General features: G+C 64.0%; 55 protein-coding genes, 2 tRNA genes and 1 riboswitch (1 of these 58 cut by a window edge). Of the genes, 15 read left to right on the forward strand and 42 right to left on the reverse strand.

What is annotated here, in order from left to right; all coding sequences use genetic code 11:
• The 6 genes from AB4Z38_RS01465 to fabF all read left to right on the forward strand — a co-directional run.
• A partial coding sequence (locus tag AB4Z38_RS01465) for a hypothetical protein (protein ID WP_441428073.1) occupies positions 1-258 on the forward strand: 258 nt, incomplete at its 5' end.
• 206 nt (positions 259-464) lie between these two features.
• Positions 465-1,709 carry a PucR family transcriptional regulator gene (locus AB4Z38_RS01470; RefSeq protein WP_441428074.1) on the forward strand — a complete coding sequence of 415 codons (1,245 nt, stop codon included), beginning with the start codon at positions 465-467 and terminating at the stop codon, positions 1,707-1,709.
• 88 nt (positions 1,710-1,797) lie between these two features.
• Complete coding sequence (locus tag AB4Z38_RS01475) at positions 1,798-2,727, forward strand: ACP S-malonyltransferase (protein WP_441428075.1); 930 nt, start codon at positions 1,798-1,800, stop codon at positions 2,725-2,727.
• Complete coding sequence (locus tag AB4Z38_RS01480; RefSeq protein WP_441428076.1) at positions 2,724-3,785, forward strand: beta-ketoacyl-ACP synthase III; 1,062 nt, start codon at positions 2,724-2,726, stop codon at positions 3,783-3,785. The genes AB4Z38_RS01475 and AB4Z38_RS01480 overlap by 4 nt, the downstream gene beginning before the upstream one ends.
• Before the next feature lie 110 nt (positions 3,786-3,895).
• Positions 3,896-4,141 (forward strand): acyl carrier protein, encoded by a 246-nt coding sequence (locus AB4Z38_RS01485; protein WP_345449978.1) that lies wholly within the window; start codon positions 3,896-3,898, stop codon positions 4,139-4,141.
• A gap of 140 nt (positions 4,142-4,281) precedes the next feature.
• Positions 4,282-5,517, forward strand: a complete 1,236-nt coding sequence (gene fabF / locus AB4Z38_RS01490; RefSeq protein ID WP_441428077.1) for a beta-ketoacyl-ACP synthase II — start codon at positions 4,282-4,284, stop codon at positions 5,515-5,517.
• Between the two features lie 102 nt (positions 5,518-5,619).
• Here the strand turns inward: fabF and AB4Z38_RS01495 are convergent, their stop codons facing one another.
• From AB4Z38_RS01495 to AB4Z38_RS01575, 17 genes are all read right to left on the reverse strand, one after another.
• Entirely contained in the window at positions 5,620-6,123 is a 504-nt protein-coding gene (locus AB4Z38_RS01495; RefSeq protein WP_078108617.1) for a DUF3145 domain-containing protein, read from the reverse strand.
• Between the two features lie 261 nt (positions 6,124-6,384).
• The gene (locus AB4Z38_RS01500; RefSeq protein ID WP_441428256.1) at positions 6,385-7,350 is read right to left on the reverse strand and encodes a tyrosine recombinase XerC; all 966 of its coding nucleotides are present in this window, start codon (positions 7,348-7,350) and stop codon (positions 6,385-6,387) included.
• A gap of 365 nt (positions 7,351-7,715) precedes the next feature.
• The gene (dprA, locus tag AB4Z38_RS01505) at positions 7,716-8,942 is read right to left on the reverse strand and encodes a DNA-processing protein DprA (protein WP_441428078.1); all 1,227 of its coding nucleotides are present in this window, start codon (positions 8,940-8,942) and stop codon (positions 7,716-7,718) included.
• Between the two features lie 11 nt (positions 8,943-8,953).
• Positions 8,954-10,498, reverse strand: a complete 1,545-nt coding sequence (locus AB4Z38_RS01510) for a YifB family Mg chelatase-like AAA ATPase (protein WP_441428079.1) — start codon at positions 10,496-10,498, stop codon at positions 8,954-8,956.
• Positions 10,499-10,855, reverse strand: coding sequence for a YraN family protein (locus tag AB4Z38_RS01515; protein ID WP_441428080.1), 357 nt, complete (start codon positions 10,853-10,855; stop codon positions 10,499-10,501).
• A gap of 113 nt (positions 10,856-10,968) precedes the next feature.
• Positions 10,969-11,313: a DUF2469 domain-containing protein gene (locus AB4Z38_RS01520; protein WP_059387678.1), complete on the reverse strand. Its 345-nt coding sequence runs from the start codon at positions 11,311-11,313 to the stop codon at positions 10,969-10,971.
• Positions 11,314-11,391: 78 nt separating this feature from the next.
• Complete coding sequence (locus AB4Z38_RS01525) at positions 11,392-12,129, reverse strand: ribonuclease HII (RefSeq protein ID WP_441428257.1); 738 nt, start codon at positions 12,127-12,129, stop codon at positions 11,392-11,394.
• Complete coding sequence (lepB, locus tag AB4Z38_RS01530; RefSeq protein ID WP_441428081.1) at positions 12,129-13,076, reverse strand: signal peptidase I; 948 nt, start codon at positions 13,074-13,076, stop codon at positions 12,129-12,131. Before lepB (AB4Z38_RS01530) ends, AB4Z38_RS01525 begins: the two co-directional genes overlap by 1 nt.
• Complete coding sequence (gene lepB, locus AB4Z38_RS01535; RefSeq protein ID WP_441428082.1) at positions 13,077-13,754, reverse strand: signal peptidase I; 678 nt, start codon at positions 13,752-13,754, stop codon at positions 13,077-13,079.
• 78 nt (positions 13,755-13,832) lie between these two features.
• Positions 13,833-14,192: a 50S ribosomal protein L19 gene (rplS, locus tag AB4Z38_RS01540; RefSeq protein ID WP_284984571.1), complete on the reverse strand. Its 360-nt coding sequence runs from the start codon at positions 14,190-14,192 to the stop codon at positions 13,833-13,835.
• A gap of 288 nt (positions 14,193-14,480) precedes the next feature.
• Entirely contained in the window at positions 14,481-15,308 is an 828-nt protein-coding gene (gene trmD, locus AB4Z38_RS01545) for a tRNA (guanosine(37)-N1)-methyltransferase TrmD (RefSeq protein ID WP_441428083.1), read from the reverse strand.
• Position 15,309: 1 nt separating this feature from the next.
• Positions 15,310-15,873 carry a ribosome maturation factor RimM gene (rimM, locus tag AB4Z38_RS01550; RefSeq protein WP_441428084.1) on the reverse strand — a complete coding sequence of 188 codons (564 nt, stop codon included), beginning with the start codon at positions 15,871-15,873 and terminating at the stop codon, positions 15,310-15,312.
• A 129-nt stretch (positions 15,874-16,002) separates the two neighbouring features.
• Positions 16,003-16,245: an RNA-binding protein gene (locus AB4Z38_RS01555; RefSeq protein WP_028267532.1), complete on the reverse strand. Its 243-nt coding sequence runs from the start codon at positions 16,243-16,245 to the stop codon at positions 16,003-16,005.
• A gap of 1 nt (position 16,246) precedes the next feature.
• On the reverse strand, positions 16,247-16,669 hold the full coding sequence (gene rpsP / locus AB4Z38_RS01560; protein ID WP_059387673.1) for a 30S ribosomal protein S16: 423 nt from the start codon (positions 16,667-16,669) through the stop codon (positions 16,247-16,249).
• A 195-nt stretch (positions 16,670-16,864) separates the two neighbouring features.
• Positions 16,865-17,308, reverse strand: a complete 444-nt coding sequence (locus AB4Z38_RS01565; RefSeq protein WP_441428085.1) for a hypothetical protein — start codon at positions 17,306-17,308, stop codon at positions 16,865-16,867.
• Between the two features lie 76 nt (positions 17,309-17,384).
• The gene (locus AB4Z38_RS01570; protein ID WP_441428086.1) at positions 17,385-18,257 is read right to left on the reverse strand and encodes a VOC family protein; all 873 of its coding nucleotides are present in this window, start codon (positions 18,255-18,257) and stop codon (positions 17,385-17,387) included.
• Between the two features lie 78 nt (positions 18,258-18,335).
• Positions 18,336-19,430: an amidohydrolase family protein gene (locus AB4Z38_RS01575; RefSeq protein WP_441428087.1), complete on the reverse strand. Its 1,095-nt coding sequence runs from the start codon at positions 19,428-19,430 to the stop codon at positions 18,336-18,338.
• Between the two features lie 109 nt (positions 19,431-19,539).
• A riboswitch (TPP riboswitch) is annotated at positions 19,540-19,647 on the forward strand.
• Here AB4Z38_RS01575 and thiC point away from each other — a divergent pair.
• Entirely contained in the window at positions 19,643-21,472 is a 1,830-nt protein-coding gene (gene thiC / locus AB4Z38_RS01580) for a phosphomethylpyrimidine synthase ThiC (RefSeq protein ID WP_441428088.1), read from the forward strand. It overlaps the preceding riboswitch by 5 nt.
• Here thiC and AB4Z38_RS01585 read toward each other — a convergent pair whose 3' ends face one another.
• Positions 21,473-22,222 (reverse strand): alpha/beta hydrolase, encoded by a 750-nt coding sequence (locus AB4Z38_RS01585; protein WP_441428089.1) that lies wholly within the window; start codon positions 22,220-22,222, stop codon positions 21,473-21,475.
• Between the two features lie 103 nt (positions 22,223-22,325).
• Entirely contained in the window at positions 22,326-23,897 is a 1,572-nt protein-coding gene (gene ffh / locus AB4Z38_RS01590; RefSeq protein ID WP_441428090.1) for a signal recognition particle protein, read from the reverse strand.
• Positions 23,898-24,048: 151 nt separating this feature from the next.
• On the opposite strand from ffh, the gene AB4Z38_RS01595 reads away from it, so the two are divergent.
• A complete protein-coding gene (locus AB4Z38_RS01595) occupies positions 24,049-25,449 on the forward strand; it encodes a glucose-6-phosphate dehydrogenase (protein ID WP_441428091.1) in 1,401 nt (466 codons plus the stop codon).
• 87 nt (positions 25,450-25,536) lie between these two features.
• Here AB4Z38_RS01595 and AB4Z38_RS01600 read toward each other — a convergent pair whose 3' ends face one another.
• On the reverse strand, positions 25,537-25,875 hold the full coding sequence (locus AB4Z38_RS01600; protein ID WP_028264639.1) for a P-II family nitrogen regulator: 339 nt from the start codon (positions 25,873-25,875) through the stop codon (positions 25,537-25,539).
• Positions 25,872-27,206, reverse strand: a complete 1,335-nt coding sequence (locus tag AB4Z38_RS01605) for an ammonium transporter (RefSeq protein WP_441428092.1) — start codon at positions 27,204-27,206, stop codon at positions 25,872-25,874. Before AB4Z38_RS01605 ends, AB4Z38_RS01600 begins: the two co-directional genes overlap by 4 nt.
• A gap of 227 nt (positions 27,207-27,433) precedes the next feature.
• On the opposite strand from AB4Z38_RS01605, the gene AB4Z38_RS01610 reads away from it, so the two are divergent.
• Positions 27,434-28,678 (forward strand): MFS transporter, encoded by a 1,245-nt coding sequence (locus AB4Z38_RS01610; protein WP_441428093.1) that lies wholly within the window; start codon positions 27,434-27,436, stop codon positions 28,676-28,678.
• 67 nt (positions 28,679-28,745) lie between these two features.
• Here the strand turns inward: AB4Z38_RS01610 and ftsY are convergent, their stop codons facing one another.
• The 9 genes from ftsY to coaD form a co-directional block, all read right to left on the reverse strand.
• The gene (ftsY, locus tag AB4Z38_RS01615; RefSeq protein WP_441428094.1) at positions 28,746-29,969 is read right to left on the reverse strand and encodes a signal recognition particle-docking protein FtsY; all 1,224 of its coding nucleotides are present in this window, start codon (positions 29,967-29,969) and stop codon (positions 28,746-28,748) included.
• Between the two features lie 20 nt (positions 29,970-29,989).
• A complete protein-coding gene (smc, locus tag AB4Z38_RS01620; RefSeq protein WP_441428095.1) occupies positions 29,990-33,583 on the reverse strand; it encodes a chromosome segregation protein SMC in 3,594 nt (1,197 codons plus the stop codon).
• A 98-nt stretch (positions 33,584-33,681) separates the two neighbouring features.
• Positions 33,682-34,794: a hypothetical protein gene (locus tag AB4Z38_RS01625; protein ID WP_441428096.1), complete on the reverse strand. Its 1,113-nt coding sequence runs from the start codon at positions 34,792-34,794 to the stop codon at positions 33,682-33,684.
• Positions 34,791-36,071: an MFS transporter gene (locus tag AB4Z38_RS01630; protein ID WP_441428097.1), complete on the reverse strand. Its 1,281-nt coding sequence runs from the start codon at positions 36,069-36,071 to the stop codon at positions 34,791-34,793. The genes AB4Z38_RS01625 and AB4Z38_RS01630 overlap by 4 nt, the downstream gene beginning before the upstream one ends.
• A 147-nt stretch (positions 36,072-36,218) precedes the next feature.
• Entirely contained in the window at positions 36,219-37,199 is a 981-nt protein-coding gene (gene mutM / locus AB4Z38_RS01635) for a bifunctional DNA-formamidopyrimidine glycosylase/DNA-(apurinic or apyrimidinic site) lyase (protein WP_441428098.1), read from the reverse strand.
• Between the two features lie 6 nt (positions 37,200-37,205).
• Positions 37,206-37,955, reverse strand: coding sequence for a ribonuclease III (rnc, locus tag AB4Z38_RS01640; RefSeq protein ID WP_441428099.1), 750 nt, complete (start codon positions 37,953-37,955; stop codon positions 37,206-37,208).
• 22 nt (positions 37,956-37,977) lie between these two features.
• Positions 37,978-38,181: a 50S ribosomal protein L32 gene (rpmF, locus tag AB4Z38_RS01645; RefSeq protein WP_028264646.1), complete on the reverse strand. Its 204-nt coding sequence runs from the start codon at positions 38,179-38,181 to the stop codon at positions 37,978-37,980.
• 32 nt (positions 38,182-38,213) lie between these two features.
• Entirely contained in the window at positions 38,214-38,741 is a 528-nt protein-coding gene (locus tag AB4Z38_RS01650; protein WP_059387665.1) for a YceD family protein, read from the reverse strand.
• 146 nt (positions 38,742-38,887) lie between these two features.
• A complete protein-coding gene (coaD, locus tag AB4Z38_RS01655) occupies positions 38,888-39,373 on the reverse strand; it encodes a pantetheine-phosphate adenylyltransferase (protein ID WP_284984588.1) in 486 nt (161 codons plus the stop codon).
• A gap of 105 nt (positions 39,374-39,478) precedes the next feature.
• On the opposite strand from coaD, the gene AB4Z38_RS01660 reads away from it, so the two are divergent.
• The gene (locus AB4Z38_RS01660; RefSeq protein ID WP_441428100.1) at positions 39,479-40,708 is read left to right on the forward strand and encodes an aminotransferase class I/II-fold pyridoxal phosphate-dependent enzyme; all 1,230 of its coding nucleotides are present in this window, start codon (positions 39,479-39,481) and stop codon (positions 40,706-40,708) included.
• 2 nt (positions 40,709-40,710) lie between these two features.
• Positions 40,711-41,499, forward strand: a complete 789-nt coding sequence (locus AB4Z38_RS01665; RefSeq protein WP_441428101.1) for a spermidine synthase — start codon at positions 40,711-40,713, stop codon at positions 41,497-41,499.
• A gap of 61 nt (positions 41,500-41,560) precedes the next feature.
• Here the strand turns inward: AB4Z38_RS01665 and rsmD are convergent, their stop codons facing one another.
• From rsmD to thiL, 4 genes are read right to left on the reverse strand one after another with little or no spacing between them, the layout of a single operon-like run.
• Positions 41,561-42,127, reverse strand: a complete 567-nt coding sequence (gene rsmD, locus AB4Z38_RS01670; protein WP_441428102.1) for a 16S rRNA (guanine(966)-N(2))-methyltransferase RsmD — start codon at positions 42,125-42,127, stop codon at positions 41,561-41,563.
• Between the two features lie 51 nt (positions 42,128-42,178).
• Complete coding sequence (locus AB4Z38_RS01675; protein ID WP_441428103.1) at positions 42,179-44,458, reverse strand: ATP-dependent DNA helicase RecG; 2,280 nt, start codon at positions 44,456-44,458, stop codon at positions 42,179-42,181.
• Positions 44,448-45,491 carry a DAK2 domain-containing protein gene (locus tag AB4Z38_RS01680; protein ID WP_441428258.1) on the reverse strand — a complete coding sequence of 348 codons (1,044 nt, stop codon included), beginning with the start codon at positions 45,489-45,491 and terminating at the stop codon, positions 44,448-44,450. The genes AB4Z38_RS01675 and AB4Z38_RS01680 overlap by 11 nt, the downstream gene beginning before the upstream one ends.
• 22 nt (positions 45,492-45,513) lie before the next feature.
• Entirely contained in the window at positions 45,514-46,527 is a 1,014-nt protein-coding gene (thiL, locus tag AB4Z38_RS01685) for a thiamine-phosphate kinase (RefSeq protein WP_441428104.1), read from the reverse strand.
• A gap of 84 nt (positions 46,528-46,611) precedes the next feature.
• Between thiL and AB4Z38_RS01690 the strand changes: the two genes are divergently transcribed.
• The gene (locus AB4Z38_RS01690) at positions 46,612-47,127 is read left to right on the forward strand and encodes a DUF3515 family protein (protein ID WP_441428105.1); all 516 of its coding nucleotides are present in this window, start codon (positions 46,612-46,614) and stop codon (positions 47,125-47,127) included.
• Positions 47,128-47,156: 29 nt separating this feature from the next.
• On the opposite strand, the gene AB4Z38_RS01695 is transcribed toward AB4Z38_RS01690, so the two are convergent.
• The 6 genes from AB4Z38_RS01695 to leuC all read right to left on the reverse strand — a co-directional run bounded on the left by AB4Z38_RS01695 (position 47,157) and on the right by leuC (position 53,803).
• On the reverse strand, positions 47,157-48,323 hold the full coding sequence (locus tag AB4Z38_RS01695) for a D-alanine--D-alanine ligase family protein (protein WP_441428259.1): 1,167 nt from the start codon (positions 48,321-48,323) through the stop codon (positions 47,157-47,159).
• Positions 48,324-48,340: 17 nt separating this feature from the next.
• Positions 48,341-49,393: an NAD(P)H-dependent glycerol-3-phosphate dehydrogenase gene (locus tag AB4Z38_RS01700; protein ID WP_441428106.1), complete on the reverse strand. Its 1,053-nt coding sequence runs from the start codon at positions 49,391-49,393 to the stop codon at positions 48,341-48,343.
• A complete protein-coding gene (locus AB4Z38_RS01705) occupies positions 49,390-50,166 on the reverse strand; it encodes a lysophospholipid acyltransferase family protein (protein ID WP_441428107.1) in 777 nt (258 codons plus the stop codon). Before AB4Z38_RS01705 ends, AB4Z38_RS01700 begins: the two co-directional genes overlap by 4 nt.
• An 11-nt stretch (positions 50,167-50,177) precedes the next feature.
• Positions 50,178-51,503: a UDP-N-acetylglucosamine 1-carboxyvinyltransferase gene (gene murA / locus AB4Z38_RS01710; RefSeq protein WP_441428108.1), complete on the reverse strand. Its 1,326-nt coding sequence runs from the start codon at positions 51,501-51,503 to the stop codon at positions 50,178-50,180.
• A gap of 232 nt (positions 51,504-51,735) precedes the next feature.
• On the reverse strand, positions 51,736-52,338 hold the full coding sequence (gene leuD, locus AB4Z38_RS01715) for a 3-isopropylmalate dehydratase small subunit (protein WP_441428109.1): 603 nt from the start codon (positions 52,336-52,338) through the stop codon (positions 51,736-51,738).
• Between the two features lie 10 nt (positions 52,339-52,348).
• Positions 52,349-53,803 carry a 3-isopropylmalate dehydratase large subunit gene (leuC, locus tag AB4Z38_RS01720; protein ID WP_441428110.1) on the reverse strand — a complete coding sequence of 485 codons (1,455 nt, stop codon included), beginning with the start codon at positions 53,801-53,803 and terminating at the stop codon, positions 52,349-52,351.
• A 112-nt stretch (positions 53,804-53,915) separates the two neighbouring features.
• On the opposite strand from leuC, the gene AB4Z38_RS01725 reads away from it, so the two are divergent.
• Entirely contained in the window at positions 53,916-54,635 is a 720-nt protein-coding gene (locus AB4Z38_RS01725) for an IclR family transcriptional regulator (RefSeq protein ID WP_441428111.1), read from the forward strand.
• Positions 54,636-54,695: 60 nt separating this feature from the next.
• Positions 54,696-55,259, forward strand: a complete 564-nt coding sequence (locus AB4Z38_RS01730; protein WP_441428112.1) for a DUF1697 domain-containing protein — start codon at positions 54,696-54,698, stop codon at positions 55,257-55,259.
• A gap of 67 nt (positions 55,260-55,326) precedes the next feature.
• Here the strand turns inward: AB4Z38_RS01730 and AB4Z38_RS01735 are convergent.
• Positions 55,327-55,399: transfer RNA gene (locus tag AB4Z38_RS01735), tRNA-Glu, on the reverse strand.
• Positions 55,400-55,571: 172 nt separating this feature from the next.
• Positions 55,572-55,643 (reverse strand) — tRNA-Gln (locus AB4Z38_RS01740).
• Positions 55,644-55,985: 342 nt separating this feature from the next.
• Here AB4Z38_RS01740 and AB4Z38_RS01745 point away from each other — a divergent pair.
• Positions 55,986-56,929, forward strand: the 5' portion of a protein-coding gene (locus tag AB4Z38_RS01745; RefSeq protein WP_441428113.1) for a hypothetical protein. 520 nt of this gene lie beyond the right edge of the window; only the first 944 of its 1,464 coding nucleotides appear in the window; its start codon is at positions 55,986-55,988; the stop codon falls past the right edge of the window.

Raw genomic sequence — 56,929 nt, forward strand, 5'->3', positions numbered from 1 at the left:
GCCGTCCCGGACCAGATCCGCCAATTCATCCCCAACGAATTCGCCTCCCTCGGCGCCGACGGCTTCGGCTTCTCCGACACCCGCCAGGCCGCACGCCGCTTCTTCAAAAACGACACCCACTCCATCGTCGTGAAGACCCTGCAACTCCTCGCCCGCCGAGGCGAAGTTGACCCGCAGGCGGCAGCCCAGGCAATCGAGAAGTACAGTCTCCTCGACGTCAACGCCGGCACCACCGGAGGGGCAGGCGGCGAAAGCTAAGCCACCAGCGAAGCAAAGCGAAGCCAGGCAACATCCCGACGGCGGCCCGCACCGAAAAGGTACGTGCCGCCGTCGGGCGTTAAGACCCGGGCGCCAACAATCGCTCGGCAACACGAATCGGCGCAGCCGGCGTGTGACGCGCACCAATCGCAGTTGTAGCCTTCGCACAAATGGAGCTTGTGGATGATGCGCCGTATGCTCAAGGCATGTCAGAGCCGATTCAAACCCCCGCAAAACGCAAAGGGGCTGCGCGCACCGTAACACCGGAAAAGGCGGAGACCCTCAAGCGGCTGCGCGCCAATGTGGGGCAATTGTCCACCACCACCATGCGCAAGCTTGAGAAATCGCTGCCGTGGTACAGCCGGCTGAGCTCCGACGAACGTTCAGCCTTGGGCCTGGTCGCCCAAAACGGAATCGCCGCTTTCGTGACGTGGTACGAACGGCCGAGTTCGCCGTCGTGGATCCTGACGGACGTCTTCGGGAATGCTCCCACGGAGCTGACCCGCTCCATCAGCCTGCAAAAGGCCCTCCAGCTGATCCGGATCGTCGTCGAGGTAGTCGAGGACCAGGTCCCCGTGATCGCACCCGAAGCCGACCAGCCTTCCTTGCGCGAAGCAGTCCTCCGCTATTCGCGCGAAGTGGCATTCGCCGCCGCGGATGTATATGCCCGCGCCGCCGAGTCCCGCGGTTCCTGGGACACCCGGCTCGAAGCCCTGATTGTGGACGCTATCCTCCGTGGCGAGAATACCGACGCCCTTCGTTCCCGGATCGCGGCCCTCGGCTGGAAGGCCCAGGAGCGCTTCACGGTGATGGTCGGAAACTCGCCGTCGGAACCAAGCGCAAGCTATGTGAGCGAGTTGCGCCGGACCGCAGGACGCTACGCGGAGGACGCCCTCGTAGGCATCCAGGGCGACCGCCTCATCCTGATTCTGGGTGGCGTGCAGGACCGGGACACCGCGTATCTGAAACTAAGCGAGCTTTTCGCCCCCGGCGCGGTGGTCTACGGACCCGAGGCCGGCTCCCTCTTGGAGGCAAGCAGCTCTGCCCAGGCGGCCTTTGCAGGGCTCACCGCCGCCAAGGCTTGGCCTTCGGCTCCGCGACCGGTAGCCGCGGACGACCTCCTCCCGGAGCGCGTAGTCTCCGGTGATGACGCTGCCCGCCGTTCCCTCATCAAGAACATTTACCGGCCGCTGCTGGCCGCTTCCAACGGCCTTGTTGAAACCCTCAGTACCTATTTGGAACTTGGCCATTCCCTCGAAGCAACTGCCCGCGAGCTGTTCGTCCACGCAAACACGGTGCGGTATCGTCTCAAGCGCGTCTGTGACGTCACAGGGTGGGATCCACTCCTTCCCCGGGAGGCTTTCGTGCTCCAAACTGCGTTGGTCGTGGGCAGGCTTTCGGCCCAGCCAAAGGCGACGTCGGAGCGTCACGGTACCCGATCCGCGGGTTGAACCGTTGTAGACTTCCTACAAACTGACCCAGTGAGCTTGGTGTACGCAAACACCAGTAGTTCACGCGGCAATTTGGAAAGCTGGTTACGTGCTTGCAATCGTCTGCCCTGGACAGGGCTCCCAGACCCCTGGATTTTTGGCCCCTTGGCTGGAGCTCCCTTCCGTCGAAGGCCATTTGGCCTCCCTGAGCGAAATCGCAGGCATCGACCTCAAGGCCCACGGCACCACCTCGGATGAAGAAACCATCAAGGACACTGCCATCGCGCAGCCCTTGATTGTTGCCGCAGGGCTCGTGGCAGCGAAATCGCTGTTCGACGTCGAACTCAGTACCCTTCCGATCGTCCTTGCCGGCCACTCGGTCGGGGAGATCACGGCCTCGGCGCTTGCCGGTGTCCTGAGCGAGGAAGAAGCCATGACGTTCGTCCGCGAGCGTGCCAACAACATGGCCGCTGCCGCCGCCGTCACCCCCACCGGAATGAGTGCCATCGTCGGCGGTGATCCGGCCGAGGTGCTGTCCGCTATTGAGGCTGCCGGCGCGACTCCCGCCAACGTCAACGGAGCGGGCCAGACCGTTGCCGCAGGCACGTTCGAGCAGCTCCAGGCACTGGCTGACAACCCGCCGGCCAAGGCCAGGGTCATCCCGCTGAAGGTCGCCGGAGCATTCCACACCTCCCACATGGCTCCGGCCGTGAGCGCGCTTGAAGCACTGCGTCCGTCCCTCAAGCCGCAGGCTCCCACGGTTCCCCTGCTCTCGAACTTCGACGGCCAGGAGGTCACGGACGGCGGCGCCGCCGTCGAAAGCCTGATCGCCCAGGTTTCGCGACCGGTGCGTTGGGACCTGTGCATGGAGAACCTGGTCCAGCGCGGAGTCACCGGACTCATCGAGCTGGCACCGGCCGGCACCCTGGCCGGCCTCGCCAAGCGCGGCATGCCCGGCGTGAAAACCGTTGCCGTCAAGACACCGGATGATTTGTCCGCGGCCCTTGCACTCTTCGCGGAATTGGAGGGAGACGCATGAGCGCCCCAGTACTAAAGCAAGCACCGACGAGGGAATATTCACGCATTGCCGGCATCGGTGCATACCGCCCGGACATCATCGTCACCAACGACGACGTCTGCCAGTGGATCGATTCCTCGGACGAATGGATCCGCCAGCGCACGGGGATCGTGACCCGCCACCGTGCCGCAGCCAATGTCAGCGTCATCGACATGGCCGAGGGGGCCGCCCGTGAGGCACTCAAGCAGGCCGGCATTGAGGCTTCCCAGCTGGGTGCCGTGATTATCTCCACCGTCACGCACCCGTATGCCACGCCGTCCGCGGCTGCCGCCCTCGCCGACCGTTTGGGGGCCACCCCGGCACCGGCCTTCGACATCTCCGCGGCATGTGCAGGCTACTGCTACGGCATTGCCCAGGGCGATGCCCTGGTCCGATCGGGCGCGGCTGAATACGTCCTGGTGGTCGGCGCTGAGAAACTCTCAGACGTCATTGACAACCATGAACGAACCATATCCTTCCTTCTTGGCGACGGCGCCGGCGCCGTGATCATCGGCCCGTCCGACACCCCCGGCATTGCCCCGTCCGTCTGGGGATCCGATGGCAGCAAGTGGAACGCGATCGGCATGACGCATTCCCTCGACGAAGTCCGCAACCTTGGCGAGACTGCCCGCCATTCGGACGAATCCGACGATCAGGCCATTATTTCCGCAGCGCAGGATGTTTGGCCGACGCTCCGCCAGGACGGCCAGACGGTCTTCCGTTGGGCCGTCTGGGAAATGGCGAAGGTTGCCCAGCAAGCCCTCGACGCCGCAGGGATTGAAGCCTCGGATCTGGCAGCGTTCGTCCCCCACCAGGCGAACATGCGGATCATCGATGAAATGGTCAAGAAGCTCAAACTTCCCGAAACCGTGGTGGTTGCACGGGACATCGCTGATGCGGGAAACACCTCTGCCGCCTCCATTCCGCTGGCCACGCACCGACTCCTCAAGGAGAACCCTGCGCTCAGCGGTGGACTTGCCCTGCAGATCGGCTTCGGTGCCGGTCTTGTGTTTGGTGCCCAGGTAATCGTTCTTCCGTAGTTTCGGACCGCGCCTACCTTCCAATTGAATAGTGCTTTGAAACCCAAGCCGTATCCGCGGTTTGCCCCCATTTCCGGCAATAGCCGGCACAACAAGAAAAGGAGCCAACAATGGCTAGCAACGAAGAAATCCTGGCCGGCCTGGCTGAAATCGTGAACGAAGAGACCGGCCTCGCCACTGAAGCAGTGGAGCTGGACAAGTCCTTCACCGAGGACCTGGACATCGACTCCATCTCCATGATGACGATCGTCGTCAACGCTGAAGAGAAGTTCGGCGTCCGCATCCCGGACGAAGAGGTCAAGAACCTCAAGACCGTCGGCGACGCCGTCAACTTCATCTCGAACGCACAGGTCTAGCCTGGCCTCAACTGTGCCGGACTTCGGGTGCGCCCTGTTGCATCCGAAGTCCGGCACAGCTGCTATATCTCCCAAAGTTTTTTCCTGCCTCCCCAGTGAGAACAGCACATGGGTTGGCTGATCCGACAGAGAGTGATCGCATGGCACGCAAAGTAGTCATAACCGGTCTGGGCGCTACAACGCCCATCGGCGGCGACGTCCCCACGATGTGGAAGAACGCGCTCAAAGGGGTCTCCGGTGCCCACACACTCGAGGACGAGTGGGTTGCCAAGTATGACCTTCCGGTCCACTTTGCCGCCCGGTGCTCGACGCCGGCCCTCGAGGTTCTGAGCCGCGTTGAAGCCAAGCGCATGGACCCGTCCACCCAATTCGGCGTCATCGCCGCCCGCGAGGCATGGGCAGATTCCGGGATCACCGAAATCGACCACGATCGCCTTGCCGTGGCTTTCGCCACGGGCATCGGCGGCGTCTGGACGCTCCTGGACGCTTGGGACACGCTGAGGGAAAAGGGCCCCCGCCGGGTTCTGCCCATGACGGTCCCCATGCTCATGCCGAACGGCGTCGCGGCTGCGGTCAGCCTTGACCTTGGTGCCCGCGCCGGTGCGCACACCCCGGTTTCGGCTTGCGCTTCCGGCACCGAAGCGATGCACCTCGGCCTGGATCTCATCCGCTCGGGCAAGGCCGACGTCGTCGTGTGCGGTGGTGCCGAAGCCGCCATCCACCCGATGCCCCTCGCGGCGTTTTCCTCGATGCAGGCGCTCTCCCGCCGCAATGACGATCCTGAGCACGCTTCGCGGCCATACGACCGCGACCGCGACGGCTTCGTCATGGGCGAAGGCGCCGGCGCCCTGGTCCTGGAAGCCGAAGAGCACGCGATCGCCCGCGGCGCGCGCATCTACGCTGAGCTCGCCGGTACTTCGGTCACAGCTGACGCCTACCACATCACGGCACCGGACCCGGAAGGCCTGGGCGCTACCCGCGCTTTGAAGGCTGCCATGTTCGATGGACGCATCCAGGCCGAGGACGTCGTGCACGTCAACGCCCACGCCACCTCGACGCCTGTCGGTGACAAGCCCGAGTACACGGCGCTCCGTGCCGCGCTGGGCGCCCACGTCGACAATGTGGCAGTCTCCGCTACCAAGTCGCAGATGGGCCACCTGTTGGGTGCTTCAGGGGCCGTAGAAGCAGTGCTGACGGTTCTTGCCGTCTACAAACGCCAGGCGCCGTTGACCATCAACCTTGAGAACCAGGATCCGGAGATCCCGCTCGACGTCGTCACTTCGGCACGCACTTTGCCCGCGGGTGACATCGTCGCTTTGAGCAACTCCTTCGGTTTCGGTGGCCACAACGCGGTCGTCGCCATCCGCAACGTCTGAGGGTCTCCGCCGGTTCGAGGCACAAGCCAGGCACAAGAGGAGGGCCCCACCGTGGTGGGGCCCTCCTCTTTGCTATGGAAAACTGTCTCGGTACTTTGTTCCCTAACCGACCTGGTGGAGCCAGCGCACAGGGGCGCCTTCGGCGGCATGCCGGAAGGGCTCGAGCTCTTCGTCCCAGGCCTCACCGAGCGCCAAGGAAAGCTCATGGTAGACGGCGGCAGGATCTCCCGCCCCCGACTCATAGGCGTAGCGGATGCGGTCCTCAGTCACCATGATGTTGCCGTGGACATCGGTGACGGCATGGAAAATACCCAGCTCCGGTGTGTGCGACCAACGCGCACCGTCCACGCCTTGGCTCGGTTCCTCGGTGACTTCGTAGCGAAGGTGCGCCCACCCTCGCAGTGCCGAAGCCAATTGGGCACCCGTTCCAGGGACTCCTGCCCAAGAGAGCTCGGCGCGGAACATTCCGGGCGCGGCAGGTTGAGGGGTCCACTCAAGATCGGTCCGCTTGTCAACGACCGATCCGATGGCCCACTCAACGTGAGGGCACAACGCGGTAGGGGCCGAATGCACAAACAAGACACCGCGGGTTATTGCAACAGACATTCCATCCTCCATAGCTGTAGGTACGTCTTCCCCAACGACCTCTGCCTGGATGAAATTTTGCTGCGCGGGTGCCGCGCCGTTCCGGTTTCCCTACCTATCTATGATTTTTTTCCGCAGCGGAAGAACATTCAAGTTTAGGTTGAAAGTTTCCCCACAGTGCTTTCATTTTGCCGTACGGACCGGAATTACGCCAGTGCGATTCATGGACGGGCGGATTTCCCCCCTTGGGACTCTTCGAAGTGTTGCACGGTTTCCAGGGCTTCATGCACGGGGGTGGGCTTGTTGATAGCTCTTGCGAAGACGGTCGACCGACACATGGGTGTAGATCTGGGTTGTTGCGAGGCTGCTGTGCCCCAGAATTTCCTGGACGGCACGCAGGTCCGCCCCGCCGTCGAGCAAGTGGGTGGCGGCGGTGTGGCGCAGGGCGTGGGGTCCGGTTGCCGCGGTATCCCCCAAAGCGGCCAGGAGGTCGTTGACAACGCTGCGGGCCTGGCGCTGATCGATACGGTTGCCCCTTGAACTGAGAAAGAGTGCCGGTCCGCTACGCTCGGTGGCGAGCCGTGGACGGCCGCGCCGGAGCCAGTCGTCGACGGCGAGCGCAGCCGGGACACCGTAGGGCACCGTCCGCTCCTTGTTGCCCTTGCCGAGCACGCGAAGAGTTCGGCGCTCCGTGTCGAGATCGTCGATGTCCAGGCCGGCGAGCTCGCCGACGCGGATCCCCGTGCCATAGAGCAATTCGACGACGGCGCGGTTTCTCAGCGGCATCGGAGAGCCGTCCGCGGCTGCCTCTGACAGATTTTCGAAGATCCTGGAGACCTGCTGCTGATGAAGGACGCCAGGGAGCGTGTGGTCCCGTTTGGGGGCTTGGAGGCGAAGAGCAGGGTCTGTCGCGATGAGTTCTTCCCGCAGGGCCCAGGAGGTGAACGCGCGGGCTGTCGCAGCATGCCGGGCGAGCGTTGCCCTGGACCGGCCGGATTCGCTTTGTGCCCCCAGCCAACGCCGAAGGGTGCCGAGTTCCAGGGCTGCGAGCTCCCCCACGCCCTCCGCTACGGCGAAGCGCAGCAGGTTTTCGACGTCTGCGATGTACGCCCTCACTGTGTGCGCAGACCTGGCCCGTTCGCTTTCGAGGTAACGCCGGAAGTCCTCAACGGACCCGGCGAGCGCTTCGGGGAGCGGTTTCTCTTGCACCCTTCCACTGTGCCAGCCGCCGGGCCCGGTGGCTGGCATCGCCACGTTCGACCATCTTCACCTTTGAGCGATGGACCTGTAAATCCTGTAGTACTGCCACAGGAGCAACCCCTGCCAGACCGCGAAAAGAACCCAAAGCCATAGCGGTCCAGGGCCGCCTTGGACGAACAAGACCGCTCCCACGATCAGAAAAAGACCGATTTGCTGTCCAATCACGAACCTCGCGGGCTGCGCCTTTGACTTCATAGTCACTTCGGCTCCTTTGCTGAAACGACAGAAGGACGGTCCCCCATGTCGTCCCTAGTGACGCTACGCCAACCCCCAAGCAACTGAGTGTCAACTGTCAATTAAATTATGAAATTTGAGACTCCGAACCAGGCCCAACCTGCCATCCAGTCCCAAACTCAACCCTGCTTCCCCGACCTTTTCCAGGCGCCGCTCACTGATACCGCCAGGCCCAACAAGCCGAGGCGTCCAAGTCCGGCCCTGACGGATTCGGGGCTGAGTCCAGCCACGACAGCGAGCTTCTCTACCGAGCTCGTCGAGCGGACCGGCAGGGCGTCGAGCAGTATCAGGTCCTCGAGGGTGAGTCCGTCGTGGTCCGACGCGGCCGCATCCTTATCCGCGACGAGCGCCTCACCGCTCGACCCCGCCAGTTCAGCGATCTCACCGACGTCCGTGACGCAGACAGCCCCGCCATCCCTGAGGAGCCTATGACAGCCCGCAGAGTTGGCACTGTGGATGGACCCCGGAACCGCCGCGATCACCCTGCCAATGGATTCGGCATGATGGGCTGTGTTCAGGGCACCCGAACGCCATCGCGCTTCCACCACCACGGTCACGGCTGCCAAGGCGGCGATAATCCTGTTCCGCTGGAGGAACCGGTAGCGGGTGGGCGCCGAGCCCGGGGGTACCTCGGCGATGACCGCCCCTTGGTTTGCCACGGCACGCAGCAGATCCTCATTTCCGGATGGATAGTATCGGTCCACGCCCCCGGCCATCACCGCGATGGTCGGCATGTCGCCTGTGCCACCGGCCAAAGCCCCGCGGTGCGCATGAGCGTCGATACCGTAAGCCCCTCCAGACACGACGGTGCAGCCGCGCTGACCCAGCCCATAGCCAAAATCACCCGTTACGGAGGCCCCGTAGCTTGTACTGTCCCGTGAGCCTACGAGGGCCACAACCCGCCGCATGGGTGGGAACTCCAATTCGTGTCCCCGCCACCACAAACACAGCGGTTCATGAAGGCCCAGATCCGCCAACTGCGCCGGCCACAGCGTGTCGCCGGGGATGATCATGCGGCCACCGAGGCGTTGCATCGTGGCAAGATCCCGTTCCGGGGCAAGGTCCGGGATCCGTGGCGCCCACCGTCTCAATGCAGCGGCCAAACCGGCTCCGGCAGAAGATACCCCGCTGTCAACAAACAGGGAAGCCACTTCCTGCTCAAGCCCGGGCCCGGGAGCGAGCTCGCCGGTCGCTATTCTGAGACCGTCAACGGCCCCGGCGGCCTGCACCAACGCGAACCCGGCCGCATCTTGTGGTTCCATGAGCCGTGATAGCGCTGCCCGGGCTAGGCGCTCCCTTTTCCGGTCCGGCGCGTCCGGGGTGGGCCGCTGTCCGTGTTCAGTCATGGCGTGTCCTTTCATGCGGCCGCGACCGCCTGCCGCAAGCCGAGGGCCTGCCCGATGTCGTCGCTGTGGGGTTGGTTCCGGTGGCCCAGATCCGCAAGGGTCCATGCGAGGCGCAGGACGCGGTCGTAGCCCCTCGCCGTGAGGATTCCACGCTCGAGGGAAGTATCCAGAATCTTGGTGGTCGCGGAAGGGAGGCGCAGTTCGCCGCGCAGGACACGCCCGGGAACCTGTGAATTGGTTTCCATCCCGAAGCTCCCTAGCCGTTCCCGTTGCCGTGACCGGGCGGCCTGGACCCTCCCGGCGACAGTAGCTGTGTCCTCCGCCGCGCGGGATTGGCCAAAGTCCGCGAGGGACACACGTTCCACCTGGAGCTGGATGTCCACTCTGTCCAGCAACGGCCCGGACATGCGCCCGAAGTAGCGGCGCCGCATTACTGGAGTGCAGGTGCAATCGACTCCCTTGCCGGTGGCCTTGCCGCAAGGGCAAGGATTCGCCGCGAGGACCAGCTGGAACCGGGCCGGATATGCAGCAGTGCCGGCGGAGCGATGGATGACAAGCTCACCGCTTTCCAGAGGCTGCCGCAGGGCGTCCAGGACCCGGCGCTCGTACTCGGGTGCCTCGTCCAGGAACAAGACGCCACGGTGCGCCCGTGATGCCGCCCCTGGCCGGGGCAGGCCGGAGCCACCACCAATGATGGCTGCGGCAGTCGCACTGTGGTGGGGGTTCTCAAAAGGCGGGCGGCGCAACAGCTGTACCGAATCAACATGGACAGCAGAAAGCGAGTGGATCGCCGTGACCTCCATGGCTTCCTGGTCCCCCAAATCCGGTAAGAGTCCCGGGAGCCGCTCGGCCAGCATCGTCTTGCCCGCACCCGGAGGACCGCAAAGCAGTACATGGTGTGCCCCGGCCGCGGCAACCTCCAAGGCGCGGCGGGCATCGCCCTGCCCTGAGACATCACAAAGATCCGGAACGACCGCGGTACCGACGTCCTGATCTCCTCCCGCGGCGTCACCGTCGGCCGGGTCATAATCCAGGGCCAGATCCTGCGGATTGGCCCCGAAATCAAAGGCAAGGCGAGCCAGGGTCTTGTAGCCACGAACCACTGCCCCGGGAACCAACTCTGCCTCGGCGACGTTTGCCTGGGCCACCACAATCTCGTCGTGGCCAGCCTGAACCGCTGCCATGACCGCCGGCAAGATGCCGCGAACCGGCCTCAACCTGCCATCCAGCCCCAACTCGGAGATGAAGACCGTACCTTCGGTGGAACGGATATCTCCGGCAGCGCGCAATACTGCCATGGTGATCGCGAGGTCGAACCCCGAGCCACGCTTCGGCAGTGAGGCCGGAATCAGGTTTGCGGTGATCTTTCGGCGGCTCAGCGGGATGCCGGAATTCTGTGCAGCGGAACGAATGCGTTCCTTGGCTTCGTTCAGCGAAGCGTCCGGCAGGCCCAGGATCACGAAGTTGGGGAGGGTTTGGCCGATATCTGCTTCGACCTCCACGATGTATCCGTTCAGGCCCAGCAGCGCCACGGAGTAGCTTCGACCCACGCCCACCTAGCCCACGCCCCTGAGGTGTTCGAGCTGTGGCGGGCCGACGCCGTCGTCGATGATTCCCACGACATCCACCCGGCGGCGCGGGGCGCGCAGTTCGTGATCACGGCACCAGGAAAGGGCCAGGCGATGGAGCCGAGCGAGTTTGGCTGCGTCAACCGCTTCGAAAGGATGCCCATAGGCCAGGTTCTTCCTGGTCTTGACCTCGGCGATCACAAGAGTGTCGCCGTCGAGCGCCACGATGTCGATCTCGCCCTCGGAGCATCTCCAATTGCGGTCCACAATCCGCATTCCCTGGGTTTCAAGGAAAGTTACGGCCAGCGTTTCACCTTGCCGGCCCAACAAGTCTTTGGCCTTCATGACCACCTCCGTTACCAGCGTGGAGGCACGGAGAGGCCAAAGACAGGGAGCAGTTTGGCTATGTGGGAAACTCCGTCAGTCAGACGGTGTGGAGGAGAAGTTGCCGGGCTTTCCTAGTTGCCCAGGTTGCCGAGATCGCCTAGATCGCCGTCTTTAGGCAGGGAAAGCTCCTCGCTGCGGGGCAGTTCTTCGACGTTGACGTCCTTGAACGTAATAACCCGGACATTCTTCACGAATCGGGCCGAACGGTAGACGTCCCAGACCCAGGCATCCTGGAGCGTCAGGTCGAAGTAGACCTCGCCATCGGCACTGCGGGCCTGCAGGTCAACATGGTTTGCCAGATAGAACCGGCGTTCGGTCTCGACAACGTAGCTGAACAAACCAACGACGTCGCGGTATTCGCGGTAGAGCTGGAGCTCCATGTCGGTTTCGTAGTTCTCAAGATCCTCGGCACTCATAGATCCATCTTGCACCATAGAGGGCGCACACGCCGCCACGGTCGGGCAAGCGGCATCCAGGACAAGGAAAAGCAGAGTCTAGAGCAGGTTCCAGCTGGTCCGGTGGTACGGCGTGGGACCCAACGAGCGGATGGCATCGCGGTGGAAAGACGTGGCGTAACCCTTGTTCTCGTTCCAACCGAAGGGCGGATATTCTTCGTGCAGCCCAATCATGATGCGGTCCCTGGCCACCTTGGCCAGCACGCTGGCGGCCGCTACGCTGAGGCAGCTCATGTCCGCCTTCACCCGGGTGTGCACCGGCGCCTCGCAGCCGGGCCCGGACGGCTCGGTGTCGAACAAGGACCCTTGGCTCTGGGGCGAGAGCCAGTTGTGGCTCCCATCCAGCAGGACGAGGTCCGGACGTACTCCCGAGGCGAGAATTTCGAACCAGGCGCGTGTTCCGGCAAGGCGCAGGGCGCCCACTATTCCCAACGCATCGATCTCCGCCGAACTTGCGTGGCCCACCGCGGAGCCAACCGCCCACTCGCGTACCAACGGTTCCAACCGCTCGCGGTCTTCGGGCTTGAGAAGCTTGCTGTCGCGGACATCGGCGAGCAGGCCGTGGTCCCTGAGGTCGACGACGGCGATCCCCACCGACACCGGTCCGGCGAGGGCTCCACGGCCCACTTCATCGACGCCGGCCAGCAGCGTGACCCCCGGAGACAGGAAACTCCGCTCGACGTCAAGGGTGGGAAAATCGGGAGCGCGCTTCGCCCGCGCGGCGGGTTTTCGCTGCGTTCGAACCGGAGTTGCCGCTCCTGTCCCCGCCGGAGCCATCATTTGCCCGCTGGAGCCGTCGGTGAAGCCGTGTTCTGGGGCGACGGCGCGGGAATGTTGCGGAAGACCTCGGAGTGGTTGTCAAGGATCTGCCAACGGTTGATGGGCCAGGCGATAACCGTGGCTTTGCCCTCGACGTCGGAGATGTCGATGAAACCACCATTGACTGATTGGTGTTCGCGGGAGTCGGCCGAGTTGTTGCGATTGTCGCCCATAACCCAAATCTTGCCCGCCGGGACCACTACATCGAAAGACTTGGCCATGGGAACTTGGGCAGGATTGATGTAGCTCTCGTTGAGGACCGAGCCGTTGACGCTGACCCGCGCGGAACTGTCGCAACAGGAGACCCGGTCCCCCGGCAGGCCGATCACGCGCTTGACGAGGTGCTGATTGGTCTCGTCCGGGAGCAGCCCGACGAAGACAAGACCGTCCTGGAACCATTTGAAGGGCCCCGGCGACGTCTTCTGCGTGGGCGGAAGCCATCCTTGTGCGTCCTTGAAGACCACGATGTCGCCGCGCTCCAGTGCGAACGGTTGCGGGACCAGCAGATTAACGAAAATCCGGTCGTCAACGTCAAGGGTGTTGACCATGGACTCAGAGGGAATGAAGAAAGCACGGAACAGGAAGGTCTTGATAAGGAACGACAATACGATCGCGATGACCACCACGGTGCCGATTTCCCTGAGCCAGCCGAGGAACGGACTGCCGTGGGTTTTGCCGGCAGTTTCGGAGCGATCGCTTTCGCCCGATTCCAGCCGCGAACTCCGCCGCGCCGCGCGGCGCGGAGACTCATGCTCCTCAGGCCGGGGCGTCGTCGAGCCAGTCTCGCTCCCCGGAGCCGGATCGGCGTCGTCCGCCGCAAGATCCATGGCGGGAGCGGACGGTCCGTCCAGGAGCCGGGCGTCGTCGTCGTGCCGTTCCGGCTTCCCGGGAGTTGTCTCGGGCATCTATTGTCCGTTCTTCGAGGTTGTACCGGCCTGCGCAGGGCGAGGTAGTTCTGCAAATCTATCAAGCGGCCAGATAATCCGGACCGGACGCCCGATGACACGCTCCAGCGGCACCATTCCTCCGCCGGGCGCGCCGAGAAGGCTGCGCGAATCGGCCGATCGTGAACGGTGGTCCCCCATGAGCCACAATCGGTCACTGGGAACGATGACGTCGAATCTCTGTTCGCTCGGCGTGTCGCCGGGATACAGATAGGGTTCCTCAAGTGACTGACCGTTGACTGTGAGTTTGCCATCGGTGCCACAACAAACGAGGTGGTCTCCGGGAAGCCCGATGACACGTTTGACGTATGTGGTGTCGCTACCCGTCAGGCCCAGCCAATGGCCGGCGGCAGCGACGGCGTCGGCAAACGGTCCTTTGCCGCTGTTCAGCGGAGCAAAGGTTCCCCTGCCGTCGAAGACCACAATGTCTCCACGGCGAATAGGGTCTGCGGCGAAATCCGTCCGGGACACAAGGATGCGGTCGCCGGTGCCCAGGATCGGCTCCATGGACTCGGAGGGGATGAAGTAGACGTCGATCCACAACGACCGAACAAGCCCGCTGATAGCCACGGCCAGGACAAGGGCGAGCAAAACAAAACGCCAGCCCTGTTTCCGGGGCTGGCGTTTTGCGTGGTCCATGATTCGTTTCCTGTTGCGTTGCGGATTTCTCCGGCGCAGGCCGGACACGAATCCAGGACCCGCTGTTGGTCGAAAGACCTACTTGCCGGTGGCGAAGTCGCGCTTTTCCTTGATCTTCGCAGCCTTGCCGCGCAGTGCGCGCATGTAGTAAAGCTTGGCGCGGCGGACGTCACCCTTGGTGACGACCTCGATCTTGTCGATGATCGGGGAGTGCACCGGGAAGGTACGCTCTACGCCGACACCGAAGGAGACCTTGCGGACCGTGAAGGTTTCGCGAACGCCGTCACCCTGGCGGCCCAGGACGAAGCCCTGGAAGACCTGGACACGGGAGTTCTTGCCTTCGATGATGTTCACGTGAACCTTGATGGTGTCACCCGCGCGGAACTCGGGAACATCGTTACGCAGCGAAGCTGCATCTACGCTATCGAGGATATGCATTAATCCACTCCTGGTGAACGCCACAGGTCATCCACTTTGGGTCACGGCGGGCAAGCCCGGGGCGCAAGGCCGTCCGGAAATTACCGCCGAAGATTTTCAAGTCCGGTACCACCACTGATTGGCGGTTCCGGGTTGTCAGGCTGTTGGTGACGCTCCCCCTGTGGCAGGCGCGAACCCAGTTGACACAAGGGTTAATTCTGCCACACCCCGCGAGTTCCGGCGAATCCCGCGAAAGCGGCCCGGTTGTTGCGATCGGGCCGTGGATGAAACTGCCCGACGGCGGCAGGCTCAGTCCGGGAGGTCGCCGTCCGGGCGGCGCCGCAAGCGGCCGTCGACGACGTCGTACCCGAGTTCGCCGAAAGCCGTGCGGTCCGCACGCGCCAGGCGGCCGGCGTCGAACTCTACGAGAAGGTCCGGGCGGCGTTCCGCCGTGCGCCGGAACTGTTCGTGCCGCCGCCACTGGGCGATTTTGCCGTGGTTGCCGCTCAAAAGGACAGCGGGCACGTCACGATCGCGCCATGACGAGGGCTTCGTGTAGACCGGGTACTCCAGCAAGCCGTCCGAATGGGATTCCTCCACCAACGATTCGGGATTGCCGACGACGCCCGGAAGCAACCGTCCGATGGCCTCGACCATGGCCAGGACTGCAACCTCGCCGCCGTTGAGGACGTAGTCGCCCAAACTGACCGGGCGGACCGTGAAGTGCCCTGCCGCCCACTCCATGACGCGCTCGTCGATGCCTTCATAGCGGCCGCAGGCGAAAACGAGCTGCTCTTCCTCGGCGAGCTCATAGGCAAGGGCCTGGTTGAAGCGCTCCCCCGCGGGCGACGGGACAATCAGGACCGGCTTCGTCGGTCCGTCCGACGAGTCCCCAATTGCGGCAGCCTGCGCATTTGCAATGGATTCCAAGGCCTGGGCCCAGGGCTCCGGTTTCATGACCATGCCCGCACCGCCACCGTACGGAGTGTCATCCACCGTGCGGTGCTTGTCCGTGGTGAAGGTCCTCAAGTCATGGACATTCAGCTCCAGAAGCCCGTCCTGACGGGCCTTGCCGATGAGGGAAAGCTCTAGTGGCGCCAGGTACTCGGGAAAGATGCTGACGACGTCGACGCGCATTTTAGGCATCATCCTTGGTTTCAGCGTCGTCCTCTTCCGCGTCGGAGGCGGAAGCATCGGTGTTCAGTTCGAAGAGGCCCGGCGGAGGGGTGAGCAGCAGATAGCCGTCCTCGACGTTGACTTCGGGCACGATCTCTTCAACGAAAGGCACCAGGATTTCCTTGCCGGCTGCGTCTTCAATGACCAGCAGGTCCTGGACCGGCATGGTGTTGAGTGCGGTCACCTTGCCTACGGCCTGCGAGCCGACACGGACCTCAAGCCCGACGAGCTCATGCTCATACCAGCCTTCGTCGTCGTCCTCTTCCAGCTCTTCCGTCTCGATGAACAGCTTCGCGCCGCGGATTTCTTCCGCCTGGTTGCGCGTGGAGATCTCTTCGAAACCGAGCAACAGGATGTCCTTGTTCCACCGGGCGCTGGTGATGGTCAAAGGACCGGCCTTTGCCGGCTCCACTACAAATTCGGTGCCCGGGACAAAACGATCGCCGGGGGCGTCAGTGAGCACCTGGACCGTGACTTCGCCGCGGATTCCGTGGGGCTTGCCGATTCGGGCAACCTGGAGCTGCATGGGATTCCTCTGTTTTCTTCGCTGGGGCCGGCTTAGGGACCAAGGCTGGGGTTTGCTCGTAAAACAATCCGGCCCCTCCACCATAATCTGGTGAAGGGGCCGGATTTAAGACAAGTATTGCTGAGCGCGTTACCGGCGACGGTCGGTGTCGACGACGTCGACCCTGACCTGCTCGCCGCCCGCCAATGCCGCAATCACAGTGCGCAAAGCGCGTGCGGTGCGACCCTGGCGACCGATCACCCGTCCGAGGTCGTCCTGGTGAACGCGCACCTCGAGGGATTCCCCGCGGCGGTTGTTCTTTGCACTGACCTTGACGTCCTCAGGGCTGTCAACGATCCCACGGACCAAGTGCTCGAGCGCTTCTGCCAGCAACTTACTCAGCCTCGGTGGTCTCTGCTTCAGCGTCAGCGGGAGCTTCAGTTGCTTCCGACTGCTTGGCCTTCTTGGTGATGGCTTCCGGGATGATAACGGAACCCTTCTCCGGTGCAACGAAAGCAGGCTTGGCGACCTTGGTCTTCAGCGTGCCTTCCTGGCCCGGGAGGCCCTTGAACTTCTGCCAGTCACCGGTGATCTTGAGGATCGCGGCAACCTGCTCGGTCGGCTGGGCGCCGACGGACAGCCAGTACTGTGCACGCTCGGAGACGACCTCGATGTACGAGGGCTCTTCGGTGGGGTGGTACTTGCCGATTTCTTCAATCGCACGGCCATCGCGCTTGGCGCGGGAGTCCATGACGACGATGCGGTAGTAAGGTGCGCGCATCTTACCGAAGCGCTTAAGGCGAATCTTTACGGCCACTTTTGTGGTCACTCCTGTTTCTGAAACGGGGTTGAGCCCGTCGTTCTGCACCCGTGGGGCGGGCCATACTTGAGGGTTCCAAGGACAAGATGCACACACGGAGAGAGGGGCCGCGCGGATCGAGTACCTGTCCATTGTGCCAGATGGCAGACAGTATTTCGAACACGCGGCCCGTGCGGCGGGTTTTCTGCGGAGTTACTGCTCTGCGGACCAGACGTAGAGACCGGCCCGTTCGGCGTTTTCGACGTCGCTCGCGAGCGCCGCCAACTGCTGGACGTACAGGCGGGACTGCTGGGCATCAAAGGGCATATCTTCTTGGGCCGCCCAGCGTTCGGCGACGTCGTCGAGGATGCTTCCTTCGCCCTCGGTCTCGTAGCTGAGAAGCTCGGACAGGGCGCGCACCATGGCTTCGGGGACGCCCAGCAAGGCGTCGCTGGTGACGTCCACCAAAGCGAGCTCATAGTCGGCCCCGGGAGCGTGCACGGCCGTGCCGGCGAGGTCGCCGAGTTGTTCTACTTCGAAATCGCTGATCCCCGGGATCCGTACTGCGGCGCCGGATACGTCACTGCCCTTCTCCAGGGCAGCGGCCCTCTTGAGTGCTTCATCGTGGGTGGCAACAAAGATTTCAGCAAAGCCCATGGAAAGTACTCTCATTCATTCGTGGCAACGGAGCTGCGGCGCAGCGGCCGAAATGCGCCACGCCGTGTTCTCCACCCTAGCGGACGGCGACCCGCAGCCGGTTGCGCCACGGGTCCTCGAAGCGCAACTCCTGGCCGGTGTGGTGGGAGCCAATGCCGGCAACCTTGAGGCGGTCGGCGAGCGCGCCGACGTCGTCTCCTGACGGCACCTCGATAACAACCTCGCCGAGACCGAGCGTATCCTTGCGCGCACCTGCACCGCGGCTGTTCCAGACATTCATGGCCATGTGGTGGTGGTAGCCTCCCGCGGAGACGAACAGGGCTTGGCCGTGCCACCCGGCGGTCTGCTCGAAGCCCAAGGTGTCGACATAGAAATCATGGGCAGTCTGCACGTCGCCCACCTGGAGGTGGACATGCCCGACGCCGGCGCCCGCCTCATGCTGGCCCGTCACCGCCGCTTCGCTCAGGTATTGCTGGAGGTAACGCTGCGGCGGGAGCGGCAGGCTGTCCATGACGACGGAACTGCCGTTCCACTCCCAGCCTTCGCGGGGCTTGTCGTAATAGAGCTCGATGCCGTTGCCCTCAGGATCCGTGAAGTAGAACGCCTCGCTGACGAGGTGGTCCGCGCTGCCGACGAAGGCGTGGGGTTCGTACTGCGCGGCGGAGGCAACGGTTGCGGCGAGCGAGGACTGGTCTTCGAAGAGCAAGGCTGTATGGAAGAGTCCAGCCTCTCCACGACCCGGGATCTGGAGCCCGGAGGCCGGCGCGAGGTGCACCAACGGCTTGCCGAGCCTGCCGAAGTAGAGTCCGCCATCCTGTTCGGCGACGACGTCCAGCCCCAGCGCCCGCTGGTAGTAGTCGCCCATGAGCTTCATGTCCCCCACTTTGAGCATGACGGTACCCATGGTGAGTTCGGCAGGAAGGAGATCCTGGCTGGATGTGATGGTCATGTGAAACTCCCGGTATTTTGTGGCGCCGCCTTTCGGCAACCTCTATACATCCAAATTACTTGAAGCTTCAATTTATTCCTAATGCCCGGCACTTCCTGAAATATGCCCCCTCAGCACGGTGCATTGCGGATTCAGCACCACCTCAAGGCTCGCCCGGGGATCCTTTGCGTAGAGCACGACGTCGGCACTGGCACCTTCGCTGATGCCGTCGGCACCCAGCCACTCACGGGCGGACCAGCAGGCGGCATCGAGGGCCGCGGCAGCCGAAAGGCCGGCGCGGTGCAGTTCCAGGATTTCCTCGCCGATCCGGCCGTGCTTGATGACGCTGCCGGCGTCGGTCCCGGCATACACCCGCACTCCGGCGTCGAATGCCTCGGCGACGCGTTCATGCCTGAGCTCCCACAGCCTGGTCATGTGGGCGGCGTAACGCGGGAACTTCGCTTCCGCCTGCTTCGCGATGTCCGGAAAAGTAGCAATGTTGATCAGGGTGGGAACGATCGGCACACCCTGGTCCAGGAGCCTGGGAATGTGGTGCGGAAGTAGGCCGGTGGCGTGCTCGATGCAGTCGATGCCGGCGTCGAGCATGTCGTCGATAGTCCCTTCGGCGAAGCAATGGGCAGTCACCCGGGCTCCCTCGCCGTGTGCCGCGGCGACGGCGTCCTTGACGATGGCGGCGGGAAAGGACGGGCCAAGATCCCCTGCCGAGCGGTCGATCCAGTCCCCGACGATCTTGACCCAGCCGTCTCCGGACCGTGCCTGCTTGCGCACCGCCTCCACCAGATCCTCCGGTTCGACTTCTTCGGCCAGTCCGGGAATGTACCGGCGTTGCCTGGCGATGTGCCTGCCTGCGCGGATGATCCTGGGCATGTCCGTCCGGCGCTGCAGCCAGCGCGTGTCGCTTGCGGATCCGGCGTCGCGGATCAAGAGCGTCCCGGCGTTCCGGTCCGCCGTCGCCTGCAGTCGGGCAGTCTGATCGTCCACCGCTCCGCCCTTGCCTAATCCAACATGGCAATGCGCATCCACCAGACCGGGCAACACCCATCCGTCCAGGATGACGTCGGGCGCGGCAGCGGGCGGCAGAAAGGTCAGCCTTCCGTCGACCGACCAGAGGCCACGCCGTTCTTCTTTCGGTCCCGTGAGGACGGCGCCGCTGAACTCGATGATTTCCGCCATGATTCCACCTTAAACTCCTGCGCCGTTCCCGGCCCGGTCACATCTGTCCTCGGCCACATCTCTCCTCCGTCACATCTGTCCTGGGCACCAACAGCTGTGGTAGCTTCGTCTACGACCACACGGGGGCCCTTGCAAGGGCTGAGATCGGGCTGACGCAGCCTGCGACCGTTGAACCTGTCCGGGTAATGCCGGCGAAGGAAGTGAGTAATCCTTTGAGCACCAAAGAAACACAGCTGAGCCCTACCAAAAACGGATCGGCGCAAGAGGTGACCCAGTCCCTGAAGTCGCATTCCCTCGCGTTCCTGGAAGACACGGAGACGGGAATCCGGGTTCCGGTCACGGAAATCGCCCTGGAACCATCCCCCAACGGCGAGGCCAACGCGCCTTTCCAGGTGTACCGCACTGCAGGGCCAGGAAGTGATCCCGTGGTTGGCCTCGAGCCGTTCCGCAGCGAGTGGATCGACGCCCGCGGCGACACCGAGGCATACAGCGGCCGCGAACGGAACCTGCTCGACGACGGCAAGTCGGCCGTGCGCCGCGGCGCCGCCTCCGCTGAGTGGAAGGGCGCACAGCCGGTGCCCCGCCGCGCCGTCGACGGCAAGACCGTGACACAGATGCACTATGCCAAGCAGGGGATCGTGACGCCCGAAATGCAGTTCGTGGCACTTCGCGAGAACTGCGATGTTGAACTGGTCCGCAGCGAAGTCGCCGCCGGCCGGGCCATCATTCCCAACAACATTAACCACCCCGAATCCGAACCGATGATCATCGGCAAGGCGTTCCTCGTGAAGATCAACGCCAATATCGGCAACTCGGCCGTCACCAGTTCCATCGCCGAAGAAGTGGACAAGCTGCAGTGGGCCACGCAATGGGGCGCGGACACCGTCATGGACCTGTCCACGGGTGACGACATCCACACCACCCGCGAATGGATCATCCGCAACTCCCCCGTGCCGATCGGCACCGTGCCCATTTACCAGGCCCTCGAGAAGGTCAACGGCGAAGCCAACAAACTCACATGGGAGATCTTCCGCGACACCGTCATTGAACAATGCGAGCAGGGCGTGGACTACATGACCATCCATGCCGGCGTGTTGCTGCGCTACGTGCCGCTCACCGCGAACCGCGTCACGGGCATCGTTTCCCGCGGCGGCTCAATCATGGCCGGCTGGTGCCTGGCGCACCACGAGGAAAACTTCCTGTACACCCATTTCGACGAACTCTGCGAAATCTTCGCCAAGTACGACGTCGCGTTCTCGCTCGGCGACGGCTTGCGCCCGGGAGCGACGGCGGACGCCAACGACGCCGCGCAGTTCGCCGAACTCGACACCTTGGCCGAGTTGACGCAGCGGGCATGGGAATTCGACGTCCAGGTCATGGTGGAAGGGCCCGGCCACGTTCCCTTCCACTTGGTGCGGGAGAACGTGGAGCGCCAGCAAGAGCTCTGCAAGGGCGCCCCGTTCTACACCTTGGGCCCCCTCGTCACCGACGTTGCCCCGGGCTACGACCACATCACCTCTGCCATCGGCGCCACGGAGATCGCACGCTACGGAACCGCGATGCTCTGCTACGTCACTCCAAAGGAACACCTTGGCCTGCCAAACAAGGACGACGTCAAGACCGGGGTAATCACGTACAAAATCGCTGCCCACGCCGCTGACCTTGCCAAGGGACACCCCGGTGCCCACGAACGCGACGATGCCCTGTCCAAGGCCCGCTTCGAGTTCCGCTGGCGTGACCAGTTCGCTCTGTCATTGGATCCGGTCACCGCGGAAGCGTTCCACGATGAGACGCTCCCGGCCGAACCGGCCAAGACCGCGCATTTCTGTTCCATGTGCGGACCGAAATTCTGCTCCATGCGCATCAGCCAGGACATCCGCGACGAATACGGCTCCGCGGATTCCCAAGCGGCCATCGCGGAAATGTACAGCGGGATGCGCGAAAAGAGCGAGGAGTTCCTGGCATCGGGCGGCAAGGTCTACTTGCCGGAGCTCGAGGTTCCCGCAGGAAAGCCCGGAACGAAGTCAGGAAGCCTGAACTGATCAGGAAGCCTGGACTGATCCGGCGCGGCTGACATCCGCAATGAAGGACCGGATCATCCGGTCCCCTTCAACTGAGTCATGAGGCCGGTGTCCTCCAGCCGCAACGCGGTGGAGGGCGCCGGTTTCCTGCAGGTAGCCGGCGATCTCTTCGTACAGGGGTTCCCAACCACCGGTCAGGACAAGCGTGGGGACTCCCGGCACAATGTGCAGGGGCGCTTCCCACGGCGGAGCCTGGAGCCGCAGTCGTCGAGCGGTACGCCTGGCCTCCGGGGTGCTGAGGACGGCCGCCTCCGAGGAAAACGCCCGGCGGACGAATTCACGTTGGTAATCGTCGTCGCTGAGTTCGTGCCGGATCGCGAACAAGGGCTCCATCAATGCCCGGTAAGCCGCGGTGGCGGGCAACTCGGCAGTCAAGGAAAGGCACGCCGGTTCAACCAGCACGAGGGAGCGGACCAGGTCCGGCCTCTCCACCGCTGCCAACATCGCGGAAATCGCGCCTTGGGAGTGCGCTACGACATGGCCTCCACGCGCCGGGCCGGAGGATGGCGCGGACTCCCGTCCTCCAAGGCACTCCAGGATAATGTCCACATCGGCGGCAACGTCCGATTCCAAAGGCTCGGCCTGCGCATCAAAGCCGTGGCGTTTCAGGAACAGTGCGTCGTACTTCAGCGCCATGCCGTGTTGTTTCGGCCAAGCGGCAGCGCCGAATGTACCGGCTCCGTGGACGAACACAACGCGCTGCTTTTGCATCCCCCCAGCCTATGGCACAGGGCTGACAACCCAACTAGCCAGCAGTTGTTGTCGTTATGAGGTCTCTAAACGACACCTGCTGCGAGCTAGTTGGGCGAGACGGCTACTTGCCGCCGAGGAACTTGTCGAAGCCCTTGGGCAGGTTCAGCTGCGAGGGATCGAAGTCGCCGCCAGCCTGGCCGAATGCCGCGCCGGTGGGAACGGCTTTCGCCCGCTTGTTCTCGGCGTCGCGCAGTTCCTGGGCAGCCTTGGCGGGGTTTCCGGAACGGGCCTTCTTCTTGGGCGCGTTTTTGCTTCCCTTGCGGGAACCGCCGCCACCGAGGCCGGGCATGCCAGGCATCCCGGGCATGCCGCCGCCCTGGGCCAGTTTCTTCATCATCTTCTGGGCCTGCGCGAAACGCTCCAGGAGGCCATTGACCTCGGAGACGTGGACACCGGAACCACGGGCGATGCGGGCGCGACGGGAACCGTTGATGATCTTCGGAGCCAAACGCTCATGCGGGGTCATGGAGCGGACAATCGCCTCCACGCGATCGATTTCGCGCTCGTCGAACTGCTCCAGCTGCTGGCGGATGTTCTGCGCACCCGGCATCATCATGAGCATCTTCTTCATAGAACCCATGTTGCGGATCTGCTGCATCTGGGCGAGGAAGTCGTCCAGGGTGAAGTCTTCCTGGTCGGCGAACTTCTTCGCCATCCGGGCCGCTTCATCCTTGTCCCAGTTCTTCTCGGCCTGCTCGATCAGGGTGAGAACGTCACCCATATCGAGGATGCGGGAAGCCATGCGATCCGGGTGGAACAGTTCGAAGTCGTCGAGGCCTTCACCGGTGGACGCGAACATGACCGGTTTTCCGGTGACAGACGCTACCGAGAGTGCGGCACCACCGCGGGCGTCGCCGTCGAGCTTTGACAGCACAACACCCGTGAAGTTGACGCCTTCATCGAAGGCAACCGCCGTGTTGACGGCGTCCTGGCCGATCATGGAGTCGATCACGAACAGAACTTCGTTCGGGATGATCGCTTGACGGATGCGGCGCGCCTGGTCCATCATTTCGGCGTCGACGCCGAGGCGGCCCGCGGTGTCCACGATCACGACGTCGTGCAGCTTCTGGCGGGCTTCGTCGACGCCGGCGCGTGCGACGGCGACGGGGTCGCCGGTGGGAACATCCAGATCCGAGGTGGTGCCGGGGTGCGGTGCGAAGACGGGAACACCGGCGCGTTCACCGACAATCTGGAGCTGCGTCACGGCGTTGGGACGCTGGAGGTCGGCGGCAACCAGCACGGGGCTGTGGCCTTGTGCCTTGAGCCACTTGGCAAGCTTGCCCGCGAGGGTAGTCTTACCCGCACCCTGCAAGCCGGCGAGCATGATGATGGTGGGGCCGGTCTTCGCCAAGCGGATACGACGGGTCTCTCCGCCGAGGATCTCCTGGAGTTCCTCGTTGACGATCTTGACGATCTGCTGGCTCGGGTTCAGTGCCGCGGAAACCTCGGCGCCCAGGGCACGTTCACGGATGCGGCCGGTGAACTCGCGGACCACGGGAACGGCAACGTCGGCGTCCAGAAGGGCGCGCCGGATCTCCCGGACGGTGGCGTCGACGTCGGCCTCGGTGAGGCGGCCCTTGCCACGGAGATTCTTGAAGGTTGCTGTCAACCGGTCAGAGAGTGAATTGAACACGCGCCGTGCACTTCTTTCAATGGTCTACGAATGGCGGCCGTTCCGACGCACCAATATCTTGACGATTCCTGCCCCAAACAAATCTGACTCAACTGAGGGACTCGACTATCTAGGGTACCAAGACGCGACTGCAAGATGGCATGCTGGCACAGTGACCAGCAAAACAACAGTAAATACGTTGCTCATCCTAGGCGCCTCCGGAGATCTGACGGGCCGATTGCTGTTGCCGGGCCTTGCGAGGCTCGTGGCCAACGGCCTCGCAGACGGCCTGAAGCTTGTCGGAGCCGGCTCCGACCCGTGGACGCCCCAGCAGTGGACCAAACGCGTGGGCGGCGCGTTCGAGGAGGCCGCCAAGGGCGCAGGTGCCGCGGGCAAGAAAGCAATCGCGGCCCTGGAGAAAAGTACCGAATACCATCAATTGGATGTCACCGCGGATGGCCAGCTCGCGACGCTCCTGGCCGGGCTCGAAGCACCAATCGCCGTCTATTTCGCTTTGCCCCCGCACATCAGCCAGAAGGCCTGCGAGGTCCTCACCGCCGGGCAACTTCCTCCCGGAACAAGCCTCGTGATGGAGAAACCTTTCGGATCCGGTTCCGAATCCGCCCGGGAACTCAACAAGACCCTCGCCGCGTTGGTCCCGGAAGACCACATCCACCGCGTGGACCACTTCCTTGGCAAGGCCACCGTTTTCAACATCCTGGGCCTGCGCTTCGCCAACAGCTTCCTGGAGCCGGTGTGGAACCGGGACCACATCGAGAAGGTGGAGATCATCTTCGACGAAGACCTCGCACTCGAGGGGCGTGCGCGCTACTACGATGGCGCCGGCGCCCTCAAGGACATGATCCAGAGCCATTTGCTCCACATCATGGCGCTGCTGGCCATCGATGCCCCCTCCAGCATCGGCGAGCGCGATCTCCGCGACGCGATTTCAACGGTGCTGCGTGCGAGCAGCATCACCGCACCCTACAAGAAGTCCACGCGACGGGCACGGTACACGGCCGGCCGGATCGGCGACCGGGACGTGCCGGACTATGTCGCGGAAGCGGGCGTGGACCCTGCCCGGGAAACGGAGACACTCGCGGAAGTCGAAGTGGGAATCGACACTTGGCGCTGGAAAGGCGTCCCCTTCATCCTGCGTTCGGGAAAGGCGTTGGGTGCCGCGCGGAAAGAGGCCATTGTCACCTTCCGGCCCGTTCCGCACCTGCCGTCCGGATTCGAGGGCGTGGACTCCCCCAACCGGCTGCGCATCGGGTTCGGTCCTGACACCCTGCAGCTCGACGTCGACGTCAACGGTCCCGGGAACATCTTCACGCTCAATCGCGTGACACTCAACGCAGAATTGAATGCTTCCGATCTGCTGCCCTACGGAGAAGTGCTGGAGGGCGTCATTACCGGCGATCCCCTGCTCTCAGTCCGCGGCGACACCGCCGTCGACTGCTGGCGGATCATCGAGCCCGTGATCAAGGCCTGGGCCAAGGATTCCGTGCCGCTCGAAGAGTACGACGCCGGCGGGCCCGGTCCCGCGGACTGGCCCACCGCCGTCGGGGGCTAGCCAGCCGGCCGCACTCCTTCGGAAACGCACACGCAAGAGGGGCCGGGTACCTTTGCAGGTACCCGGCCCCTCCTTTGCGTTGGTGCCTTAGATGGCTGCTGCGCCTCGCTCGCCCGTGCGCACACGGACGGCTTCGTAGACGTCTACGGTCCAGACTTTGCCGTCGCCGGCACGGCCGGTGTTGGAGGAAGCAATCAGGACATCGAGGATGTCGTCTGCCTGCTCATCCGTGGCCAGGACTTCCACGCGGATCTTCGGAAGAAGGTCCACGTTGTACTCGGCCCCGCGGTACACCTCGGTGTAACCGCGCTGCCGCCCGTAGCCGCTGGCCGCGCTGACCGTCAGTCCCTGTACCCCGTATGCTTCGAGCCCCTCGCGGATGGCGTCGAGCTTCTCCGGGCGGACGATCGCCGTGATGAGTTTCATGCCTGGACACTCTCCTTGCCTGATACGGATACTTCGTCAGCTGCCTCGGACGATGCCTTGCCGGTGATGAGGTCGTGCAGGGGCTGGAAGCTTCCTCCGTGGCCGCCGACGCCGAACTCGTATGCCGTCTCGGCGTGCAGGCTGAGGTCTGCGCCGGCGATTTCCTGGCGTTCGGAGATGCGGAAGCCCATGAGCTTGTGGATCGGGTAGGCGATGATGAAGGTCATGACGCCGGTGAAGACGATCGAGCAAAGCGCTGCGAGGGACTGTGCAACCAGCTGGGTAGTACCGCCGCCGTAGAACAGGCCGGCTGCACCCTGGGTCGGAGTGGCGAGGAAGCCGATGGCCACCGTGCCGATGATGCCGGACACGAGGTGGACGCCGACGACATCCAGGGAGTCGTCGTAGCCGAGCTTGAACTTCAGGCCGACGGCGAGGGCCGAGGCAACGCCGGCTGCAACACCGAGGGCGATGGCGCCGAGCGGGGAAACGTTGGCACAAGCGGGGGTGATGGCGACCAGGCCGGCGACGACACCCGAAGCAGCTCCGAGCGACGTTGGGTGGCCGTCACGGATGCGCTCCACGATAAGCCAGCCGAGCATGGCCGCTGCCGGAGCGGTCAGGGTGTTGATCCAGATGAGGCCCGCCTGCTCGACAGTTGCTGCTGCACCGGCGTTGAAGCCGAACCAGCCGAACCAGAGGATGGCCGCACCGAGCATGACCAGGGGCACATTGTGCGGGCGGTGGTTCGGGTCCTTGCCGAAGCCCTTGCGGTTGCCGATGATCAGGACGAGGATCAGGCCGGCCACACCGGCGTTGATGTGCACCACGGTGCCACCGGCAAAGTCGATGACCGGGGCGAAAGTCTGGCCGAACCAGCCGTCCTTGGAGAAGAGCCCGCCGCCCCACACCATGTAAGCCATGGGTGCGTAGACCAGGGTGGCCCAGATCGGGGTGAAGAGCGTCCAGGCCGAGAACTTGGCACGGTCCGCGATGGCACCGGAGATCAGGGCCACGGTGATGATCGCGAAGGTGGCCGCATAGCCTACCTTGAGGAGGTCAGCGGGATCCGTGAAGTTGTGCAGACCGAAGTGGCTGAACGGGTTCGCGAAGAGCTGGAAGAAGTTGTCCGTGTTGCTCGTGGACATCGATGCGCCCCACAAGACCCAGACGATGGTCACTGTGCCGATGGCGATGAAACTCATCATCATCATGTTCAGGGCGGCCTTGGCACGGGTCATGCCGCCATAGAAGAATGCCAGGCCCGGGGTCATGAACAGCACGAAGGCTGACGCGACCAGGAGCCAAACGAGACCGGCGCTGAATTCCATGGTCTACGTCCTCTCTGCTCTTTGTTGCGGACTTTGCCGCCTGTCCCAACGCATTTGCGTTCTACATAAGAGTTTTGCGGGGCAGTGTTTCACCTGCGAAGGTTTTAGATTGCGGGGCTGTTACAAGAACTTCTCGAACGTAAATGGTGCATATCAGCCTTGTTACGGATATGTTTCGTCAGTTCCACTTTCCCCTTCGTTCGTACTACCCAGAGGACCCCGACACCATGACCGCAAGCCCCGAATCCCCCGCCAATCAAGGAGCGAGGGCCGCGAAGGCTGCAATGCCACGGGACATCAAGGTGATGTTGGCGGCAGCGTTCCTGATTGCACTGGGTTTTGGCCTCGTCGCGCCCGTGCTCCCCCAGTTCGCCACGACTTTCGACGTCGGCGCAACGGCAGCCGCGGTGATCGTGAGTATTTTCGCCTTCATGCGCTTGGTGTTCGCTCCGGCCGGGGGTGCCCTGATGGGCCGCTTCGGCGAGCGTCCCATATACATTGCAGGGTTGCTGATTGTGGCGGCGTCGACGGCGGCCTGCGCCTTCGCCCAGAACTATTGGCAGCTGCTGGTCTTCCGGGGCCTTGGCGGAGCCGGTTCCGTGATGTTCACCGTTGCAGCGATGGGCCTGTTGATCAGGCTCGCCCCTCCGGAAAGCCGTGGACGGGTCTCCGGCGCGTACGCCTCCGCCTTCCTGATCGGCAGCGTCCTGGGGCCCGTGGTTGGCGGGCTGCTGGCCGGTTTCGGCCTGCGCGTCCCGTTCCTCGCCTACGCGGCAGCCCTGGTGCTGGCGGCCTTGGTGGTACGCACGCAGCTCACGGGCAGTTCAAACGTAGCGAAGCACGGTGGCGCGGCGGGGCCGGCAATGCGCATGAGGGAGGCCCTGGGCGATTCTGCCTACCGGGCCGCCCTGTTCTCCAGTTTCAGCAACGGCTGGGCGACCTTCGGCGTGCGCATGGCTACCGTGCCACTGTTCGCGGTGGTTGTGCTGGCCGGAGGATCGGCCTCGGCGGGTTGGGCGCTGGCCGTGTTTGCAGGAGGAAACGCGCTGGCGCTGACCTTTTCCGGCCGGATGGCTGACAGTTTCGGCCGCAAACCCATGATGCTGTTGGGACTGGTCGTCACCGGCCTGGCTACCGCCACCATCGGCTTGACGGGCAATCTTCCCGCGTTTTTCGCGGCGTCTGCTGCGGCCGGCTTCGGCTCCGGCTTGCTGAACCCTGCCCAGCAGGCCGCCGTCGGGGACATCATCGGTCGTGCCCGCTCCGGCGGCAAGGTGCTGGCGGTTTTCCAGATGGCCTCCGACGCCGGAGCCATCGTGGGCCCCGTCCTGGTCGGCCTCCTGGCCGATGGACTTGGCTATGGCTGGGCATTCGGCGCAACCGGCGGCATCCTCGTGCTCGCCGCCGTCGGCTGGTCCACGGCGCGCGAGCCGATGCAGCGTGGCCCGGAAAGCATCGACTCCCCCAACTGACTAGCAGTTAATGTCGTTAAGAGCCTTCAAAACGACAACAACTGCGAGTGAGTTGGGCAGGACGCACCTAGTTGAGCAGGGCGTCGACGAAGGCTTCGGCTTCGAACGGCGCGAGGTCGTCCGGGCCTTCGCCGAGGCCAACGAGCTTGACCGGCACGCCGAGAGCCTTTTGGATCGCGACGACGATCCCGCCCTTCGCGGTGCCGTCGAGCTTCGTGAGGACGATTCCCGTGATGTTGACTACTTCGGAGAAGACCTTTGCCTGGTTCAGTCCGTTCTGGCCGGTGGTCGCGTCCAGTACCAGCAGGACTTCGTCCACCTCGGCCAGTTTCTCGATGACGCGCTTGACCTTGCTCAGCTCGTCCATGAGGCCGACCTTGTTTTGCAGGCGGCCGGCGGTGTCGATCATGACGACATCCACTTCCTGCTCAATGCCGGCCTTGACGGCTTCATAGGCGACAGAAGCCGGGTCCGCGCCGACGACGTGCGACCTGACGGTTGCGACGCCGACACGCTGGCCCCAGGTGGCAAGCTGCTCCGCAGCGGCTGCACGGAAGGTGTCGGCTGCGCCCAACAGGACGTCCTTGTCTTCGGCGACGAGAACGCGCGCCAGTTTGCCGACGGTGGTGGTCTTGCCGACCCCGTTGACGCCGACGACGATCATGATGGCCGGGTGGGCTCCCTTGCGTTCCATGTTGAGGCTGCGGTCCATCGTGGGGTCCACGAGCTTGATGAGTTCCTCGCGCAGGAGTGCCTTGACGTCCTCCGGGCTGCGGGTGCCTTGGACCTTTACGCGTGCGCGCAAAGCATCGACCAACTGCATGGTTGGCTCGGTGCCGAGGTCGGCAAGGAGGAGTGTTTCTTCGACTTCGTCCCAGACGTTTTCGTCGATCTTGTCGCTCGAAAGCAGGGCCAGGAGCCCCTTGCCGAGAATGCTGTTGGACTTGACCAACCGCGCCCGAAGCCGGTTGAGGCGGCCCTCGACAGGCGCGGGGGTCTCCACCTGGATAAGTTCCAGTCCCGCGGCGTCGTCCGGAACGTCCGTCTCGGGTACGGCAAGGTCGGAGGGTTCGACGACGGGTCCGGGCGCCGTGCGGTCCGGTGCGGTCCCGGGGGCGTCGTCGACGATCGTTCCGCCGCCTGCCGGCGCCTTGGCGGCGGGATCGTTGGCGTCGCGCGTTCCAGCGTAAGTCGAGGAGGACTTCCGCGCCTTGAGCAGGACAGGAATCAGCCCTCCGACCACCACGATGGCAGCGACAATGGACAAAATAATGGGGAGGAGATCGTTCACTCCCCTAGCTTCTCACAAAGCTAGACCTCGGCACCGAGCCTCTGGCTGATGACAGTTGACACGCCGTCGCCCCGCATGGTCACTCCGTAGAGGGCGTCCGCAACTTCCATGGTCCGCTTCTGGTGTGTAATGACAATCAGCTGACTGGACTCGCGCAGCTCTTCGAAAATCGTGATGAGCCTGCCCAGGTTCGTATCGTCCAGCGCGGCTTCCACTTCATCCATGACGTAGAACGGCGAAGGCCGCGCCTTGAAAATCGCCACGAGCAACGCGACAGCCGTCAGCGACCGTTCGCCACCGGAGAGCAAGGACAACCGCTTGATCTTCTTGCCGGCAGGTCTTGCCTCCACTTCGATGCCGGTGGTCAGCATGTCATCGGGGTCTGTCAGCACCAATTTGCCCTCCCCGCCGGGGAAGAGCCGCGCAAAGACGTGGTCGAACTGCTTGGAGGTATCCGCGAAGGCCTCGGCAAAGACCTGCTGGACGCGGTTGTCAACTTCCTTGATGATGTCCAAAAGGTCTTTGCGACTGGATTTGAGGTCTTCCAGCTGCGTGCTCAGGAATTGGTGGCGTTCCTCAAGTGCGGCAAATTCCTCAAGGGCCAAGGGGTTCACTTTGCCAAGGGCGGCGAGGTCCCGTTCGGCTTTGCGGAGCCGTTTCTCCTGCTCGGCGCGGACAAAGGGAACACCCTCGACAATGGCGTTACCGTCTTCGTCCACCGGCGCGCGGAGTTCTGCCCACTTGTCGACAGTAGCGGCGGGGACGGGAACCGGCTGCTCCGGACCGAAGTCGGCCACGAGTTGTTCCGCCGACAGGCCCAGCTCCTCGATGGCGCGGGTTTCCAACGCTTCGATCCTGAGCCTTTGCTGGGCTCGGGCGAGTTCGTCGCGGTGGACAGAGTCCGTCAGTCCCGCCAGCTCCTGGGCCAATGTCCCGTTACTGCTCCGGACATCGCCGAGTTCCTTTTCGCGCTGCTCCCGCACGGCCTCGGCGAGGTCGCGGGCGCGGGCGGCCAGGTCCACTGACGCGTCAACGAAACGCACAGCCTGTTCGACGGCGGAAGCGACGGCGGCGGCCCGCTCGGCTTGGGCTTTGCGGCGCATGGCCCGGCGCGCGGCTTCCTCGCGTGCCCGCCGTTCGCTCGCGGCGGCCCGTTCGAGGGATGCGGCCCGGTTGCTGGTTGCGGCGAGCTGTTCTTCGGCACTCCGCAACCCCAGCCTGACCTCCATCTCACGGGACCGGGCTTCGCTGGCAGCCTTGGCCAAGGCATCGCGGCGCTCCGTGGAAGGCTCTTCTTCCTGTGGGGCTTCTTCTGCCGCGGCCAGCCGTTCCGCCGCAAGCTCAAGGGATTCCTCTGCCACGGCGATGTTCAGTTCGGCCTTGGCCAGGGACTCCGCCATTCGATCGCGTTCCGCGACGGCGCTGCGCAACTGCGAATTCAGGTGGCCAAGCCGTTCCGCGACGGCGGCCAGGCGGGCATCCGAGTCGTGGAGTTTGTCCAGCGCCGCGTTCGCCCGTTCCTGGGCATCGGCCCGGCGTGCTTCGGCTCCAGCGAGCGCGAACTTTCCCCGCTCGAGACGGGTGGTGAGCTCCAGGAGCCTGGTGTCGGCGTCGTCCACTGCCGCTTGGACCTCGAGGAGCGACGGTGCCGTGGCCGATCCACCGTCCACCGTCAGGGCCCTGAAGACGTCGCCTTCGCGGGTCACCGCAGTGAGCGTCGGGTTGCCGGCAATGAAGCTCGCCGCCGCGTGCAAGTCGTCGACGACGGCGGTGGACGCCAGGATTGTCCTTGCGCCGCTCGCTTCGGGGGCGTCAGTCGCCACCAGCTCGGCGGCCCAGCGCGCTCCGTCAGGCAACGTCGGCAATTCCTGCAGGCCAAGCTCCGGACCCGCCGAGGATACCGCGCCTGCCACCAAAAGCGAGGCGCGTCCGGCGTCGGCGTCCTTCAACAGCTGCATCGCGGCGACGGCCCCGGCGCTGTCCGCCACCACGACGGCGTCGGAGGCACTGCCAAGTGCTGCGGCCACGGCGGTCTCATACCCGGGCTCCACCGTCAGGAGGGAGGCCAGCGAACCGAGGACTCCCGGGTGGTCCGAGGACAGAAGGCGCGACGAGCCATCCTTGCGATTGAGTCCAAGCTGCAAAGCATCGCGGCGGGCCGTAAGCGCATCGCGTTCGCGGACTTCATCGCGTTCGGCGGCTTTCAGCGCTTCGATCTCGGCGTTGATCTCGTCAAGAAGGGCGCTGGCGTCCTCGTATTCGGCGTCGAGGCTTTCTTCGCCGTCTTCGACGCCGGCCACTTGCGACTCGAGGGCCGTAAACTCACTTTGTGCGTGCCGACGGCGTTCCTCGCCAGCCGTCAGCGAGTCCCTGAGCCTGCCCCGCTCAGCCTCGGCTGCCTCGGCCCGGGACCGTGCGGCAGCCAATTGACCGACGAGTTTCGCGAGGCCCTCACGGCGATCGGCTGCTGCCCGCAACACGGCCGTCAGGCGTTTGTCCTCGGCCGCGGCCAGGTTCTCGGCTTCCTGTTTGGCCGCCGTGGACTCGAGTAGCGCGGCTTGCTTCGCCAGGATGTCGTGCTCGAGCTCCGACTGTTCCTGCCGGACCCTGGCGGCCTGCCGGTCCAGATGGTCCGGGTCCCGGCCTGAATCCGGGGCAGCATCGGAGGCACCAAGGAGACGGCGGCGCTCGGTCGCGAGCGATCCCAAGGCGCGAAGCCGGTCCCTGGTTGCCGACAGCTGGTACCAGTTGTCCCTGGCGGCATTGAGCCTGGGTGTGGCCTCAGCTGCGAGTTGCTCAAGTCGGATCTGGCGTTGGCGGCCCGCGCCGAGCTCCGCTTCGACTACCTCGCGGCGCGCTTTCAACGCGGCTTCGTCGGCGACGTCCTTCTGCAACGCCCGGGTGAGCTGGAAGATATCGTCCGCCAGCAGCCTGGACTTGGCGTCACGGACGTCGAACTGCACCGTCTGGGCGCGGCGGGCGACTTCGGCCTGTTTGCCCAGAGGAGTGAGTTGACGGCGGATTTCCGCCGTGAGGTCGCCAAGGCGTTGCAGGTTCGCCTGCATGGCTTCCAGCTTGCGGACGGTCTTTTCCTTGCGACGCCGGTGCTTGAGGATGCCTGCGGCTTCTTCAATGAATCCCCTGCGGTCTTCGGGGGTGGCGTGCAGGACACGGTCCAACTGCCCCTGCCCCACGATCACATGCATCTCCCGGCCAAGGCCTGAATCCGAGAGCAGTTCCTGGATGTCGAGGAGGCGGCATGGCGAGCCGTTGATGGCATACTCGGACCCGCCGGTCCGGAACAGCGTGCGGGAAATGGTGACTTCGCTGTATTCGATCGGCAGGGCGCCGTCGGCGTTGTCGATTGTCAGGGCAACGTGCGCGCGGCCCAGAGGGGGCCGGCCCGATGTGCCGGCGAAGATGACGTCTTCCATTTTGCCGCCGCGCAGGGTCTTGGCACCTTGTTCGCCCATGACCCAGGCCAGCGCGTCAACCACATTGGATTTGCCCGAACCGTTGGGGCCGACAACGGCGGTGACGCCCGGCTCGAAGTCGAACGTCGTGGCCGACGCGAACGACTTGAATCCCCGGACAGTCAAACTTTTCAGATGCAAGGTGTTTCGGTTCTCTTTCAATGGCGGCAGCGGCTGCTTTACGGCCTAAATCTACCGCTCTCCCGCCGAATGGCCCGGATTGGCTGCGGCTGGGCGTACTACCGGACAACTGACGGAGACCATGCATGCTCAATGAAGAGGGCAGGCGGCGCGGACGGGTCGGTCCTGATCGACCAGATGTCGCTGTCAGCTTCGGAGCCGTTACGCGGCAGGCCGTACAGCAGGGTGGAGTTATCCAGCCACTCAATCTGGTCGTCGATGCTCTGCTGCTCGGACAGCACGGTCTCCTTGCCGCTGGCGAGGTCCAGGACGGCGATACGGCGGTGGCCGGTCAGGGAGCCGGTGTCACTCTTCTTGTAGGCGATGCGGTTGCCGTCCGGGGATACGGAGGGGCATTCAATCCCCGAGCGGACCACAGTGAGCGTCCGCCCGGCGATGCTCCCCTTTACCAGCCAGATTTTGCCCTGGGAGGAGGCCGTTGCATAGAAGACATCCGGCTGCCCTGGGACGAAGGTGACGCCCCAGATGTTCCTGTCGGTGGCCTTGATCCTGTTTCCGTCCAAGATCAGGGCGAAGCTTTCGAGGTTTCCGCTGACCGGCCCGGACTGGTCCCGGATGACGGTTTCCGTTGAGAATCCGGCTGCGGAGTATGAGTGGCCGGACACGAAAACGGTGGAGGCCATCAGCGAACCGTTGGAATTGGTCCGTGCCCTGCTCGGGATGCCTGGAAGAGGCCAGCTCGCCGTCTGCTTCCAATGGCTGTCGTACACCGAGGCCTGGAAGTTTGTAGCGAGCTCGTGTTTGGTCTGCAGGCAGAACGCCATCTCGACCGTGCCGTAGACCCGGTCACAGGCTATTCCGCTCAATGCCCTCGGGCCTTCCGGATCCGTCAACGGTACTGTCGCAGCATCGCCGAAGCCTTGGCCCGGGGCGGTGTTGCGGAACAGAACAAAAGGTGCCATCGGCAAGGTCTCGGACGTGGTGACTTCAACAGGGGGCGGCGCGGCTTGGCTCGCTTTGGCACCCTGGAATTCCAGCGCCGCATAGATTCCAGCCGCCGCGATGGCCGTCACCGTGATAACCAGCAGCGCTATGACGCGCTGCCTGCTGATCATCAACCGTTGCCCGGTTGTTTCGCCGGTCCGTCCCTGGGTGGTGGGCCGGATTGCAGCCCCCCTTTCCGCGGCCGGCTTCCGGCTGCGCGGCGTCATGCGTCGGCCGCCTGTTTCCGGGACGTGCCCATGAGCACTGCCGTGGCCGCCAGCACGGCAGCCAACACGACGGCGGCTGTCAGCATGGCGGCTGACGCTCCGATGGCGAACCAGAGGATCCCGAAACCCGCTGACGCCGCCATCCGACATAGAGCGACGACGGTCTGGGCGGCGCCGATGCTGGTGGCCACCTTCTCCGGCCTGACCAAGCGGCCGGCAAGCGCTGCCAGCACGCCATCGGTGGCAGCGGCGAACAGCCCCAACAGCATCAGGCAAGCCGCCGTGACACCGATCCCTCCAAAGGGGGCCGCAGCCAGCACATAGCAGGCCAGCAGGGCAAGGTGGCCGCCGAGGAACACCCGGACCCGGCCCCAGCGATCTGCAAGCCGCCCCATCGGAACCGCCAGGACGAGGTAGAAGATATTCGTTCCCACATAGAGCAGCGGGAACCATTGCACGGCGAACGAGTCCCGGGCCTGCAGGACCAGGTAGATAAAGCCGTCCCCAACAGTCAGCAGGGCCAACAGCCCGGCCGTCACAAGCAGCCTCGTGAGTCCGGGTTCCCTCAACCGGCTCCATCTGAAGGCAGGACGTGCGCTTGTCCGCGCCTCTGCGGCGCGCGGCGTCCTCCGGTCCGGCACCACCAAGACCAACACCGCTACGCCGATCACGGCGAACGCCACCGAGACTACAAAAACCGTGCCGTACCCGTTCGGGATCAGCAGGAGGACCAGGAACGCCAGCAACGGCCCTGCTGCGGCGCCGATATTGTCCAGCATCCGGTGCACGCCGAAAGATCTGGCCAGATGTTCCGGCTGGGCTTCCGCCAGGATCAGGGCATCTCGCGGCGCTGTCCGGATGCCCTTGCCGATGCGGTCACCGGCGACGATCCCGATGAGCGACCAGAATCCGCCAAGGAACAGGAGCCCGATCCGTGCCAGCATGGACAGCCCATAGCCGGCCATGGCCACCCGCTTCGGGTGCCCGGTGCGGTCGGATGCCCAGCCCGCAGCAATTCGCACAAGGGCGCTGGCGCCCTGGTTGAGCCCGTCAATGAACCCGTAAGCGATGGTGGAGAGGCCTAGGAAACCCGTGACATACAGGGGCAAGATGGCCGAGACTGACTCGGAGGAAATATCGGTGGCCATACTGACGATTCCGAGCCAGAGGATGACAGGCGACAACCGGAAGGCGACCCTCGGACCGGCCGGCAGTTCCGTGCCTGCTGTGGCGGGGTCGGTCTTGCCGCCGGTGCGGTCAGCCATCGAGATGTACACAGGCGGCCCGTTCTCTCGTCTCCTAACCCGTGGCGTCCGGCGATCCTGACAGCCCAGGCTTCCATGGCGGCAGTCTGTCACCGGGAGGGAGGAATTGAGTAGCGTAGTACTACCTGTTTTACGTGCCCGTCCAGGATTTCCGGTCTGCTACCAGCGGCCGTTGCGCGGCTTCGGCTGGCAGATCGGGCAACTGTACGAGGAGCGGTTCATGAATTGCTCGCGTTTGATCACACCCGGAAGTCCAACAGCGGAACAACGCCTGCACGGCTCGCCCGCCCGGCCATAGGCATCCAGGGACCGGGCAAAGTATCCCGAAGCTCCGTTGACATTGACGTAAAGCGAATCAAAGCTCGTCCCGCCGGCCGCGAGGGCATCGCTCATGACCTCCTTCGCGGCATCGACGACCCTCAGGGCATCAGCCCGCTTAAGGGTGTCTGTCGGCTTGGCATAGTGGAGTCTGGCCCGCCAGAGGGCTTCATCGGCGTAGATGTTGCCTATCCCGGAGATAACGCCCTGATCCAACAGGGCGCGCTTGAGCCCTGTTTTCCGGGCTTTGACCTTGCGGTAGAACTCGTCAAAGGAAAAGTGCGGATCCAGCGGATCGCGGGCGATGTGCGAGGCTTCTTCGGCAATTTCCGGAAGGGGCGTCTCGCCCTGGCCGCCGGGACCGCCGTCGGGCGTCGGTACAAGGGACGTGACAAACAGTCCGCCGAAGATCCGTTGGTCCACAAACCGCAACTCCTCGGGCATGCCGTCGGAACTGCTGAGGCGGAGACGGACTTTGAGGTGCTTCTCATCGGGAACCCAGGGGGCCTGCATGAGGAGCTGCCCGCTCATGCCGAGGTGCGCCATCAGCGCGACGCCGGGCATCGCTTCGACGGGGATCGCTTCGCCGGTGCCGCCCGCGGCGCGGGTTTCCTCGGTCCGTAGGGGCATCCACAGGAACTTACCCCGGCGGACGACATCCAAAACCGTCGAGTTCTCAAGGTTGCCGATAAAGTCTTCCGTGCCCAACGAGTGGCGGCGGATGGAACGGGGGTCAAGGACGTCCACGGACGTAATGGTCCGGCCGCGCACCCAACGTGCCAGGCCGCGGCGGACCACTTCGACTTCGGGCAGTTCCGGCATGTGGAATCAGGCGCTGTGCGCAGGATCAGCCGGAGAGTCGGCTTTGCCGTTCAGCGTAACTTTGCTGTTCAGTGTGACTTTGCTGTTGAGGGTGCGCCACGCATCTGCGGCGGCTTCCTGCTCGGCTTCCTTTTTGGAGTGGCCCGTGCCTTTGCCATAGGCGGTGCCGCCGATCTGGAGCACTGCCTCAAAGCTGCGCGCGTGGTCCGGCCCGGAGCCTTCGACGGCATAGTAGATGGACCCGAGCTGCCGGCTCGCGGCAAGCTCCTGCATGCTGGTCTTCCAGTCGGTGCCGGCCCCGAGGGCTGCGGCATCCTTGAGCAAGGGACCAACGAGCCGCATGACGAGCTGCCGGGCGGTCTCAATGTCGTTGGAAAGATAAGTGGCACCAATGAGGGCTTCCATGGTGTCCGCAAGGATTGAAGACTTGTTCTTACCGTCGGTGAGCCTTTCGCCCTGCCCGAGGTAGATGAATTCGCCGATGCCGAGGTCCCTGCCAATACCCGCCAAGGCGCGGGTGCTGACGACGGCGGAGCGTCGCTTCGCGAGTTCGCCTTCCGGCAGTGCCGGATTGTCGCGGTAGAGCGAATCGGTCACGGAGAAGCCCAGGATGGAGTCGCCCAGGAATTCGAGGCGCTCGTTGGTGGGAATCCCGCCATTTTCATACGCGTATGAACGATGTGTCAGAGCAAGACGAAGCGTCTCGGCGTCAATGGAGACACCGAGACGCTTCAGAAGCTCTTCAGTTGAAGACATCCTTGTCAGCCTTGTGGCGGATTTAGACGTCTGCGACCTTGCGGCCCTTGTATTCAAGGAACAGCGCAGTCCCGGCAGAGTCGGTTACGACCTTTGCCTGGTGCGGCAGGCTGTAAACAACCTGTCCGTTTTCGATGGTCTTGACCAAGTTGGGGGCAGTTGCCTTCCACTGGGCACGGCGGGCGCGTGTATTTGCGCGAGACATTTTCCGCTTGGGAACAGCCACGGCTATCTCATTTCTCTTTTAGTCAACACTTACTAATCAGTTTGCCGGTCGGTCTTAGCCAGTTCAGCTAGGGCAGCCCAGCGAGGATCCAGGTCCTCGTGGTGGTGCCCCGGCTCGTCTTCCAGACGCACTCCGCATATTGAGCAAAGGCCCTGGCAGTCTTCCCGGCACACCGGCTGGAACGGCAGCATGGTTACAACCGCGTCCCGCAACACCGGTTCAAGATCGATTAGATCGTGCTCGACTCGACGTTGCTCTTCATCGTCTTCTTCGTCCGAAAGCTCGACGCCCTCATAGAAGAAAAGTTCTTGCACATTGACCTCAAGGTCATACGCAAGGGGATCCAGGCATCGTCCGCATTCGCCCTTGACTTCAGCGAACACGGTTCCAGATACCAAAATTCCTTCGTGTACGGCCTCAAGCCTCAGGTCGAGCTCGATATCCGAGCCTTCCTGAACGCCAATGAGTGCCACGCCAAGGTCACTTGGCGCGGGTACATGTTCCGTGAGCGTCCGCATGCTGCCTGGACTACGTCCGAGGTCCTTGACGTCCAGCGTCAAAGGCGAACTTGCATCTCGCTTAATGAGAACTCCTGTAGAACATATGACCGACGTACCATCTTAGCCTGAACGCGCGAGCGGACTCAAACCGGGTCAATTACAACGCGTTCTGCCCGAGGTACCGATCCAGCTTACCCGCTGCGGGACTACTCCGCTGCCGACCCGCCAGCGAGGAGCCTCTTGAGCACCGATTTAGGCACGAAATCAGAGACATCACCGCCCAGGAGGGAGATTTCCTTGATGAGCGTGGAGGACAAATGCAGGTAATGCGCCTCCGCCGGAAGAAAGACAGTCTCGACGCCGGACAATTGGCGGTTCATGGTGGCCATGGGAAGTTCGTAGTCAAAATCCGAGGACGAGCGCAGGCCCTTGACGATCGCCGAAATTCCCCGGTGCCTGCAGTATTCGGCCAGCAGTCCCTCGCCCATGGGCTCCACGATGATGCCCCGCAAGGAAGCAAGGGTCTGCCGAGCCATGTCCATGCGTTCTTCCAGGCTGAAGCGGTATTTCTTGGCGTAGTTGGTGGACACCGCGACGACGACTTCATCGAACAAGCCGGCGGCCCTGGCGATGACTTCCAGATGTCCGTTGTGGATAGGGTCGAAGGAGCCAGGGCACACTGCGCGTCTCATGGTTCGAACCTACCGCATCCGGGGCGGCAGGCACTATGGCGATACCATGGCTGAAACGGCGGGCCGGACGAGCCGGAAGCCAGCACCCAGGAAGGCAGCCCCACAGTGACGAGCCCGGCCTCTCCCAGCGAGAATACGTCCGTCGCCCCTTGGCAACGAGCCGCAAGCGGAGCCAACCTGCTTTCGGCCAACGGCAGCCTCGGAGTGACCATCTTCGAAGAGATGACCACCTTGGCAATATCCACCGGCGCCATCAATCTGGGCCAAGGATTCCCGGACGAGGACGGTCCGGCGGAAATCAAGGCAGCGGCGCAGGCAGCCATTACGGCGGGAGCCAACCAGTACGCACCAGGCAAAGGCATCCCTGAACTTCGCGAGGCGATCGCCGAACACCAGGAACGATTCTACGGACTGACCCCGGACCCGCAGACCGAGGTCATTGTGACCACCGGGGCGACTGAAGCCATCGCCGCCTCATTGCTCGCATTCATCGAACCCGGCGACGAGGTGCTGACCTTCGAGCCCTTCTATGACTCTTATGGCGCCATCATCGGACTCGCCGGGGCCAAGCATGTGACCGCCCCCCTGCTGGCGCCGGACTTCCTTCCGGACGTGGATGCCATGGAATCGGCATTCAGTGAGCGCACCAAGGTTGTGCTCCTCAACAACCCGCACAATCCCACTGGCGCGGTCTTCCCGCGCGAGGTGCTGGAACGCGTCGTCGAGCTCGCCCGGAAATACGATGCCGTGATCCTCAGCGATGAAGTCTACGAGCACCTCACCTTCGGTGTGCAGCACCTTCCGGTCGCCAGCATCCCCGGAGCGGCCGAACGAAGTGTCACGATTTCCTCGGCCGGCAAGACGTTCTCGTTCACCGGCTGGAAGATCGGCTGGCTCAGTGGACCGGCCCACCTTGTGGCGGCGATCCGCACCGTCAAACAATTCCTCAGCTACAGTTCCGGCACCCCTTTCCAAAGTGCGATCGCCGTAGGCCTTGCCCTACCTGATGAGTTCTACACCGGCATTGCGTCCACTCTCCAGCACAAGCGGGACATCCTGGCCGAGGGACTGCGGGCCGCCGGCTTCGGCGTCTACACGCCGAAGGGCACATACTTCATCAACGTCGACACGGCGCCCCTCGGCATCAGCGACTCCGTGGACTTGGCACGAAGGCTGCCGGGGCTCGTAGGGGTGGCAGCGATCCCCATTCCCGTGTTTTGCCACCCGGAAGGCGCGGAGAGGACGCGAAGCCTTCTCCGATTCGCGTTCTGCAAGAAGACCGAAGTATTGGAAGAAGCGGCCGCCAGGCTGGCCACCCTGCGGGACAAGCTCTGACTGTGTCAAGGGGGCAAAATCACGAGGGACAGCGTTTCCTGCGGACCACCGGCCAACACGCCGCGATCGAAGCCGACACGCTGATTGACGGCGCCTACATCCTGCGCATCGGCGACGCCGAGCAATCCCACGTCAATCTCGCGGAACCCGCGGAAATCTTCTACGAGTACCTGCGCAGGATCGGCCATGTGGTGGATCTGCTCGCGCCAGGCGGGCAAGCCATCACTGCCCTTCATCTCGGCGCGGGGGCGTTGACCCTGGCCCGCTACATCGAGGCGACGAGGCCCGGTTCGGAACAGCACGCCGTCGAACTCGAACGTGAATTGCTCGACTTCGTGCTGCAGAAGTTGCCCATGCCGGACGGCACCCGCTTGGAGACGCATATCGGCGACGCACGCGAAACCCTCGCCGAGCTGCCCGCGGAACTCGGGTTCGACGTCGTGATCCTGGACATCTTCTCCGGTCCCGAGGCTCCGGCACATATTGCCTGCCAGGAATTCTATGAAGAGGCCGAGGCGCGGCTCCGGCCCGATGGGGTGCTCATCGTCAATGTCGGCGACGAGGCAGCCCTGACCCTGGTGCGCAGCCAAGTCGCCGCGATGCGTCGGGCGATGCCCGACGTTGCGGCCTTCGCCGAGGCCGGCATGTTCGCCGGCCGGTACCCGGGCAACATCATCCTGGTGGGGACGCGCCGGCCGTGGCCGGCCGATTGGACGGCGGAACTCCTCGCCCGGGGGCCGCACCCCGCGGCGGTGCTGAGCGGGGTGGAGTTGGACCGACTATCGGGCTAGCGCCGCCTATGGGGCTAGCGCCGCCTTTCGGGTTAGCGCCGGTTCCCCGGCCAGGGACCCGCTAGACGGGTTCGGCGAACCAGAGCTTGGTTTCGCCGTACTTCTTGTCGGCAAACCGTTCGAGGGTGTCCGGCCAGTCCGGTTCCGGGGACCGTGAGGAACGCTCGACGACGACCACCGCGCCTTCATCCAGGTGGAAGGCGAGCTTGGCGAGGACAGCCTTGAGGGAAGGCTCATCCAAAGGATAGGGCGGATCCAGGAACACCAGGTCCCAGAGGACGTCATCCGCCGCGCGTTCCAGGAAGGACTCCACTTTGGAACGATGGACGGAAACAATCCTGCGTCCCAGCACCTGGTTGGCCATGTCTGCGTTTCGCTGGCAGACCTCGGAGGCGCGCGCGTCGGATTCCACGAGTTCGGCCGAGCGCGCGCTCCGGCTGGCACTTTCGATGCCGAGCGACCCCGAACCCGCATAAAGATCCAGGACCCGGGCATCGTCGATGGCGTCGAGGGCCTCGAGCCGCGAGAACAAGGCCTCCTTGACGCGGTCCGTCGTGGGCCTGGTGGCGTTTCCGGGAACGCTGACCAGCGGATTGCCGCCGACCACGCCGGCAATGATCCGGCTCACCGGCCAACTCCGGGGGCGGCGCACACGGGCGTGCCAACAGGTGTGGATTCCTCAGCCGCGTTCAAGGAACGCCTCCTTTTCGGGGTTCAGATATTCGTCAATCGCGGCGGCCAGGGCCTGTTGGCCCTCCAGCCCGGGATCGTCCGCGACAAGCCGCTGGGCATCGGTGCGGGCGCGGGCGATCACGTCCTCATGTTCCAGCACCCGCAACAGCTTAAGGGTGGAACGCCCACCGGATTGCGAGGCGCCCAGGATATCGCCTTCGCGGCGCAGCTTGAGGTCTTCCTGGGAAAGTTCGAAGCCGTTGGTAGTGGACGCAACGGCATCGAGGCGCCTGCGGCTCGGATGGCCGGGCTCGAGCGTCGTGACCAGCAGGCACGTGCCTGGAAGACCGCCGCGGCCCACCCTCCCGCGCAACTGGTGGAGTTGCGAAATACCGAAGCGGTCAGCATCAAGGATCACCATCAGCGTGGCATTATGGACATCCACCCCCACCTCGATGACCGTGGTGGAGACCAGCAGCTGGGTCTGGTTGGCGGTGAATGAGGCCATGGTTTCGGACTTGAGGGCCGGATCCTGCCGTCCGTGGAGGGGCTCCACCCGCACGCCGCGGAGGGCCGGCTCCTGGCTGAGCGTTTCGACGACGGCGGTCACCGAAGCAAGCTCCCTCGCGGGGCCCTCCTCCGAAAGTTCGGCGTCGCTTGGTTCCGCTTCGCCCGGGCTGAAGTCGCCGTCGTCGTCGTCTCCGATCTTGGGACACACGACGTACACCTGGTGGCCGGCGTCGATCTCTTCCCGCGAGCGTTTCCAGATCCGGCCCGCCCAGCCCGGGTTTTCCGCGAGCCCGACGACGTGGGTGGAGATGGGTGCCCGGCCTGCCGGGAGTTCGTCCAGCACCGACGTTTCGAGGTCGCCGAAGACCGTCATGGCCACAGTGCGCGGAATCGGGGTGGCGGTCATCACGAGAAGGTGGGGCGGCCGGTTGGCTTTGGCACGCAGGGCGTCGCGCTGCTCCACCCCGAAGCGATGCTGCTCGTCCACCACGATCAGGCCGAGGTCCTGGAACGAGGTTTTGTCACTCAGCAGCGCGTGGGTGCCGATCACAATGCCGGCGTTGCCCGAGGCCGCGTCCAGCATCGCTTGCTTGCGGGCAGCCGTCGGCATGGACCCTGTCAGCAAGGTGACGTGGACCGACCCCGGGCCACTCCCGGGGTCGCTGTCCGACAATCCGGCCCCGCCTAGCATCCCGGCACCTCCGAACAAACCGTCGCGGGCCAACGGGCCCAGGGTCCTCCGGATGGAATCGAAATGCTGTGCCGCGAGGACCTCCGTGGGGGCAAGCAGAGCCGCCTGCCCGCCGGCATCCACCACTTGCAGCATGGCCCGCAAGGCCACGATCGTTTTTCCGGAACCAACTTCGCCCTGCAGCAGGCGGTTCATCGGCGAGTCCTGTGCCAGCTCGTGGGAAAGCGTCTTGCCGACCGCGGCCTGGCCGGCAGTCAGTGTGAACGGCAGCTGCCGGTCGAAGGCAGCAAGGAGGCCTCCGGGCACGGGCCGGCGAGCGGTGGCCTCTTCGGCAGCCAGCTGGGCCCGGCGCCGCGCCAGCGCAGTCTGCAGAACCAGTGCTTCCTGGTAGCGGAACCGGTCACGGGCACTCTGCCAGTCTGCCGCCGTTTCCGGCGAATGGATCAGCCGGTACGCTTCCCCCACCCCAAGGAATTTCTCCCGGGACGCGATTTCAGCAGGGAGCGGATCCTCGATGCCGTCCACATCGATGGTGTCCAGGAGCGTGGTGATGACCTTGTGGATGGACCAACTGGTGAGCTTAGCGGTGGCCGGGTACACGGGAATGGGCATAGCCGCCAGCTTTTCCGGATCGACGGAACCGGCCAATTCCGGGTCCTCGTCAAGCAGCATGAAGTCCGGATTGGTCATTCCCAAGGATCCACCGTAGCGGCTGACCTTGCCGGAAAACATCACACGGCGCCCCGGCTGAAGCTCGGCGCGGGCACGGAAGCCGTTGAAGAAACTGATTTTCAGGGTTCCGGGAATCTGCTCACCGCTGGCCTCGTCCGTGACCACGACGTCCGTCAACGATCCCCGCCTTGCACGCATTTGCCGGGTTGAATTGGACAGGACCCTGGCGATGAGGGTGGCCTCTTCATCCAATGGCAGGTTGCTGATGGGCGTCAGCTCCCCGCGGCTCAGGTAACGGCGGGGAAAGTAGTTCAGCAACTCCCCGACAGTGTCCAGGCCAAGGTGCTTCCCGATGACCGACGCGGAGCGTTTGCCGATCCTCCGCTCGAGGGAAAGGTGAAGCTCAGTATTCATGCCCGTGCTGGCCTGCCGGAAGGCCTGGGTCGCGCGGCATCGAGAGCTGGCTGACGGAGATGTCGGTGGGGTCGCCGAGTGAGCGGATGACGGCCACGGCAGGTTCGGCTTCCGGAACGTGGACATGCACGCGCCACCGGTAGCTGGCTTCCGCGGCGTCCTCGTCGTCATCGTCGTCCACGGCGTCATTCGGTCCAGACGGGCTGCCCGCCGGGCTCGCGCTGCCCACCTGGCTCATGATGACGGAGTCGCCGAGTTCGTCCAAGCGCTGACGGAGCGTGGCAGCGGCCAGCGGTGAAAGGTTGATGGTGCACATGACCTCGACGCCGTCGTCGTCAGGCATTCCCGCATGGATGTGCGGATCCTGCAGGTCGTAGCCGTGCAGCCCGTCCAGGAGCTCATCCTGGAGTTCCTCCCCGAGCACGGCCGAACGAAGGCAGTCCAGGATCAACAACATGCCCACCCCGCCCGCGTCCACCACATGGGCGGCGTGTAGCGGAGCAAGTTGGTCCTCGGTTCGCACTACTGCATCCAGCGCGGCATTGACGGCAGCATCAAGGGCCAGTCCCAGCGCCTGGTTGCTGTCATCGCCGTTGTGCGCGGTATCGCAATCTCCCGCTGCCCTGGCTGCGGCTTCGAGAACGGAAAGCATGGTGCCCGGTACCGGCTCGCTCAAGGCCGACCAAGCCCGGATCTGGGCCCGGTTGAGGGCGGCTGCCAGCAGGGGCGCACTGAGGCGCGCGTGCCCGGCCAGCGGCTCAGCCAATGCGCACAAGAAGACAGCGAAGAGTGTTCCGGAGTTACCCCGGGCCTGCTCCATGGCCGCCCGTCCTGCCGCGGCCAGAACGGAGCCGACGTCGTTTACCGGCTCGTCCGCGGCCGAACGATCGCCGGATGCTGCCGCGGCGGCGCGGACAGTGAGGTAGAGGTTGGTGCCGGTGTCGCCATCTGCCACCGGGAAGATGTTGATGGCGTTGAGACGGTCGCTGTGGTTCCCGAGCGTCGTCTCCGCTTTGCCCAGCCACCGCTTCATGGCGTGCGTATTGGCGGCAATCTTAGTCTGCAAAGTGATCCCATCCCACGGTGTCAGCGGGCATTCCCGCTATCCGGACGCCGCTGTGCTGTCCTTCGGCAACGGCCTGGATCGAGCCTATCGCAGTGAAGCCGGAAGGTATCTGAACATTTGCTGGAAATGTCGCCAGCAGGCCATGGTCTTCTCCGCCCGCCAGGATCCAGTCCATGGGATCAAGGCCAAGAATCGCCGAGGCAGCTTCCAAGGGAGCGGCGAGGGACTTGAGCGCGACGGGGTCGAGGTCGAGTGCGACGCTACTGGCTTCGGCGAGGCGGGCGCCGTCGCGCAAGAGACCGTCTGAGACGTCCATCATGGCCGTTGCTCCTGCCTTGGCACCCTGAGGTCCTGCGGCAAGAGGCGGCTGCGGACGGCACTGGCTGTCCATGAGTCCGCGCTGGGCAGCGCTCAGCTTGCCAACGGGTATGGTGCTTTCGAGCAGGGCCAGGCCGGCTGCGGCGCGTCCAACAGTTCCGGCAAGGGCCAGGATGTCTCCCGGACGGGCCCCGGAGCGCAAGACAGCTGGGAGCCCGTGCATTGTCCCGACGACGGCGACGGTCACCGCGATTTCGCGGCCACGGCCCAGGTCTCCCCCGGCAACTGAACAATCGGCAGCCCCCAAGCCGACGATGCCGGCCGTCAGGCCATCCGCGAAGTCCTCAACCCAATGCACCGGAGTGCCGGGCGGCATGGTCAAGCTGACGACAAGGGACACTGCGGTACCACCCATCGCGTTGATGTCGCTGAGATTCTGCGCGGCCGATTTCCAGCCGACGTCATACCCTGTGGTCCGGTATCCGTTGTTCCATTCCAGGCGGAAGTCCTGGTCCTGGGTCTGGGTGTCGATGGAAATAAGGGTCCGGCCATCCGGGGCGGCGACGACGGCGGCGTCGTCCCCCGGCCCGAGAAGCACGCTGCTGCTGTGGTTCAGGCGCGGAAAGATGCGCGCGAGGAGCTCTCCTTCGGAGAGCTCGCCGACAGTCTGTTGTTCTATGGACACAGCTCTACGCTATCGCGAACCGCCGACAACAAAGGGCTGTCCCTTGGCGCCGGGGGCTTGACGCAGCCGCGATAGGCTTGACCAATGCAACAAACGAAAGCCGCTGTGTTCGTCCGCGCCCTCTGTTCCTTGACAGCCGCGGCGGTTTCGGTCCTTGCCCTTGCAGCCTGCTCTCCCGTCGTCGACGTCAAGCCCGCGGCTGATGCCGCGAATGCTGCCTGTGCACCCATGATGGTGTCGCTCCCGGATACCATCGGAGACGCCGCCCTGCGGAAGACCAACAGCCAGGCCACGGCGGCATGGGGCGATCCGTCTGTGTTGATCCTGCGTTGCGGCGTCAACATACCCGGCCCCACCACGGACCGTTGCGTCACCGTCAACGACGTCGACTGGGTCATCAAGGAAGGCGACCCGGTGTGGACCCTGACCACGTACGGGCGCGAGCCCGCCACTGAAATCCTCATGGACCCGAACAAGATCAGCTCCGCCACGGTCCTTGCCGATCTGGCTCCCGCGGCGGCGAAAATCAAGGCCGTTCGCAAGTGCATCGGCCAGCCGGAGCTGCTGCAGAACCTGCCCACGAGCACCCCTGGCAAGTAGCAGGGCGGTTTATCAGCGCAGGCCGGTTATCAGCGCAGGCCGGTTTTCCGGTTGAGCGCCAGGTAGATGAGTTCGTCGATCAACTCGGCATAACCCAGCCCGGAAGCCGCCCACATTTGCGGATACATGCTCTTCGGGGTGAATCCGGGCATCGTGTTGATCTCGTTGATGATGAGTTCGCCGTCCGGAGTGTAGAAAAAGTCCACCCGGCTGAGACCTTCGGCACCCACAGCATCGAACGCAGCCGCAGCAAGCTCACGGACGCGGGCAATCGCCTCATCCGGAATATCGGCCGGGCAGCTAAGGGCTGCCGCGCCGTCCTCCACATATTTGGCGTTGAAGTCATAGAAATCGTGTTCGCCTGGAGCGACGGCGATTTCCCCCGGCATGGAGGTTCGCGGGGCCGCAGTACCACGTCCTTCGAGGACGGCGCACTCGATTTCGCGGCCAATAATTCCGGCCTCGATCACCAGCTTGAGGTCGTGGCGGCGCGCTTCTTCGATAGCGGCGTCCAAATCATCCATCGAATCCACTTTGGAGATTCCCATCGAGGAACCGGCGCGGGCGGGCTTCACGAAGACCGGAAAGCCGAGGCGGTCCACGCGTTTGCGCACGGCTTCGGCGTCGTTGATCCATTCACGGTCAGTGACGGCGACATACGGTCCCACAGTAAGTCCGGCGGCCTCGAAAACGACCTTCATGTAATGCTTGTCCATGCCGACGGCGGATGCGAGGACTCCGGCTCCCACGTAGCGGGTGTCGGACAGCTCCAAGAGACCCTGGATGGTGCCGTCTTCGCCCCAAGGGCCGTGCAGGAGCGGAAACACGACGTCCACGGAGCCCAGTTCCTCCGGCACCGCATTCGGGGCCGTGACGATCAATTGGTGGGCTCCGCCCACTTCAGCGAGGGTTACGGTCTTTCCCGAAGGCAAGACCTCGGGCAAGGCCGAGGCGCTCAGCGACCACTGGCTGATGTCAGCGGAGGGGATCACCCACTGCCCCGACTTGGCTATCCCGATGGGGACGACGTCGTACTTGCTCTTGTCGATAGCGCCCATGACGCCGGCCGCCGTCACACAGCTGACGGCGTGCTCGCTGGATCGGCCGCCAAAGAGTACGGCGACGCGAGGCCGCCGATTTTCGGCCGGCTTCGCGGACTCGGCAGTTCCGGCAGACTCAGCAGTTCCGGCAGACAGGGATTCTTCGGTCACAGTCAGTAATCGCCTTCGGACTTCAGGGAGCGGGCCAGGAGTCTGGGCCCAAGTTCATCAACGGATAGTTTGCCTTCGAGGACGGCAACCACGGCCGCGGTGATCGGCATGTCGACACCGAGTTTTCCGGCTAGTTCGTAGACAGCGTACCCGGATTTGATGCCTTCCGCCGTCTGCGTCATACGCTCGGTGACCTGATCCAGGGTCAAACCTTCGCCGAGCAACCGTCCCGCCGTGTGGTTCCGGGACAAGGGCGAAGAGCAGGTAGCCACGAGGTCCCCCAGCCCGGCAAGGCCTGCCATCGTGCGTGCCTCGCCACCCAGGGCAAGGGCCAGCCGGGACGTCTCTGCGAGCCCGCGCGTGATCACCGAGGCCTTGGTATTGTCGCCCATTTGCTTGCCTTCGCAGATACCGACGGCAAGGGCGATCACGTTTTTCACGATACCCCCGATTTCGACGCCGACCACGTCGTTGCTCGTGTAGGGGCGGAAGTACGGTGCGGTGCAGTAGAGCGCGAACGATGCAGCCGTAGCTTCGTCGCTGCAGGCCACCACGGAAGCCGTCGGTTCCTGGCGCGCGATCTCCATTGCCAGGTTGGGGCCCGAAACAACGGCGACCCGTTCCTGCGGAATGTCGAGTTCCTCGGAAATGACCTGGCTCATGCGGGAATCCGTACCGAGTTCAAGGCCCTTCATGAGGGAAACGACCACGGCGCCAGGGGCCACCAGTGGTCTCCATTTGCGCAGTTGAAGCCGAAGCGACTGCGCCGGCACGGCCAGAATGACGATTCCGGCGCCCGAAAGGACTTCGGCCACATCCGTTGAGGCGGTGATGGAATCGGGCAGCGCAATGTCCTTCAAGTACTGGGCATTACGGTGCTCCGCATTGATCTGGGCAACCACTTCGTCCCGCCGGCCCCAAATGCGGATAGTGCGCTCCGCACCGCTGGCAATTGCAGCATCCGCCAGGACCTTTGCGAACGTCGTACCCCAGGATCCCGCGCCAAGCACGGCGACAACACCCGTGTCGGCTATGAGTTCTTCCCCGGAGGTCACTTCTGTCCGTCCGTGCCATCGGTGCCCGGCGTTCCTTCAGTCGCTTGGAAGCGACCGTGCTTCGACTGGTTGTGGGCGGCAGGGTCCCAGCGTTCCTTGGGCGGTTCTTCCCCGCGCAAGGTAGCAAGAAGCTCCGTGATGGCACCCATGATGATGTCCGTAGCCTCAACCAGGGTTGCCCGGTCCAGTGGCCGGCCTTGGAAAGCGCTGAGATCCACGGGATCGCCTACCAGGATGCGGGAGGTCCTCCGCGGGAAGACGTGCAGGCGTTTGGCGTAGCGGGGGAACACCTCCTGGGCACCCCAATGGGCAATGGGAACCACGGGGGCGCCGGTCTGGATTGCCAGGCGCGCGGCCCCCGTGTGGCCCTTCATCGGCCACAAATCCGGATCGCGCGTCAAGGTGCCCTCCGGATAGATGATGATTGCACCGCCGGCATCCACCACTTCCTGGGCGGCTTGCAACGAGCGGTTCGCCCCCGTCGTCGAGCGCTCCACGGGAATCTGGTTCGTGGCCCGCAACAGGCTTCCCAGCACGGGGGCCTTGAAGAGGCCCGCTTTCGCGAGGAAATGCGGTGGACGTTTCATGTTGTAGAGCATGTGCCCCACCACAATGGGGTCGATCTCGGTGCAATGGTTCGGAGCGGCGATGAAGCCACCCGCGGGGAGCTTTTCGGTCCCCTCCCACTTCTTTGCCATGAGGATGTTCATGAGCGGACGAGCAATTCCCGCGAGAACAGCGAACATGGCCCGGCTCTTGGCCGATTCCTTCAAGGTGTCCCCCGTTACTTGGAGTCGGTGAGGTCGAAGTCGGCGCCCAGCCCGGCGAGCTTTTCGGTAAAGCGCTCGTAGCCACGGTTGATGATGTCGATCCCGGTCACCCTGGAGGTGCCGGTCGCGGCGAGCGCCGCAATAAGGTGGCTGAATCCGCCACGGAGGTCCGGAATGTCGATGTCGGTGCCCCTGAGCGGGGTGGGGCCTGAGACGACGGCGGAATGCAGGAAATTGCGCTGGCCGAAGCGGCACGGCACACTGCCGAGGCATTCGCGGTGGACCTGGATGGTTGCGCCCATGCGGGTCAGGGCGTCGGTGAAGCCGAAACGGTTTTCGTACACGGTTTCGTGCACAATCGATACGCCTTCAGCCTGGGTCAAGGCGACCACAAGCGGCTGTTGCCAATCGGTCATGAAGCCTGGGTGCACATCCGTTTCAAGGACGAGCGGGCTCAGCTTTCCGCCGGGGTGGTAGAAACGGATGCCGTTTTCGCGGATATCCATGCCGCCGCCCACCTTGCGGTAGGTGTTGAGGAAAGTCATCATGTCCCGCTGGGAAGCACCCTCCACGAAGATGTCTCCGCGGGTCACCAGCGCAGCGGAAGCCCACGACGCCGACTCATTGCGGTCTGCCAGTGCGCGGTGGTCGTAGCCACCCAAGTCACGAACACCTTCAATCCGGATGGTGCGATCGGTCTGGACGCTGATGATGGCACCCATCTTCTGCAGCACGGCGATGAGGTCGATGATTTCCGGTTCAGTGGCGGCACCGCTGAGTTCGGTGATGCCCTCGGCGCGCGTGGCACTCAGCAGGACTTGTTCCGTTGCTCCCACCGACGGGTACGGGAGTGAGATCTTGGCGCCGTGGAGTCCCTTGGGAGCGGAAATGTGGATGCCGCCCGGGCGCTTTTCGACGACGGCTCCAAACTGGCGGAGCACGTTCAAGTGGTAATCGATCGGCCGGTCGCCGATCTTGCAGCCGCCGAGATCGGGGATGAATGCTTCGCCGATGGCATGGATCAACGGACCGCACAGCAGGATCGGGATGCGGGAGTCCCCGGCATGGGCGTCGATCGCCGTACTGGAAGCCGTCTTCGCGTTCTTGGGATCCAGGGTGAGATCACCGGTGACGGGATCCTTCTGAACAGTCACGCCATGGAGCTGCAACAGGCTGGTGACTACTTCGACGTCCTTGATTTCCGGGACGTTCCGCAGCACCGAGGGTTCGTTGCCGAGGAGCGAAGCCACCATGGCCTTGGGAACAAGGTTCTTGGCACCTCTGACGGTGACGCGGCCGGTCAAAGGGACGCCGCCGCGGATTGTCAGAACACTACTCATCTATACCGGTTTCCTCACGAGTTGATGCCCCCACACTTACGAAGGCTCCAGCTAAGCATAAAAGCTGACGTTACCGATTCGAAATGGAGGGGCGTGGCGAAGTCGGGTTTGCTGGAGCCGGTGGTGACGCGAGCGCGCATCCCGCCAAACGCACCACGCACACGAAAAGGACCGGCGCACCCGTTCCTTCGGGTCCACCGGTCCTTTCAAGGTGCAGAAGCCAGGTTTCCGGCTACTGGATCCGCGCCGGCAGGGTTTTCGGCTTGAAGGAAGGCCTTGTGGCCTCGTAGGCCGTGATGTCTTCCTCGTGCTGGAGCGTCAGCCCGATGTCGTCCAGGCCCTCCAGCAGGCGCCAACGGGTGTAGTCATCGATCTCGAAGGGTGCCACGACGTTTCCGCACTCGACGGTCTTGGACACGAGGTCCACCTTGACTTCGGTGCCGGGCGCGTTTTCGAGCACTTTCCAGATGAGCTCGATGTCGTCCTGGGCAAGCTCGGCCGCCAGGAGCCCTTGCTTTCCCGAGTTGCCGCGGAAAATATCCGCGAACCGGGAGGAGAGTACGGCTTTGAACCCGTAGTCCTTCAGTGCCCAGACTGCGTGCTCGCGGGATGAACCGGTGCCGAAATCGGGTCCCGCCACAAGCACGGAGCCGGCGTTGAAGGGTTCCTGGTTCAGGATGAAGGACGGGTCCTTGCGCCATGCGGCGAACAGGGCGTCTTCGAAACCGGTACGGGTGATCCGCTTCAAGTAGACCGCTGGAATGATCTGGTCTGTGTCCACATTGCTCTGGCGCAGCGGGACACCGATGCCGGTGTGGGTGGTGAACTTTTCCATGGGGATCCTCCTAGGCGGCGTCGGTGGTGGTGGATACGGAAACCGAGGCGGGCTCCAGGTCCGAAGGCGAGCTCAGCGTCCCGCGTACTGCCGTGGCTGCAGCTACCACCGGCGAAACCAAGTGCGTGCGGCCGCCCTTGCCCTGGCGCCCCTCGAAGTTGCGGTTCGAGGTGGATGCGCAGCGCTCCCCCGGTTCCAGCTGGTCCGGATTCATGCCCAGGCACATGGAGCAGCCGGCAAAGCGCCATTCAGCGCCGAATTCCTTGAACACCTTGTCCAGGCCCTCTGCTTCGGCCTCAAGGCGGACGCGTGCCGAACCGGGGACCACGAGCATCCGGACCTTGGGGTCCTTTTCCCGCCCACGGATGACATCGGCGGCGGCGCGGAGGTCCTCGATGCGGGAGTTGGTGCAGGATCCGAGGAAGACCGTGTCCACCCGGATGTTCTTCATGGGCGTTCCGGCTTCGAGGCCCATGTACTGCAGCGCGCGCTCGGCCGCCAGCTTGGCGTTCTCGTCACCGAAGTCGCCGGGGAACGGCACGGCCTCGTTGAGCGAAATGCCCTGTCCCGGGTTGGTCCCCCAGGTCACGAACGGCTCCAAGGTATCGGCGTCGAGGTCCACCTCGACATCGAAAGTGGCGTCGTGGTCGGTGTGCAGCGTGTTCCAGTATTCGACGGCGGCATCCCACTCCTCGCCCTGCGGGGCGTGCGGGCGGCCGTACATGTAGTCGTAGGTCGTCTGGTCCGGAGCCACCAAACCGGCGCGGGCACCGGCTTCGATGGACATGTTGCAGATGGTCATGCGGGCATCCATGGAGAGCGCCCGGATGGCGGAGCCACGGTACTCCAGCACGTAGCCCTGGCCGCCGCCTGTGCCGATCTTGGCGATGACCGCCAGAATGATGTCCTTTGCCGAAACGCCCGGGCGCAGGGTGCCTTCAACGTTGATGGCCATGGTCTTGAATGGCTTGAGGGACAGCGTCTGGGTGGCCATGACATGTTCCACCTCGGAGGTGCCGATGCCCATGGCGAGCGCCCCAAAGGCGCCGTGGGTCGAGGTGTGGGAGTCGCCGCATACCACCGTCATCCCGGGCTGGGTGAGGCCCAGTTGCGGGCCGACAACGTGCACAATGCCTTGTTCGGCGTCGCCGAGCGAGTGCAGGCGGACTCCGAACTCCTTGCAGTTGTTGCGCAGGGTCTGGATCTGCGTGCGGCTGGTCAGATCGGCGATGGGCTTGTCGATGTCCAGCGTTGGCGTGTTGTGGTCTTCCGTCGCGATGGTGAGGTCGGGGCGGCGCAAGGGGCGTCCGGCCAGGCGCAAGCCCTCGAAGGCCTGCGGGGAGGTCACCTCATGCACGAGGTGCAGGTCGATGAACAGAAGATCGGGCTGGGCGTTGGCTCCTTCGCCTTCGCCCTTGCGCACCACGTGCGCATCCCAAACTTTCTCGGCCAGTGTTTTTCCCACGGCCTGCTCCCTTCACTGCGGTTGGCTTGACTACTTCCACTGAACATCAGCGATCCGAACTTCGCCAGCGAAACAACTTGCATCTCAGATATTGAGACGGCAATATCATTACATGGACAATTCTAGTGGAGTCGGCGTCATCGATAAAGCGGCCCAGGTGCTCGACGCGCTTGAGGCGGGGCCAACCACCTTGGCTCAACTTGTGGCAGCAACAGGCCTGGCCCGCCCCACCGTGCACCGGCTGGCGCTGGCGCTCGTCCACCACCGCCTAGTGAGCCGTGACATCCAAGGCCGCTTTGTCCTCGGCAGCCGCCTTGTCGAGCTTGCTTCGGCGGCCGGCGAAGACCGGCTCATCGCTTCTGCGGGCCCGGTCTTGATCCAGTTGCGCGACGCCACCGGAGAGAGCGCTCAAATCTTCCGGCGCCAGGGCGACTGGCGTGTCTGCGTTGCCTCGGCCGAGCGCCCCATCGGCCTGCGCGACACCATTCCCGTGGGCACGCAGCTTTCCATGAAGGCCGGCTCCGCCGCCCAGATCCTGCTGGCGTGGGAAGACCACGACCGCCTTCTGGACGGACTCCAGAACGCCCGGTTCACGCCGACCGTCCTGGCAGGAGTACGACGCCGGGGCTGGGCCCAGAGCCTCGGCGAACGTGAGCCTGGGGTCGCCTCAGTTTCCGCACCCGTGCGCGGTCCTTCCGGGCGGGTCATTGCTGCGGTGTCCATCTCGGGCCCTATCGAGCGCCTGACCCGCCAGCCCGGACGCCTCCACGCCGAAGTCGTCAGCAACGCCGCCCGGGTACTCACGGAAGCGCTGCGCAAAAACAACGACTAGGCGCTTCTCGTCTGTGCCCATCGGCGGCACTCCGGTTGTGGGCGCAGGTAGGGTAGGCGCATGAACAGCTTTGCCGTGTTCCTGCGCGGGATCAACGTTGGCGGGATCAACATCAAGATGGCCGACCTCAAAGCAGCCCTCAAGGCGTACCCTTTCACTGACGTCAGGACCCTGCTGGCCAGTGGCAACGTAGTGCTCCAGAGCGAGCTCGACGCGGCGGGGGTCAAGGAGCAGTGTGAAAAGTGCTTGAGGGAAGCATTCGGCTATGACGCCTGGGTGGTGGTCCTGACCGCGGAGCGGGTTGCGCAATTGGTGGAAGCCTGCCCTTATCCCGCCGACGACAAAACCACGCACAGCTACATCACCCTCGCCTCGGACGCGGCCATGTTGGACGAACTATTCGACGCCGGCACAGCCCTCGGCGCCCCGGTGCAGGGCGGTGTCGAGCAAGTCCGGCTCGGCCCCGAGGCCTCGGCTTGGCTCGCCCCGGCGGGAGGCACCTTGGACAGCCCCTTCAGCAAGCTCTCCGCAAAGGCCCGCTACAAGGCGAGCACGACTACCCGGAACCTGCGCACGCTCATCAAGGTCAGGGACGCCGCAGGGGCCCTTCAGAAAGAAGAATGATCGGGCGCCCGTATTCGAGGCAAAGAAAAGTCCCCCGGAACCTGTCGGTTCCGGGGGACTCATTTTGTGACCCCAGCGGGATTCGAACCCGCGTTACCGCCGTGAGAGGGCAGCGTACTAGGCCGCTATACGATGGGGCCTTGCACATTACAACTACAGCACTTTTCAACTACACACTTTGAATTACTGCACTTTTGAATACCGCTTCTTGCATTCAAGCTGAATGAGTATTTCATACATTCAACAGTGTTTCAAATCGACGAACCGCTTTGAAACTCCGAATTCCCGCACAACCATGCGAATTATTCAGAGCTGGGATACCAGGACTCGAACCTAGAATGACGGTACCAGAAACCGTAGTGTTGCCAATTACACCATATCCCATTGGCACTTTTAGGCCGGATTCGATGGCGTAAACCTTCGCTCCGTGCCCCTCAGCACGAGTAATTACTTTACCCGAGACTTTCGATGCGCACAAATCGAGCACGCAGGCCCCACCGGACCCGGCGTGGACCCTCGACGATCCGCCGATGTCGATACCGGCATGAAAAAACCCTTGCAATCGACAGGATCTTAGGTTTACTCTCGGTAAGTTACCAATCGGTAACCAATGCCACGCACTTGTTTCGTGGCGCAGCTGCAGGTCGAATCGCTTGTTAGCTGCGTCACATGGGGGGATCCCTGACAGCAGCGCCGCTGTCGGGAAGTCATCGAGAGGAATTGCCCATGACACCGAACCCTGCAATTGCCACCAGAACACGAAGCCGTGCCCAGATAATCGCCATTGCCGTACTCGCACTCCTGCTCATCGCGTTCCTCGGCTTCTACACCTTGGTCATCGGGAAGATCGCGGCAGGGTCGGCGCAGCTCAATGACGGCGCAGGTCAGGCTTCGGCCGGCGCCGGCCAGCTCAAGGACGGCGCGGCACGGCTCGCGGGCGGAGCCGCGGAAGCCGGGACAGGTGCGGCCAAGCTCGCGGACGGCGCATCAAAAGTCCAAAACGGAATCCAAGGCAAGCTGGCTCCGGGAGCCCAGCAGTTGAAGGATGGAGCCGACAAACTCGCTACAGGGGCCGTGAAAATCCAAAATGACGTCGACGCCAAGCTTGCGCCGGGAGTCTACAAGGTGGACGACGGCGCACAGAAGCTCGCGGCCGGTGCCGTGCAGCTTTCCGCGGCGCTGACCCCGACGCCGGGCGGCAACGCTGAAAACAATCTCGGCGACGGCGCGACTCAACTAAACAACGGCGCGAACCAGCTCAACAACGGAGCCGCCCAGCTCGACGCCGGCGCGGCCCAACTGGACGCGGGCGCTGCCCGGCTCGCGGCGGGCACGGATCAGCTCAAAGGTTTCCCCGGCGCCGGAGACGATCCCACCAAGGGGACAGGCTCCGCCGCATTGGCCCAAGGCCTCCAGCAACTCGCCGACGCCGCCAACGGCATCCAGGGCGTGGTGCCCCTGGCGACTCTGAGAGCGCAGATCAATGCGCTCAACGATGGCGCGCATCGCCTTGACGCCGGAGCCTCGCAATTGCGGGCCGGGGCGGGCCAGCTTTCGGCCGGAGCAGCGCAACTGCACGACGGCACCGGACGGCTCGCCGACGGCACCGGGAAGCTCGCGGCGGGGACCGGCAAGATGACGGCCGGTTTCGCCACTCTCGCCCAGAAGCT

The organism is Arthrobacter sp. 2RAF6 (genome assembly GCF_052115205.1).
Classification (GTDB): Bacteria; Actinomycetota; Actinomycetes; order Actinomycetales; family Micrococcaceae; genus Arthrobacter.

Excerpts from the sequence above, each read along its gene's own strand:
- AB4Z38_RS01470 (WP_441428074.1), top strand. The coding sequence starts at position 465 with ATGTCAGAGCCGATTCAAACCCCCGCAAAACGCAAAGGGGCTGCGCGC.
- AB4Z38_RS01480 (WP_441428076.1), top strand. The coding sequence starts at position 2,724 with ATGAGCGCCCCAGTACTAAAGCAAGCACCGACGAGGGAATATTCACGC.
- AB4Z38_RS01485 (WP_345449978.1), top strand. The coding sequence starts at position 3,896 with ATGGCTAGCAACGAAGAAATCCTGGCCGGCCTGGCTGAAATCGTGAAC.
- fabF (WP_441428077.1), top strand. The coding sequence starts at position 4,282 with ATGGCACGCAAAGTAGTCATAACCGGTCTGGGCGCTACAACGCCCATC.
- AB4Z38_RS01495 (WP_078108617.1), bottom strand. The coding sequence starts at position 6,123 with ATGTCTGTTGCAATAACCCGCGGTGTCTTGTTTGTGCATTCGGCCCCT.
- AB4Z38_RS01500 (WP_441428256.1), bottom strand. The coding sequence starts at position 7,350 with ATGCCAGCCACCGGGCCCGGCGGCTGGCACAGTGGAAGGGTGCAAGAG.
- dprA (WP_441428078.1), bottom strand. The coding sequence starts at position 8,942 with ATGACTGAACACGGACAGCGGCCCACCCCGGACGCGCCGGACCGGAAA.
- AB4Z38_RS01515 (WP_441428080.1), bottom strand. The coding sequence starts at position 10,855 with ATGAAGGCCAAAGACTTGTTGGGCCGGCAAGGTGAAACGCTGGCCGTA.
- AB4Z38_RS01520 (WP_059387678.1), bottom strand. The coding sequence starts at position 11,313 with ATGAGTGCCGAGGATCTTGAGAACTACGAAACCGACATGGAGCTCCAG.
- AB4Z38_RS01525 (WP_441428257.1), bottom strand. The coding sequence starts at position 12,129 with ATGGCTCCGGCGGGGACAGGAGCGGCAACTCCGGTTCGAACGCAGCGA.
- lepB (WP_441428081.1), bottom strand. The coding sequence starts at position 13,076 with ATGCCCGAGACAACTCCCGGGAAGCCGGAACGGCACGACGACGACGCC.
- lepB (WP_441428082.1), bottom strand. The coding sequence starts at position 13,754 with ATGGACCACGCAAAACGCCAGCCCCGGAAACAGGGCTGGCGTTTTGTT.
- rplS (WP_284984571.1), bottom strand. The coding sequence starts at position 14,192 with ATGCATATCCTCGATAGCGTAGATGCAGCTTCGCTGCGTAACGATGTT.
- trmD (WP_441428083.1), bottom strand. The coding sequence starts at position 15,308 with ATGCGCGTCGACGTCGTCAGCATCTTTCCCGAGTACCTGGCGCCACTA.
- rimM (WP_441428084.1), bottom strand. The coding sequence starts at position 15,873 with ATGCAGCTCCAGGTTGCCCGAATCGGCAAGCCCCACGGAATCCGCGGC.
- AB4Z38_RS01565 (WP_441428085.1), bottom strand. The coding sequence starts at position 17,308 with ATGGGCTTTGCTGAAATCTTTGTTGCCACCCACGATGAAGCACTCAAG.
- AB4Z38_RS01570 (WP_441428086.1), bottom strand. The coding sequence starts at position 18,257 with ATGACCATCACATCCAGCCAGGATCTCCTTCCTGCCGAACTCACCATG.
- AB4Z38_RS01575 (WP_441428087.1), bottom strand. The coding sequence starts at position 19,430 with ATGGCGGAAATCATCGAGTTCAGCGGCGCCGTCCTCACGGGACCGAAA.
- AB4Z38_RS01585 (WP_441428089.1), bottom strand. The coding sequence starts at position 22,222 with ATGCAAAAGCAGCGCGTTGTGTTCGTCCACGGAGCCGGTACATTCGGC.
- AB4Z38_RS01600 (WP_028264639.1), bottom strand. The coding sequence starts at position 25,875 with ATGAAACTCATCACGGCGATCGTCCGCCCGGAGAAGCTCGACGCCATC.
- AB4Z38_RS01605 (WP_441428092.1), bottom strand. The coding sequence starts at position 27,206 with ATGGAATTCAGCGCCGGTCTCGTTTGGCTCCTGGTCGCGTCAGCCTTC.
- AB4Z38_RS01610 (WP_441428093.1), top strand. The coding sequence starts at position 27,434 with ATGACCGCAAGCCCCGAATCCCCCGCCAATCAAGGAGCGAGGGCCGCG.
- AB4Z38_RS01625 (WP_441428096.1), bottom strand. The coding sequence starts at position 34,794 with ATGACGCCGCGCAGCCGGAAGCCGGCCGCGGAAAGGGGGGCTGCAATC.
- mutM (WP_441428098.1), bottom strand. The coding sequence starts at position 37,199 with ATGCCGGAACTGCCCGAAGTCGAAGTGGTCCGCCGCGGCCTGGCACGT.
- rnc (WP_441428099.1), bottom strand. The coding sequence starts at position 37,955 with ATGTCTTCAACTGAAGAGCTTCTGAAGCGTCTCGGTGTCTCCATTGAC.
- coaD (WP_284984588.1), bottom strand. The coding sequence starts at position 39,373 with ATGAGACGCGCAGTGTGCCCTGGCTCCTTCGACCCTATCCACAACGGA.
- AB4Z38_RS01675 (WP_441428103.1), bottom strand. The coding sequence starts at position 44,458 with ATGAATACTGAGCTTCACCTTTCCCTCGAGCGGAGGATCGGCAAACGC.
- AB4Z38_RS01680 (WP_441428258.1), bottom strand. The coding sequence starts at position 45,491 with ATGAAGCGGTGGCTGGGCAAAGCGGAGACGACGCTCGGGAACCACAGC.
- AB4Z38_RS01690 (WP_441428105.1), top strand. The coding sequence starts at position 46,612 with ATGCAACAAACGAAAGCCGCTGTGTTCGTCCGCGCCCTCTGTTCCTTG.
- murA (WP_441428108.1), bottom strand. The coding sequence starts at position 51,503 with ATGAGTAGTGTTCTGACAATCCGCGGCGGCGTCCCTTTGACCGGCCGC.
- leuD (WP_441428109.1), bottom strand. The coding sequence starts at position 52,338 with ATGGAAAAGTTCACCACCCACACCGGCATCGGTGTCCCGCTGCGCCAG.
- AB4Z38_RS01725 (WP_441428111.1), top strand. The coding sequence starts at position 53,916 with ATGGACAATTCTAGTGGAGTCGGCGTCATCGATAAAGCGGCCCAGGTG.
- AB4Z38_RS01730 (WP_441428112.1), top strand. The coding sequence starts at position 54,696 with ATGAACAGCTTTGCCGTGTTCCTGCGCGGGATCAACGTTGGCGGGATC.